Source organism: Pseudidiomarina planktonica, assembly GCF_900177775.1.
Taxonomy (GTDB): domain Bacteria; phylum Pseudomonadota; class Gammaproteobacteria; order Enterobacterales; family Alteromonadaceae; genus Pseudidiomarina; species Pseudidiomarina planktonica.
Genome location: NZ_FXWH01000001.1, coordinates 1,151,385 through 1,209,055, shown reverse-complemented (window position 1 = coordinate 1,209,055; position 57,671 = coordinate 1,151,385). Strand labels below are relative to the sequence as shown.

The 57,671-nt window shown below is 49.4% G+C and carries 52 protein-coding genes (2 of these 52 cut by a window edge); 19 read left to right on the top strand and 33 right to left on the bottom strand.

Annotation, left to right across the window (positions count from 1 at the left end; translation table 11 throughout):
• From CCE91_RS05700 to CCE91_RS05690, 3 genes are all read right to left on the bottom strand, one after another.
• Positions 1-1,903: the 5' portion of a BCCT family transporter gene (locus tag CCE91_RS05700; protein ID WP_086434254.1), read on the bottom strand. 140 nt of this gene lie to the left of the window's left edge; the window shows 1,903 of its 2,043 coding nt (coding positions 1-1,903); the start codon lies at positions 1,901-1,903; the stop codon falls past the left edge of the window.
• A 215-nt stretch (positions 1,904-2,118) separates the two neighbouring features.
• Positions 2,119-3,957, bottom strand: coding sequence for an ABC transporter ATP-binding protein (locus CCE91_RS05695; RefSeq protein WP_086434253.1), 1,839 nt, complete (start codon positions 3,955-3,957; stop codon positions 2,119-2,121).
• Positions 3,958-4,027: 70 nt separating this feature from the next.
• Complete coding sequence (locus CCE91_RS05690; RefSeq protein ID WP_234996267.1) at positions 4,028-5,023, bottom strand: MBL fold metallo-hydrolase; 996 nt, start codon at positions 5,021-5,023, stop codon at positions 4,028-4,030.
• 156 nt (positions 5,024-5,179) lie between these two features.
• Between CCE91_RS05690 and CCE91_RS05685 the strand changes: the two genes are divergently transcribed.
• Genes CCE91_RS05685 through CCE91_RS05670 form a run of 4 tightly spaced genes read left to right on the top strand, consistent with a single transcriptional unit; the run spans position 5,180 to position 8,969 of the window.
• Positions 5,180-6,862 carry a carbon starvation CstA family protein gene (locus CCE91_RS05685; protein WP_086434252.1) on the top strand — a complete coding sequence of 561 codons (1,683 nt, stop codon included), beginning with the start codon at positions 5,180-5,182 and terminating at the stop codon, positions 6,860-6,862.
• A 21-nt stretch (positions 6,863-6,883) separates the two neighbouring features.
• Positions 6,884-7,156: a cory-CC-star protein gene (locus tag CCE91_RS05680; RefSeq protein ID WP_086434251.1), complete on the top strand. Its 273-nt coding sequence runs from the start codon at positions 6,884-6,886 to the stop codon at positions 7,154-7,156.
• A gap of 28 nt (positions 7,157-7,184) precedes the next feature.
• Positions 7,185-8,198, top strand: a complete 1,014-nt coding sequence (locus CCE91_RS05675) for an ArsA family ATPase (protein WP_086434250.1) — start codon at positions 7,185-7,187, stop codon at positions 8,196-8,198.
• Between the two features lie 27 nt (positions 8,199-8,225).
• The gene (locus tag CCE91_RS05670) at positions 8,226-8,969 is read left to right on the top strand and encodes an SDR family NAD(P)-dependent oxidoreductase (protein ID WP_086434249.1); all 744 of its coding nucleotides are present in this window, start codon (positions 8,226-8,228) and stop codon (positions 8,967-8,969) included.
• Between the two features lie 6 nt (positions 8,970-8,975).
• Here the strand turns inward: CCE91_RS05670 and CCE91_RS05665 are convergent, their stop codons facing one another.
• The 3 genes from CCE91_RS05665 to CCE91_RS05655 are packed head-to-tail and all read right to left on the bottom strand — an operon-like array spanning position 8,976 to position 11,206.
• Positions 8,976-9,605: a YqaA family protein gene (locus tag CCE91_RS05665; protein ID WP_086434248.1), complete on the bottom strand. Its 630-nt coding sequence runs from the start codon at positions 9,603-9,605 to the stop codon at positions 8,976-8,978.
• Between the two features lie 9 nt (positions 9,606-9,614).
• Entirely contained in the window at positions 9,615-10,733 is a 1,119-nt protein-coding gene (locus CCE91_RS05660; RefSeq protein WP_086434247.1) for a PQQ-dependent sugar dehydrogenase, read from the bottom strand.
• Positions 10,730-11,206, bottom strand: coding sequence for a hypothetical protein (locus CCE91_RS05655; RefSeq protein WP_086434246.1), 477 nt, complete (start codon positions 11,204-11,206; stop codon positions 10,730-10,732). The genes CCE91_RS05660 and CCE91_RS05655 overlap by 4 nt, the downstream gene beginning before the upstream one ends.
• Before the next feature lie 87 nt (positions 11,207-11,293).
• On the opposite strand from CCE91_RS05655, the gene CCE91_RS05650 reads away from it, so the two are divergent.
• Complete coding sequence (locus tag CCE91_RS05650; RefSeq protein ID WP_198677978.1) at positions 11,294-13,165, top strand: acetyl-CoA hydrolase/transferase C-terminal domain-containing protein; 1,872 nt, start codon at positions 11,294-11,296, stop codon at positions 13,163-13,165.
• On the opposite strand, the gene CCE91_RS05645 is transcribed toward CCE91_RS05650, so the two are convergent.
• Positions 13,162-13,422 (bottom strand): hypothetical protein, encoded by a 261-nt coding sequence (locus tag CCE91_RS05645; protein ID WP_086434245.1) that lies wholly within the window; start codon positions 13,420-13,422, stop codon positions 13,162-13,164. The genes CCE91_RS05650 and CCE91_RS05645 overlap by 4 nt on opposite strands.
• Positions 13,423-13,548: 126 nt before the next feature.
• Between CCE91_RS05645 and CCE91_RS05640 the strand changes: the two genes are divergently transcribed.
• Positions 13,549-14,562 (top strand): zinc-binding alcohol dehydrogenase family protein, encoded by a 1,014-nt coding sequence (locus CCE91_RS05640; protein WP_086434244.1) that lies wholly within the window; start codon positions 13,549-13,551, stop codon positions 14,560-14,562.
• A gap of 1 nt (position 14,563) precedes the next feature.
• On the opposite strand, the gene CCE91_RS05635 is transcribed toward CCE91_RS05640, so the two are convergent.
• Entirely contained in the window at positions 14,564-15,001 is a 438-nt protein-coding gene (locus CCE91_RS05635) for a hypothetical protein (RefSeq protein WP_086434243.1), read from the bottom strand.
• A 174-nt stretch (positions 15,002-15,175) separates the two neighbouring features.
• Between CCE91_RS05635 and CCE91_RS05630 the strand changes: the two genes are divergently transcribed.
• The 3 genes from CCE91_RS05630 to CCE91_RS05620 are packed head-to-tail and all read left to right on the top strand — an operon-like array spanning position 15,176 to position 19,985.
• Entirely contained in the window at positions 15,176-16,318 is a 1,143-nt protein-coding gene (locus tag CCE91_RS05630) for an efflux RND transporter periplasmic adaptor subunit (protein ID WP_086434242.1), read from the top strand.
• Positions 16,319-16,321: 3 nt separating this feature from the next.
• Positions 16,322-19,426 carry an efflux RND transporter permease subunit gene (locus CCE91_RS05625; protein ID WP_086434241.1) on the top strand — a complete coding sequence of 1,035 codons (3,105 nt, stop codon included), beginning with the start codon at positions 16,322-16,324 and terminating at the stop codon, positions 19,424-19,426.
• A 52-nt stretch (positions 19,427-19,478) separates the two neighbouring features.
• On the top strand, positions 19,479-19,985 hold the full coding sequence (locus CCE91_RS05620) for a DUF2937 family protein (protein ID WP_086434240.1): 507 nt from the start codon (positions 19,479-19,481) through the stop codon (positions 19,983-19,985).
• Positions 19,986-19,989: 4 nt separating this feature from the next.
• On the opposite strand, the gene CCE91_RS05615 is transcribed toward CCE91_RS05620, so the two are convergent.
• The 6 genes from CCE91_RS05615 to CCE91_RS05590 form a co-directional block, all read right to left on the bottom strand.
• Complete coding sequence (locus tag CCE91_RS05615; protein WP_086434239.1) at positions 19,990-21,066, bottom strand: bifunctional glycosyltransferase family 2/GtrA family protein; 1,077 nt, start codon at positions 21,064-21,066, stop codon at positions 19,990-19,992.
• Entirely contained in the window at positions 21,056-21,439 is a 384-nt protein-coding gene (locus CCE91_RS05610) for a hypothetical protein (RefSeq protein WP_086434238.1), read from the bottom strand. Before CCE91_RS05610 ends, CCE91_RS05615 begins: the two co-directional genes overlap by 11 nt.
• Before the next feature lie 48 nt (positions 21,440-21,487).
• Positions 21,488-22,042: a YgjV family protein gene (locus tag CCE91_RS05605; RefSeq protein WP_086434237.1), complete on the bottom strand. Its 555-nt coding sequence runs from the start codon at positions 22,040-22,042 to the stop codon at positions 21,488-21,490.
• A gap of 93 nt (positions 22,043-22,135) precedes the next feature.
• Positions 22,136-23,818, bottom strand: a complete 1,683-nt coding sequence (locus tag CCE91_RS05600; protein WP_086434236.1) for a M28 family metallopeptidase — start codon at positions 23,816-23,818, stop codon at positions 22,136-22,138.
• Between the two features lie 53 nt (positions 23,819-23,871).
• Positions 23,872-24,363, bottom strand: coding sequence for a DUF192 domain-containing protein (locus CCE91_RS05595; RefSeq protein WP_086434235.1), 492 nt, complete (start codon positions 24,361-24,363; stop codon positions 23,872-23,874).
• Between the two features lie 205 nt (positions 24,364-24,568).
• Positions 24,569-25,999 (bottom strand): protein adenylyltransferase SelO, encoded by a 1,431-nt coding sequence (locus tag CCE91_RS05590; protein WP_086434234.1) that lies wholly within the window; start codon positions 25,997-25,999, stop codon positions 24,569-24,571.
• Between the two features lie 112 nt (positions 26,000-26,111).
• Here CCE91_RS05590 and CCE91_RS05585 point away from each other — a divergent pair, with 112 nt between their 5' ends.
• Positions 26,112-27,005 carry a gluconeogenesis factor YvcK family protein gene (locus CCE91_RS05585; protein WP_086434233.1) on the top strand — a complete coding sequence of 298 codons (894 nt, stop codon included), beginning with the start codon at positions 26,112-26,114 and terminating at the stop codon, positions 27,003-27,005.
• Between the two features lie 24 nt (positions 27,006-27,029).
• Positions 27,030-29,708 carry a M14 metallopeptidase family protein gene (locus tag CCE91_RS05580; protein WP_086434232.1) on the top strand — a complete coding sequence of 893 codons (2,679 nt, stop codon included), beginning with the start codon at positions 27,030-27,032 and terminating at the stop codon, positions 29,706-29,708.
• Between the two features lie 82 nt (positions 29,709-29,790).
• On the opposite strand, the gene dcd is transcribed toward CCE91_RS05580, so the two are convergent.
• Together dcd and apbC are read right to left on the bottom strand one after the other, a co-directional pair.
• Positions 29,791-30,378 (bottom strand): dCTP deaminase, encoded by a 588-nt coding sequence (dcd, locus tag CCE91_RS05575; protein WP_086434231.1) that lies wholly within the window; start codon positions 30,376-30,378, stop codon positions 29,791-29,793.
• A 123-nt stretch (positions 30,379-30,501) separates the two neighbouring features.
• Entirely contained in the window at positions 30,502-31,521 is a 1,020-nt protein-coding gene (gene apbC / locus CCE91_RS05570; protein ID WP_086434230.1) for an iron-sulfur cluster carrier protein ApbC, read from the bottom strand.
• Between the two features lie 165 nt (positions 31,522-31,686).
• On the opposite strand from apbC, the gene metG reads away from it, so the two are divergent.
• Both metG and CCE91_RS05560 read left to right on the top strand, forming a co-directional pair.
• Complete coding sequence (metG, locus tag CCE91_RS05565; protein ID WP_086434229.1) at positions 31,687-33,723, top strand: methionine--tRNA ligase; 2,037 nt, start codon at positions 31,687-31,689, stop codon at positions 33,721-33,723.
• A 9-nt stretch (positions 33,724-33,732) separates the two neighbouring features.
• Positions 33,733-34,920 carry a class I SAM-dependent rRNA methyltransferase gene (locus tag CCE91_RS05560; protein ID WP_086434228.1) on the top strand — a complete coding sequence of 396 codons (1,188 nt, stop codon included), beginning with the start codon at positions 33,733-33,735 and terminating at the stop codon, positions 34,918-34,920.
• A gap of 23 nt (positions 34,921-34,943) precedes the next feature.
• Here CCE91_RS05560 and CCE91_RS05555 read toward each other — a convergent pair whose 3' ends face one another.
• Positions 34,944-35,240 (bottom strand): PilZ domain-containing protein, encoded by a 297-nt coding sequence (locus tag CCE91_RS05555; RefSeq protein WP_086434227.1) that lies wholly within the window; start codon positions 35,238-35,240, stop codon positions 34,944-34,946.
• A 123-nt stretch (positions 35,241-35,363) separates the two neighbouring features.
• On the opposite strand from CCE91_RS05555, the gene hspQ reads away from it, so the two are divergent.
• Positions 35,364-35,675, top strand: a complete 312-nt coding sequence (gene hspQ / locus CCE91_RS05550; protein WP_086434226.1) for a heat shock protein HspQ — start codon at positions 35,364-35,366, stop codon at positions 35,673-35,675.
• An 87-nt stretch (positions 35,676-35,762) separates the two neighbouring features.
• Positions 35,763-36,131 (top strand): histidine triad nucleotide-binding protein, encoded by a 369-nt coding sequence (locus tag CCE91_RS05545; RefSeq protein WP_086434225.1) that lies wholly within the window; start codon positions 35,763-35,765, stop codon positions 36,129-36,131.
• A 38-nt stretch (positions 36,132-36,169) separates the two neighbouring features.
• Here CCE91_RS05545 and CCE91_RS05540 read toward each other — a convergent pair whose 3' ends face one another.
• Together CCE91_RS05540 and ggt are read right to left on the bottom strand one after the other, a co-directional pair.
• Entirely contained in the window at positions 36,170-36,628 is a 459-nt protein-coding gene (locus CCE91_RS05540; protein WP_086434224.1) for a hypothetical protein, read from the bottom strand.
• Positions 36,621-38,396, bottom strand: a complete 1,776-nt coding sequence (ggt, locus tag CCE91_RS05535; protein ID WP_086434223.1) for a gamma-glutamyltransferase — start codon at positions 38,394-38,396, stop codon at positions 36,621-36,623. Before ggt ends, CCE91_RS05540 begins: the two co-directional genes overlap by 8 nt.
• A 106-nt stretch (positions 38,397-38,502) precedes the next feature.
• On the opposite strand from ggt, the gene rrtA reads away from it, so the two are divergent.
• Positions 38,503-39,108 (top strand): rhombosortase, encoded by a 606-nt coding sequence (gene rrtA, locus CCE91_RS05530; RefSeq protein WP_086434222.1) that lies wholly within the window; start codon positions 38,503-38,505, stop codon positions 39,106-39,108.
• A gap of 42 nt (positions 39,109-39,150) precedes the next feature.
• Here the strand turns inward: rrtA and CCE91_RS05525 are convergent, their stop codons facing one another.
• From CCE91_RS05525 to pspA, 14 genes are all read right to left on the bottom strand, one after another.
• Complete coding sequence (locus CCE91_RS05525; protein WP_086434221.1) at positions 39,151-41,637, bottom strand: S9 family peptidase; 2,487 nt, start codon at positions 41,635-41,637, stop codon at positions 39,151-39,153.
• Positions 41,638-41,832: 195 nt separating this feature from the next.
• On the bottom strand, positions 41,833-42,471 hold the full coding sequence (gene maiA, locus CCE91_RS05520) for a maleylacetoacetate isomerase (protein WP_086434220.1): 639 nt from the start codon (positions 42,469-42,471) through the stop codon (positions 41,833-41,835).
• 10 nt (positions 42,472-42,481) lie between these two features.
• On the bottom strand, positions 42,482-43,510 hold the full coding sequence (locus tag CCE91_RS05515; RefSeq protein ID WP_086434219.1) for a fumarylacetoacetate hydrolase family protein: 1,029 nt from the start codon (positions 43,508-43,510) through the stop codon (positions 42,482-42,484).
• Positions 43,511-43,589: 79 nt separating this feature from the next.
• Positions 43,590-44,726: a homogentisate 1,2-dioxygenase gene (locus CCE91_RS05510; protein WP_086434218.1), complete on the bottom strand. Its 1,137-nt coding sequence runs from the start codon at positions 44,724-44,726 to the stop codon at positions 43,590-43,592.
• Positions 44,719-45,798, bottom strand: a complete 1,080-nt coding sequence (gene hppD, locus CCE91_RS05505) for a 4-hydroxyphenylpyruvate dioxygenase (protein ID WP_086434217.1) — start codon at positions 45,796-45,798, stop codon at positions 44,719-44,721. Before hppD ends, CCE91_RS05510 begins: the two co-directional genes overlap by 8 nt.
• A 220-nt stretch (positions 45,799-46,018) precedes the next feature.
• Positions 46,019-47,590, bottom strand: coding sequence for a transcriptional regulator TyrR (gene tyrR / locus CCE91_RS05500; protein WP_086434216.1), 1,572 nt, complete (start codon positions 47,588-47,590; stop codon positions 46,019-46,021).
• 125 nt (positions 47,591-47,715) lie between these two features.
• Complete coding sequence (locus CCE91_RS05495; RefSeq protein WP_086434215.1) at positions 47,716-48,066, bottom strand: 4a-hydroxytetrahydrobiopterin dehydratase; 351 nt, start codon at positions 48,064-48,066, stop codon at positions 47,716-47,718.
• A 70-nt stretch (positions 48,067-48,136) separates the two neighbouring features.
• A complete protein-coding gene (phhA, locus tag CCE91_RS05490; RefSeq protein ID WP_086434214.1) occupies positions 48,137-48,931 on the bottom strand; it encodes a phenylalanine 4-monooxygenase in 795 nt (264 codons plus the stop codon).
• Positions 48,932-48,953: 22 nt separating this feature from the next.
• Positions 48,954-50,186 carry a methionine gamma-lyase gene (megL, locus tag CCE91_RS05485; RefSeq protein ID WP_086434849.1) on the bottom strand — a complete coding sequence of 411 codons (1,233 nt, stop codon included), beginning with the start codon at positions 50,184-50,186 and terminating at the stop codon, positions 48,954-48,956.
• Between the two features lie 118 nt (positions 50,187-50,304).
• On the bottom strand, positions 50,305-51,336 hold the full coding sequence (locus CCE91_RS05480; protein ID WP_086434213.1) for a TIGR01620 family protein: 1,032 nt from the start codon (positions 51,334-51,336) through the stop codon (positions 50,305-50,307).
• 6 nt (positions 51,337-51,342) lie between these two features.
• On the bottom strand, positions 51,343-52,782 hold the full coding sequence (locus tag CCE91_RS05475; RefSeq protein ID WP_086434212.1) for a YcjX family protein: 1,440 nt from the start codon (positions 52,780-52,782) through the stop codon (positions 51,343-51,345).
• Between the two features lie 3 nt (positions 52,783-52,785).
• Positions 52,786-53,184, bottom strand: coding sequence for an envelope stress response membrane protein PspC (gene pspC, locus CCE91_RS05470; protein WP_086434211.1), 399 nt, complete (start codon positions 53,182-53,184; stop codon positions 52,786-52,788).
• Complete coding sequence (gene pspB, locus CCE91_RS05465; RefSeq protein WP_086434210.1) at positions 53,181-53,423, bottom strand: envelope stress response membrane protein PspB; 243 nt, start codon at positions 53,421-53,423, stop codon at positions 53,181-53,183. The genes pspC and pspB overlap by 4 nt, the downstream gene beginning before the upstream one ends.
• A 31-nt stretch (positions 53,424-53,454) precedes the next feature.
• Positions 53,455-54,126 carry a phage shock protein PspA gene (pspA, locus tag CCE91_RS05460; RefSeq protein ID WP_086434209.1) on the bottom strand — a complete coding sequence of 224 codons (672 nt, stop codon included), beginning with the start codon at positions 54,124-54,126 and terminating at the stop codon, positions 53,455-53,457.
• Positions 54,127-54,382: 256 nt separating this feature from the next.
• On the opposite strand from pspA, the gene pspF reads away from it, so the two are divergent.
• The 3 genes in view from pspF to CCE91_RS05445 are tightly spaced (each overlapping or abutting the next) and all read left to right on the top strand, a layout consistent with a single transcriptional unit that may run on beyond the window.
• A complete protein-coding gene (pspF, locus tag CCE91_RS05455) occupies positions 54,383-55,513 on the top strand; it encodes a phage shock protein operon transcriptional activator (RefSeq protein WP_086434208.1) in 1,131 nt (376 codons plus the stop codon).
• Positions 55,488-57,254, top strand: coding sequence for an ABC transporter substrate-binding protein (locus tag CCE91_RS05450; protein WP_234996266.1), 1,767 nt, complete (start codon positions 55,488-55,490; stop codon positions 57,252-57,254). The genes pspF and CCE91_RS05450 overlap by 26 nt, the downstream gene beginning before the upstream one ends.
• Positions 57,251-57,671, top strand: partial view of an ABC transporter permease gene (locus CCE91_RS05445; protein ID WP_086434206.1) — the 5' end (the start) only. 611 nt of this gene lie beyond the right edge of the window; 421 of the gene's 1,032 nt are visible here — the first part of the coding sequence; its start codon is at positions 57,251-57,253; its stop codon lies beyond the right edge, outside the window. Before CCE91_RS05450 ends, CCE91_RS05445 begins: the two co-directional genes overlap by 4 nt.

The window sequence follows — 57,671 nt, the reverse complement described above, 5'->3', positions numbered from 1 at the left end:
AGCCAAATACATCGTAGGCTTGTCCACCCTGACGTAAAAATACTTCAGCACGATAATAAAGTTCTTTATTTTGGTCGCTTTGTAGCGCGAATGCCGGCCGTTGATAGCTACGACGTCTTACTTCGTACACAAAGTGCACATCGTCGTTGTGTTCAACCGTTAGTACGCTACGACAGTATTCCTCGTCAAACTCAACTTTAGCGTCCCATTTTTGTTCAGCAAGTTCGTCGCGCACCTGCTCCAGACACTTCTGCACTGGTCCCTGAATAAACTCAGTTACAGATTCGTGAGTGGGAAAATCTACCATCCCGGCCAGACGTTTCTTCCAGTACTGCGGCCCTTCGTTAACGCCACGGCGATGGGTTTTCATGTGGCTACCCAAGCTGGAATGACGGTGCCCTTCAATAACTAAGGCGCGCCACATACCAACCGCTGCGATTAGAATAATCACCGCGAATGGCAAGGCACTGGCAATCGCCGCCGTTTGTAATGCTCCTAAGCCCCCGGCCAGCAATAACACCGCCGCTACCACACCTTCGGCACTAGCCCAAAAAATGCGCTGCCATACTGGTGTGTCCATGCGACCGCCCGAGGCGAGTGAATCTATCACCAGGGAGCCTGAATCTGACGAGGTAACAAAGAAGGTGATAATCAGCAGCACAGTGACGAAAGACAGCACGTTGGTCCAGGGCAAGCGCTCGTATAGCTTGAATAGCGCAATAGCCTGATCTTCCTGCACCATCCCTATCAGCGTGGTGTAGCCCTCGTTCATAACCATATTCAGAGCCGTGTCACCAAACACCGCAAACCAGAAAAAAGTGAATATGGTAGGTACCAGCATAACGCCAAACACAAACTGGCGAATCGTACGGCCGCGGCTAATTTTGGCAATAAATAGCCCGACAAAGGGTGCCCAGGCAATGGTCCAGCCGAAGATGAACAGGGTCCAGTTACCTATCCAGTCACTTTTGGTATAAGCCTGCAAGTTGAAGGTACGTTCAACAATATTGTTCAAGTAGCTACCGGTGTTCTGTAAAAAGGTTTCCAGAATATGAACCGTGGGGCCAACCGCAAACACAAACAGCACTAAGAATAGTACTAGCGCCATATTGAACATCGATAAGCGCTTAATACCTTTGTCCAAACCAGCCACCACTGAACCTATAGCGCAAAGGGTAATAACCGCAATAGCAATTATTTGCACCATGGTGCCAACCGGGATAGCCGGCCACAGATAGTTTAACCCGGCATTAATCTGAATTACCGACAACCCTAAGGTGGTGGCAATACCAAACATGGTCCCCAAAATTGCAAAGGTATCTATGGCATGACCTGGCGCACCGTATATTTTATCGCCAATCAACGGGTATAAGGTGGAGCGCATAGACAATGGCAAGCCGTGGCGAAAGGCGAAATAAGCCAACACCAAACCCACTAGCCCGTAAATGGCCCAAATGTGGAAACCCCAATGGAAGTAGGCAATTTGCATCGCCTGACGGGCAGCCCCGATAGTCTCAGGTGCCCCACTTGGCGGGTCGGCGTAGTGCAAAATAGGTTCGGCAACGCCGAAGAACAGCAGCGCAATGCCGTAGCCAGCAGAGAACAACATGGCAAACCAGGACACGAAGCTGTACTCCGCTTCAGCGTGGTCTGGACCAAGTTTGATGCGGCCCCAACTGGAAACAGCGACAGCAACGATGAAGACTAAGAAAGTCGCCACCGCCAACATGTAAAACCAACCAAAATCACGGGTTATCCACGCCAGAGTACTGTCGAAAACCTTTCCGGCAAGTTCGGGACTACTTAAGGTTCCTATAACAAGTAGTGCAATAACTGCCACTGCCGGTATAAAAACCGGTAACAGTAAAGCCCCTTGTTTGGATTTGTCTGGCGCCGCTGCCATTTGTTGCCCTCCAAATAAAATGAATTTATTTCAATTATTTAGAAAGGCTAGCAGGTGATACTACTTTTACAAGGCAGCTTCGCGCTGAACGTTTTCCAGCCATTCAGTAATAGGCGCAGGACGATTATACAAGTAACCCTGTAAAAACTTGCAGCCGTGCTCGATTAGCTAATCGCCCTGACACTGAACTGAAAACCTCCATGCAGTTGATTTCACTAGTCCTGATCAGGATCTAAGAAACCTCCTGACTGATGCTGCCACAGCTGTGCATACAAACCGTCGGCGGCAATCAATTCCGCGTGGGTGCCCTGCTCGACAATACGGCCTTCGTCCATAACTATCAGCCTGTCCATCGCCGCAATAGTGGATAGCCGGTGAGCAATGGCAATTACGGTTTTCCCTTCCATTAAGCGATATAGGTTTTCCTGAATAGCTGCTTCAACTTCAGAATCCAGTGCCGAGGTGGCCTCATCTAAAATCAGTATGGGCGCGTCTTTTAACATGACTCGCGCTATGGCTATGCGCTGTCGCTGGCCACCTGATAGTTTCACACCGCGTTCACCAACATGCGCATCAAAACCGGTTCGGCCTTTGGCATCGGACAAGTCCGGAATAAAACCATCGGCACTGGCACGCCGTGCAGCATTTTGCATTTCTTCTTCAGTGGCGTCGGGGCGTCCATACACTATGTTGCCGCGTACCGAGCGATGTAACAGCGAGGTGTCTTGCGTCACCATACCAATATTCTGCCGTAAGCTGTCCTGAGTAACAGTTCGAACATCCTGACCGTCAATACGAACCTCGCCCTGGTCAATATCGTAGAAGCGCAGTAACACGTTCACCAGAGTAGATTTCCCGGCACCCGAGCGCCCTACCAAGCCCACTTTTTCACCCGGCTTAATCACTAAATTGAAATCATTAAGCACCGACTGCTGAGTGCCTTTGTAGGTAAAGTACACATGATCAAAGGTAATTTCCCCTTTAGGTACCTGCATTGGCGTAGCTTCCGGTTTATCCAGCACCTGTTGCGGAACTGACACTGTGGCCATACCGTCTTGCACGGTTCCGATGTTTTCGAATAAGGATGAAACCTCCCACATGATCCATTGCGACATACCCCACAACCGCAGCACCAAGGCCAGCGCCACAGCAATGGCACCAACACTAATCAACTCACCCAGCCATAACCAAATAGCAACCACGCCAACAGCTGCAAGCAACAGCGAGTTCAATATATACAGGCACGCATAAAGCTTGGTCACCAGGCGCATTTGTTGATGCACAGTACCGAGGAAATTATCCATACCCTCACGGGCAAAGCTGCTTTCCCGCTTAGCGTGCGAGAATAGCTTCACGGTTTGAATGTTGGTGTAGCTATCGACAATACGACCGGTCATTTGCGAACGAGCATCTGCCTGCGCTGCAGAAACCTTACGCAACACCGGTAAAAAATACCGCAGCAGAAACACATAAATAATAATCCAGACCACTAGCGGCACCGCCAGGCGCCAGTCGGCCATGCCGACAATGAACAAGGTGCCGATAAAATACACAGTCACGTAATTCAGTACGTCAATAAGCTTAATCACGCACTCGCGCACAGCCAGTGAGGTCTGCATTACTTTGGTAGCAATACGTCCGGCAAATTCGTCCTGATAAAAAGTTACTGACTGATTCAGCAAATAGCGGTGCAACAGCCAGCGAATACGCATGGGGTAGTTGCCCAGCAAGGTTTGATGAATTACCAATGAATGCAAAAACACCATGGCCGGTAGGCCAATCACAATAAGTGCCAGCATGCCCAGCAACTTGCCCAGCTCGTTGTCTAAAAAGGTTGCTCTGTCCTGCTCCGCCAGCCAGTCAACAATGTTGCCAATAAAGCTGAATAACCACACTTCGGTAAGCGCAATCAGCATCATCAGCACCCCGGCTACGGCAATAAAAGGCCAGGCTCCGCGGCTGTAATGCAGACAAAATTGCACCAGAGTTTTCGGTGGTGTACCAGATTCAGGCTCGGGGAATGGATTTAAGCGTTGTTCAAACCAGCGGAACATTGAGTTCTCCTTTTCAATGCCCGCTAGTTTAAAGCATCTCCTTCTTTCTTGTCAGGCTATTCGTTCAGAATTATTCACTCGAGCGTAGTGCTGAGTAATTCACCGGAACCCACTGATAGCCCTCATTGGCAAGGCGAATGCGACCAATTCCAGGGAAGCTTAAATGCGAGCCTGCCACTAAATAACCAAGTCGCGCAGCGTCCTCGTAGGCATGTCGGCGCTGGGCTCTTGCTGCTTCCTGGTCGGTGTCAAAATCGATGGTAATGTCGGGATGCGGAAATTGCACCGCAGCGACATGCATAAGGTCACCCCAAAACATCAGTTTTTCGCCCTTACTCTCAACCACATAAACGCTATGTCCCGGCGTGTGGCCATAGGCCGCAGTGGCTGCAATACCATCGCCGAACTCAGTGGAACCACTGAAGCCTTCTACTTGGTCATTGTCCAAGTAAGGCTTCAAAGACTTGCGGGCACCTTCAAAAAAGCCTTTGTTAGCATCACTTGCAGCGGCTAAATTGTCATCGCTTAACCAGTAGTCTAAATCTTTTTGATCGGCTCGAATAACAGCGTTTGGAAATGCGCGACGCCCCTCGTCGAGCAAACCACCTAAGTGATCCGGATGCATATGCGTCAGATAAACTTCATCAATAGCATCGCCGTCGTAGCCCGCGGCCTCCAGACTCGTCAGCAACTTACCCAGGCTAGGGCCAAATAAGTCCGCAGCGCCAGTATCAATCAGAACTAATTTATTGCCAGTGTGAATTAAGTAGCCGTTCACCGACGTCACAACCGGGCTATCTTGATAAGATACTGCCAGCTGTTTGCGTACGTCTTCAACGCTCATGCCGTTCAGTAATTCATGCGCTGGCAATTCAAAAGTACCATCATTCAGTGCAGTAACCTCGTAGTCACCCAACATCATACGGTAGTAACCAGGTGAGGTTTTCATCATTAGCGGCGTTTCACCGGCGTGTTGCTCCGGATTCTGTTGTGCCCAGGCTGGTAACACCGTGACTGCAGCACTTAAAGTTACCAACGAAATCATAAACTTATTAAGGTGTGTCATTGCTAATTCCTCCATTGACTAGCTATATCTGTAACTAACACTCACCCGTTAGACTTTAGTCGAATGTCGATAACCTGCAAACTTAGGCTATAGTTTGCGAGTTATAACAATAACCAACAATGCCATAATCCAAACTCACAATTCTGGGGCAAAACAATGAACGCTATAGTCTTGATGTTGCTCGGTATAGTGGCCATGTTTCTTGGCTACGCTTTTTACTCCAAGTTTATTGCCGAAAAAATCTTTAAGCTTGATCCTAATTTCCGCACTCCAGCGCATGAATTTGAAGACGGCGTTGACTTTGTGCCAACCAACAAATTCGTGCTTTGGGGTCACCATTTCACCTCAGTTGCCGGCGCAGCGCCTATTATAGGCCCTGCTATTGCGGTTATCTGGGGCTGGGTACCTGCGTTTTTGTGGGTGATTTTCGGTACTATTTTCTTTGCGGGCGTACACGACGCCGGCGCTATCTGGGCCAGTAACCGGCGCCAGGGTAAATCCATAGGTGCTCTCACCGGCGACGTGGTAGGCACCCGCGCCCGTACCTTGTTTATGATTGTCATATTCCTGGTACTGCTGATGGTGAACGCCGTATTTGCCACAGCTATTTCCGGTTTGCTAATTAACTTCCCAAGTGCGGTAGTTCCGGTTTGGGGGGCTATTTTTGTGGCTCTCATTATTGGCCAGTTAATTTTCAGAAAGTTTATGGGTCTTGGTGCTATTTCAATACTTGGCGTTATTGCCCTGTACGCACTGATCTTTGTTGGCCCGGAAGTACCTATTTCACTACCTGAAACCGTGATGGGTGTGTCTGATAACGCGCAGTGGATTTTGATTCTGTTTGGCTATGCGGCTATCGCGTCACTGCTGCCAGTATGGGTGCTGTTGCAACCACGTGATTACATTAATGGTTTACAGTTATTCATTGGCTTGATTCTGGTTTATGCCGCGGTGCTTATTTCCGGGCCTGAAATTGTTGCGCCAGCTATTAACATGGATACACCTGAAGGTACGCCTTCCATGTTGCCACTGCTGTTCGTAACTATTGCCTGTGGTGCTATTTCCGGCTTCCACGGTTTGGTTGCATCAGGCACTACTTCGAAGCAAATCGACAAAGAAACGGATATCCGTTTTGTTGGTTACTTTGGTGCCGTTGGTGAAGGTTCTTTGTCACTGGCCACTATTATTGCTGCTACCGCTGGTTTCGCCACTCTGGCTGACTGGCAGGCGGTTTATCACTCCTTCGGGCAAGGTGGTGTTGCTGCCTTCGTAACCGGTGGTGCCAACATCCTTAGCGCCGGCATAGGTTTAAATACCGACATTTCGCAAACCATTCTAACGGTTATGGCGGTGCTGTTCGCCGGTACGACTATGGACACCGGTTTGCGTTTGCAGCGTTATATTTTCCAGGAGTGGTCGCAAATTTACGACATTAAGTGGATGGGTAAGGCCTTACCAGCAACTCTGCTTGCCGTGGGTAGCTGTTTATTGCTGGCCTTTGGTGCCGGTGGTGCAGATGGTTCAGGTGGCTTACTAATCTGGCCTCTGTTCGGTACCACTAACCAGCTGTTAGCAGGTTTAACCTTATTGGTTATTACCGTAATGCTGGTGCAACGTGGGCGCCCTATGCTGTATACCTTAGCTCCGCTGATGTTCCTGCTGATAATGACTATTTTCGCGCTAATTGTGCAGCTGCAAAGCTTCTACCTGAAAGCCGACTGGTTCTTATTCACGCTGGATCTTGTTATTCTGATTGCCGCTATCTGGATTGCTCTGGAAGCTGGTAGCACGCTGCGTCGGTTGATTAAAACCGGCTCTACCGAGCAAACACAGGAATAACAACACCGGGTTGTATTAGGTATGCAGATTAAACGCATCAAACAATGGTTGAATACCGCCTCCTCGTTCGCCGAGGAGGTTTACAATGCCCCTTATCGTTCGGCGATTGCCAGAGCCAAGCGTGAACAGGACGACATGTTCATGCTACTGGTATTCTCCGACATGATGGGGGTTCCTAACCCGGCAACTTATTACACGCTCGAGCTGCAACCTTTGCTGCTTGAGCGTTTTCATGAATGGCACTTAAGAATGGGCATGGAACACTCCCCACTTGATCACTTCCGGTGCTGTTAACTCCCCCCTTTGAAAAGCTGAGAACCCCATGACATCCCAACAACTTACCGATAAACGTGTGGTTCTGGTTGGTGGTAAAGGCGGTGTGGGTAAAACCACATTGTCCTCATCTTTCGCCCTATTGGCCGCCGAGCGTGGGCGTAAATGCCTACTGGTAAGCACCGATCCCGCCCACAGCCTAGCCGATGCCTTTGACCGCCCTATTGGCGATAACATTACCCGATTGGCGGCAAACCTGGATGGTTTGGAAATTGATCCGGATAAAGAGGTACAAGAGCACGTTGAGCGGGTTATGGCGCAAATGAAACGCTTCACCCAACCCGATATGTACCCGGAAATTGAACGCCAGCTGCGGCTCACCCAACAATCACCCGGTGCCCAGGAAGCGGCGCTGCTCGAGCGTATTTCCCGACTCATTGATGAAGGTTTGAATAACTACGACCTGATTGTGTTTGATACCGCGCCAACTGGCCATACGCTGCGTTTGCTCAGTTTGCCGGAAGCTATGGCAGCCTGGACTCAGGGAATGCTGAAACAAACCGATAAATCTGAGCAATTAAAGGGCGTGCTCGATCATTTGTCGCCAAAAAGTGGCAAGGATATTCAAAACCCCATGGCTGACCCTGGCGAGCACGAAACCGACGGCATGACTGACCGCACTAAGGCTATTACCGAGTCCTTGCGCAAACGTCAGCAACTCTTTCAACGTACCCGCCGCATTTTGAAAGATGCCAGCCAAACCGCGTTACTGTTTGTATTAACTCCTGAAAAATTACCCATTATGGAAACTGCTCGCTCGGTGAAATCATTGCAGGGCGAATCACTGCCATTAGCTGGCCTGTTGATTAACCGGGTGCTGCCCGATAGTGCCGACGGCGACTTTATGGCGCAGCGCCGCAAACAGGAAAAGACCTACCTGGCCGACATAGAAACCTTGTTTGCGCAGCAACAACGTTGGTATATTCCGTTGCAGGCAAATGATATTCAAGGCTTAACAGCATTAACGGCAATGTCGCAGCAACTGGCTGATAAAGGGCTTTAGCCATTCCCACAACAACAGAGGTAAGGCATGAATTTGCAGGGTAAAAACATTCTGGTAACTGGCGGTGTACAAGGTATTGGCCGCGCTATCGTTGACCATCTTCACGCTGCTGGCGCTACCTTATTGGTTACTGATATTCAGGCCGAAGGCGGTGCTGATTTGGTGCAAGCCCTTGGCGAACGCGTACAGTATTTTAATGCCGATGTACGAGCTAATAATAGCCTGGAAGAAGCGTTAGCATGGCTTAGCAGCAATAATTTACAACTGCACTGCGCCGTAAATAACGCTGGCGTGGAGCACGCTCCGAAACCATTACTGGAATGTACCGAAAAAGACTGGGACAACACCATTGATATTAATTTGAAGGGTGTGTTCTTTTGCATGCAGCAGCAGGTAAAAGCCATGCTGGCAAGCGGTGGTCATATTATTAATATGGCGTCGGTAGCTGGCATTCGCTCAGCGCCGAGCTTGTCACCTTATGCAGCCAGTAAACATGGTGTGGTTGGTTTAACTCGGTCAGTAGCCGTTGAATATGCCCGCGCCCAAATTCGGGTGAATGCGGTGTGTCCGGGAATAATTAAAACCGACATGATGGCGCGTGCCTTTGAACACATGCCTGAACATACTCAAAAAGCGCTGGTGAATAGTCACCCCCTGCGCCGGTTGGGAACTCCGGCTGAAGTGGCGCAAATGGTAGGTTGGTTGTGCAGCGATGAAAGCAGCTTTATTACCGGCCAGTGTTTTACGATTGATGGCGGTATGACGGCGTAACAGCTGTCATAACTGCGCAACACCTATTGTTGCAGCTATCACGACTAGAATAGCCACACCGATTTTTCGGCTGTGGCGTTCCCATAATTCCAACGCTGGTTTGCCCAACCACAAAATCAGCACCGCCAAGCCGTAATAACGGAATCCACGTGCTAACAAGGCCGCCAGTATGAACAGTCCAAATGAGTACTGGCTGGCACCGGCGGTAAGCATAGCTACCTGAAACGGGATCGGGGTAACACCAACCGCTACAATAGCCCAAAAGCCGTCTTGTTCGAACTGCTGACTAAATTCCTGATACGCCTGCTGATAACCCAAGTTATTCAGAGCCCACTGCCCGGCCGTATCGAACATAAACCAACCCAAACTATAACCAACTGTGGCGCCCAGCAAACAGCCCAGTAAGGTTGCCGTGGCAATTTTCCAAATACGATCCCGCTCAATGAGCATAAAAGGGATCAGCACTAGCTCCAGCGGAATTGGTATCACCAAAGACTCCATAAACGACAACACGAAGATCATTACTAGCGCGTGCGGCGAGTCCAGCAATTTATGCAACCAGGCTTGAGCTCTGGTTGAGTTTGGCTTTACCTGCTCAGGTTCCGGCTTATGTTCTGGCTTAGGATTTGAGGTCATTATTAAAAATCATTGTGCAGCTATAACCGCGGTAATGTCGTACAAGCTCGCATCGGTGCCGTCAGACAAAGCCAGAACGTGCCCCGACTGAGTAACCAGAATGTTTCGCCAGCGTAGGTTTAGCTCGCTCAGTAATTTCTTTTCACCTTGTTCAGACCAGCTCAGTTTTCCAGGCGGTGCGCTATGACTTGCGCCCGGAAGTTGAATCATTCGTAGTTCGCGCGCAGCCAGCGCCGTGACTAATAACTTATCCTGATAAATAGCCATTGCCGACGGCGCTATGCTTGGTGTCCATTGTAATAGCGGCGCAGTTACCTGAGGTAAACGTTGATAAGGTGACACTACCGCACCGGTGTAATCCAGCCCAAAGGTGGCTATGGGCCAGCCGTAATTATTACCGGCAACCAAGTGATTGATTTCATCACCACCGCGTGGGCCATGTTCATGACTAAGAATTTGATTGGTCGTTGAATTCCATACCAAACCCTGACTGTTGCGGTGCCCATAGGTATAAATTTCTGCTTTCGCGCCAGCCTGTCCAACCAAAGGATTGTCTGCAGGCGCGCTCCCGTTGTCAGTTAATCTTAGAGTTTTACCCAAATGACTGTCTAACCGCTGTGCCTGTTCACGATAGTCGAAACCGTCGCCTACCGTAAGCAGCAAGGTAGTATCAGGTAACCACAACAGTCGCCCGGCAAAATGAGCGCCGCCGGTTTTGGCAGGCTGACTGCGGAATAACGGCTGCACATTTTGTATTTCATTGTTCGTTAACACACCCGCAGCAAGGCAAGTGTGATTGGCTTCAGCGCTACCACAACTGTAACTAAAGTAGAGCTTCTGGTTGTTGGCAAAGTCCGGGTGTGGGCGAACATCCAGTAAGCCACCCTGCCCTAATTCCAGTAAATCCTCAGGCGCAACTGACACTTGAGTACTTTGGGTAACCTGCAAGCTACCGGATTCCGTTTGCAAGGAAATAATTCGCAGTTGCCCTTGGCGTTCAGTGACTAGTACGCGACCATCCGGCAGTTGGGTTAAGCCCCAGGGTTTAACTAAGCCCTCAACTAATGCCTTTGGCTGTGCCAATGCGACGCCAGCAACCAACCAACTTAACATCAACAGGTACTTCATAACGGCTCTCCTGCGAACTTAAGCGGGTCGCGATGTTGACGCCCGCGTGCGTACAGCCAGCTACCAAAAGCAGCAGCTAGCATAATGGCTAAAGTACCGGGCCAGTCGCGGGTTGCAGCAATAAGTGTCGGCATCGGCGCAATAGCATCTACTACCCATAAAGCCACCCACAGCCCCACGAAACCACCCACAAAAAATACCCATTGATTTGATTTGGGGTAATGTCTGGCAATGAAGGTTCCGAGCGGAAATACAAACAAATACTCTACCGCTATAATAATGGCCAGAGTTGGCGTGAAGGAAATAAGATCCTTACCTATGGTTACCAGCCAGTCCTGCCAGCTAATACCAACACCTAATTCAACCAGTGCGGCTAAATTGAATTGCGTTTGCAAAATACTGCCCAGCACTGCTGCTGTTAGCACAGCTAAACAGAACCAACAGAATCGGTGCCAAAGTTTGGTTGTCTGCATAGTTGCTGGTACTCCAGGGTCAACAGTTGAGTTCACCTACAGATTACCGCATGATGTTGGCATAAAATCAATAACAGGAAGCGTTAGATGGAATCTAAACAGGCGATGCCGGAACAGTTTGATAATCTGGATCAGGTTGTCGATCGAATTATTGAACGGGTTGGCAATGACATAGTGCTGGGCCTACCACTTGGGCTGGGTAAATCCTGTACTATTGCCAATGCTTTGTTTCAGCGTGCCAGCAGCAATCCTGAACTTAAGCTTACCATTCTAACCGCGTTGACTTTAGAGTCCCCGGCCACCACCAACTTATTGGCCAAACGCTTTCTGGAACCCATAGCCGATAACATTTTCGGCCGCTACCCCGGCTTGGACTACACCAAAGCTGCCCGCGCTGGTAAGCTTCCTGACAACATTCAGGTCAGAGAATTTTTTCTTAGCCCGGGCAAATGGTTGAACGTGCCAAGCGCACAACAAAACTATATCTCAGTGAATTACAGTCACGCCATTGATGCGCTAATAGCAGCAGGCATGAACGTGATTACGCAAATTGTGGCAGAAGATGCCAACAACAAACACGACAAGCCGCTTAGCCTAAGCTGCAATCCAGACATTACCGTAGATTTATTAAACCGCCGGAAGCAACTGCCAGCGCCGCTGTTAATGGTGGGTGAAGTGCACAGCAAGTTGCCTTATATGGTTGGTGATGCCGCGCGTGAAAATCATGACTTTGATATTCTATTCCGACCTGAAGATAACGGCTTCGAGCTATTCAAAATACCGCTGGAGCCGGTATTTCTGCGCGATCACGCCATTGGTATGCAGGTGGCGGCTTTGGTTGAAGACGGTGGCACGCTGCAAATAGGCATTGGTGCTATTGGCGATGCCATTTGCTTTAACCTGAATCGGCGCCATCAGCATCCGCACGACTTTCAGCGAGCGCTACGCGCGCTGCAACCTCAGCCCATGCCGCTGGAAAGCTCGTTAGAGCGCTTCGACAAAGGCTTGTACGCCTGCACAGAAATGCTTGTGGATGGGTTATTGTCGTTACTGGAAACTGGCGTGCTAAAGCGCGAGGTAGACGGTTTTGCTATTCATGCTGGCTTTTTCGTTGGCAGCCCGACCTTTCATCAGCAACTGAACAACCTGCCGGTTCATTTGCGCCATAAAATAGGCATGATGCCGGTGTCTTATACCAACACACTAAGCGGGCAAGAGCAGAAAAAACGGCGCGCCCGCACCAAAGCTCGCTTCGTTAACAGCACCATGATGATGACGCTGCAGGGTGCCGCCGTATCAGACGGCCTGGATGACGGCCGCGTAGTAAGCGGCGTTGGCGGCCAACACGATTTTATTCAGCAGGCACATCAGTTACCCGATGCACGGGCCATCCTGACCCTGCCCGCTACCCGTACCAAAGGCAGCGAGGTTCGCTCGAATATTGTCTGGAGTTACGGCCATACCACTATTCCACGGCATTTGCGTGACGTGGTGGTAACTGAATACGGAATTGCCGATTTGCGCCATCAAACCGACGAAGAAGTGATTAAACGAATGCTGGCCATCACCGATTCCCGGTTTCAGGACGAACTGCTGGCTCAGGCTAAGGCTGCAGGTAAAATTGACAAAGAATACCAGCTACCTAAATCACAGCGGCACAACACGCCACATAGGTTAGAACAGGCATTGCGTGGCTTCAGTAAGCAGTTGCCGAAATTCCCATTGGGCTCAACATTTACCCCTACTGAGCAGACCATAGCAGCTGCACTGGCTTACTTAAGTCCACGGGCAAGTAGTAAAAAGGTATTGTTGAAACTAGTTTGGCAGGGTTTTAGCCATAAAGCAGATGATACAACTATTGCGGTGTTGGAGCGGTTGCAGTTGCAGCAACCAAAAACCATGGCCGAGCGGTTTTATCGCCGTCTGGTTATTGGGCTGCTGGCAACTGAGAATTTTTAACTGTTTTGCTTGGTATTGCCGGCTTTATCATCGCTTTCAATACCGAGTTTACTCTTAGCTGCAAGTACTTCATCTAAGAAATCTCTGGAGCCACCGCCCATGTTCTCTTCAGCAGCAACTTGCAGTTCGCGGGCATCATACTCCCAGCGATCCAGAATTTTCACTTTTTCAAAATCCGACAGCTCTGCGTCCTCCAAAACGTCGGCCGGTTTATCATAAACGGCAGTAGGATCGACCAGTGCTTGTTTGTAGCTCATAAAACCTCCATTAATTAACTATATTCTAAGTATAGACGCGGATTTCGAGTTTTGCCGCAAATCTACTTTCTTTACATGTCCTTAGCATGTTACAGATCACAAACAAAAGGCCAACAGGAGTTTTTCATGAAAGCAATTGGTTATCAGCAGTCACTTCCCGCCGACAATCCGCAAAGCCTGCAGGATATTGAACTGGACAAACCCAAGCCCGGCCCGCGCGATGTGCTGGTAAAAATAAAAGCCATCGCAGTAAACCCTGTTGATACGAAAATTCGCATGCGTATAGCACCGGATCACGGCAGCCACAAAGTAATTGGCTGGGACGCCAGCGGTGAAGTTGTAGCTGTGGGTAACGAAGTGACCAATTATAAGATAGGTGATGAAGTTTGGTATGCCGGCGACTTAAACCGGCCGGGCTGCAATGCTCAGTATCAGGTGGTAGACGAGCGTATTGTTGGCCGTAAGCCAAGCTCATTGAGCCATGCTGAAGCCGCCGCGCTGCCGCTAACTACCATTACCGCCTGGGAACTGTTATTTGAGCGGCTGCAAGTACCTACCAATAAGCCTGCCATATTATTAGTTACCGGTGCTGCTGGTGGGGTTGGTTCTATCTTAGTGCAGTTAGCGAAGCAGCTTACGCAAGCCACTGTGGTAGCTACCGCATCACGGCCAGAAACCAAAGCCTGGGTGCAAGAGCTGGGCGCCGACGTGGTACTTGATCATAGCAATCCCTTGAGCGAAGAATTAGCCAAGCACAAGCTGACCGATGTAACCCACGTAGCCAGCCTCACCCATACTGCCGAACACTTTGCCGAGCTGGTAAAAATGCTGCGCCCACAAGGCCGTTTAGCGCTTATTGACGACCCCACTGAACCACTTGATATAAGTAGTATGAAGCAGAAAAGCTTGTCGTTACATTGGGAGTTTATGTACACCCGATCGCTGTTCCAAACCGACGACATGGACAGTCAACGCAAGCTGCTTAATGAGGTAGCTACGCTAGTGGATGCTGGGAAAATTAAAACCACACTGGGGCAGCATTTAGGTGTCATTAACGCCGAAAACCTCCGTCGGGCTCACCAACAGCTGGAACAACACACAGCTATTGGTAAATTGGTACTGGAAGGCTTCGACAGTTAAATCAGCGACAGTCCCGGCTTGGTAACGCTTTGATATAACTAAGGCGTTCGTTATTGGTGTCTCGGAAATCATATTGAATTTCCACATCCTGCTGACGGAAAAACACCATGTCGGGACTATTACATAAGTTTTTCAGCATTTGCTGCTGTAAGTCCTCGCTCAATTCAATCAGATCGCTTTGCCGACGTTTCGGCTGCAACAAGGTGTAATGAAAACGTAAGCTATTATCGTCTACACTAGTACGCTCGAATTTTACCTGTTCATTGAGCAGTCTGGGTGTGTTGCGATTATAGATACCGGAGCGTTCTACCAGCTCTTGTTGCACTTTGTTACGATTTAACGCGCTTTGTATGTCGGCACCAAAAAAACCTAAAATTACGACTACAATCAGAATTGAAATGCTAATACCAATAAGAACCGGACGTTGCGGCAGTGTCATAGAATGCTTACCTGATTGAATTAGAAGTTTATAGTTAAGCCTAACGCTAATAAAACTTGTCAGCAATATAGTGATCCCACTTACAAACATTCATGTATGTATGTATAATGACGCGCATTCCAAATGACCCGGTACACAGGTCGTTATATTTTATTTAGATAGTGAGGTAACTACATGCAACAACGTCCTTCTTCATCGTTGTTTGTTTCAGTTCTGGCCGGTTCCTTATTGCTGGCAGCCTGCAGTGACGAGGCTCCGGCAGACTCTGGTAATCAGCAAGAACCAATGACTGTTGGCGTGGTAACCATTGAACCCCAGTCCGTAACCTTAACCACCTCACTACCCGGCCGCGCGGCCGCCTATAAAGTTGCCGAAGTTCGCCCTCAGGTAAGTGGCATTATTGAACAGCAACTGTTTGAAGGTGGCGCTATGGTTGAAGCTGGCCAGCAACTTTATCAAATTGAAGACAGCACTTACGCTGCAGAACTTAATAGCGCCGAGGCTGCACTGGCGCGTGCGCAGGCGAATTTGAGTGCCACCGAAAAACGCTTTCAACGCTTTGAAAATCTGATTGAGGAAAGCGCTGTTAGCCAACAAGATTTTGATGAGGTTGAAGCTACTTACCTGCAAGCTCAGGCTGAACTTAAAGTAGCTCAGGCTGACGTTGCCCGCGCTGAATTAAATATTCAGTACACTCAGGTTCGCGCCCCTATTTCTGGCCGCATCGGCCGTTCTTTGCTTACCGAGGGTGCGCTGGTTAGCAACGGTCAGGCGCAAGCGTTAACGACTATTCATCAGCTTGATCCTATTTACATCGATATTGTACAAAGCAGCGATGAATACCTGCAATTGCAACAAGATATTCGCTCTGGCCGAATTGAAACCGCCCCTGATAACCGTGCTGAAGTTGCCGTATTAGTAGGCAACAACGAGAGCTTTCGGGTAACCGGCGAGCTGCTGTTTAACGAAGTCAGTGTCGACCCGCAAACCAGTGCCATTACTCTGCGCGCCCGGGTTGATAACCCCGACCACCGGATTATGCCAGGCATGTACGTAAATACCGAAGTAACCTCAGGAACCTTGAAACAAGCCCTGTTGGCACCGCAATCCGGAGTTACTCGTGACCCACGCGGCCGCGCCATGGTGATGCTGGTAAACAGTGACGGTAAAGTTGAGCAGCGCTTTGTTGAGGTTGCCTCTACCTTAGGTAGCGACTGGATTGTTACGGATGGCCTGGAAGCAGGTGATCAGGTGATTGTAGAAGGACTTCAGAAAATCAGTCCAGACATGCCAGTTAAAACAGAAGAAGTGAAATAATTCATGGCTAACTTTTTTATTAACCGCCCTATTTTTGCATGGGTTATTGCCATACTGATCATGCTTGGCGGTGGCTTAGCAATTACGCAGTTGCCAATTGAGCAATACCCGGAAATTGCGCCGCCTTCAGTGCAAATTAATGCCTCTTACCCGGGTGCTACGGCAGCTACGCTGGAAGAAAGCGTAACCCAGGTAATTGAACAAAACCTGACTGGCATCGACAACCTGAAGTATTTCTCTTCAGCCAGTGATTCAGCCGGTAATGCCAGCATTACCCTAACCTTCGAAGCCGGTACTGATGCCGACATTGCGCAGGTACAGGTACAGAATAAACTACAGCTAGCATTACCCTTGCTGCCACAAGCCGTGCAAGAACAGGGCTTAGTGGTAGCTAAATCGAATAACTCATTCTTAATGGTATTGGCGCTGGTGTCGGACAACCCGGACATCGACCAAACAGATTTGGGCGATTACATTGCCAGCAACATGCAAGATCCTATTAGCCGTACAACCGGCGTTGGTAACGTGCAGCTGTTCGGTGCACCTTACGCCATGCGTATTTGGTTGGACCCTGCTGCGTTAAATCGCTACCAAATGACTACTCAGGACGTAGTTCTGGCCCTGCGGGAACAAAACAACCAGGTTGCCGCCGGTCGTTTAGGTGGCACCCCTGCTGTTGAAGGGCAACGTTTAACGTCGTCTATTATTGCGCAAACCCGGCTGGAAACAGTGTCCGAGTTTGAGGACATTTTGCTACGCGTGAATAACGACGGTTCGGAAGTGACTGTTGCTGATGTTGCCAAAGTTGAACTTGGTGCGGAGAGCTATAACACCATAGCGCGCTACAACCGCCAGCCGGCGACCGGTTTGGCAGTGAATCTGGCAACGGGTGCTAATGCCTTGGCAACAGCGGCCGCCGTGAAAGAACGAGTAGCTGAACTGGAGCAGTTTTTCCCGGAAGGCGTTAGTTTGGTGATTCCGTATGACACCACCCCATTCGTAGAAATATCCATTACCGAAGTGGTAAAAATTCTATTTGAAGCGGTAGTGCTGGTGTTTTTACTGATGTTTCTGTTTTTACAGAACTTACGCGCCACACTTATTCCAGCCTTTGCCATTCCGGTGGTGTTATTAGGTACCTTCGGCATCATGTCGGCCTTTGGATTTACCATTAACACCTTAACTATGTTCGGGGTGGTACTGGCCATTGGCCTGTTGGTGGATGACGCCATAGTGGTAGTTGAAAACGTTGAGCGACTAATGAGTGAAGAAGGCTTGTCGCCCCGTAAAGCCACCATCAAGAGTATGGGCCAAATTACCGGTGCGCTAGTTGCCATTGGTTTGGTTATGGCCGCAGTATTCGTTCCTATGGCCTTCTTCGGCGGCTCCACCGGTGCGGTATACCGACAGTTCTCGATAACTATTATTTCAGCCATGGCCTTGTCAGTACTGGTGGCGATTATTTTCTCGCCAGCACTGTGCGCCACTATTTTGAAGCCGATTAATGAGAACCATAAACCTAAGGGTTTATTGGGTATGTTTAACCGTGGCCTGGATCGCGCCACCAATAAATATACCAACTCGGTGCAAAGCATCATTAAGCGCAGCGGCCGTTTTATTGTTATTTATCTTGGTTTGGTAGTGGTACTTGGCTTCTTGTTCGCACGTATGCCCAGCTCCTTTATTCCGAACGAAGACCGCGGCGTATTTCTGACGCAAATGCAGTTACCTGCCGGTGCTACTCAGGAACAGTCGTTTGAAACCATGCAAAAAATTGAGAACTACTATTTAGACGAAGCCGATGGCATTCGCTCTGTATTTTCGGTAGTTGGCTTCAGCTTTAGTGGTCAGGGTCAGAATGCCGGTTTAGCCTTCGTGCGTATGACTGACTGGGACGAACGTACTACTCCGGGGTTACAGGTAGACGCCATTATTGGCCAGGCTATGGGTAAGTTGAGTCAAATCCGTGAAGCCATGATATTTGCCTTTAACCTGCCTTCGATTCCGGCGCTGGGAACCGCCAGTGGCTTTAACCTGTTTTTGCAGGACCGCGGTGGCTTGGGTCATCAGGAACTGCTGAACGCCCGTAATCAATTACTGGGTATGGCCTCGCAGGAAGAATCACTAACCGGTGTGCGACCCAATGGGTTAGAAGATACACCGCAGTTCCGGGTAGACGTTGATTTCAATAAAGCCAAAGCCATGGGTATTAGCATTGACGCTATTAATGCGACTTTAAGTTCAGCCTTCGGTAGCTCTTATGTGAATGACTTCATTGACCGCGGTCGGGTGAAGCGCGTATACGTGCAAGGTCAGGCGGAGAATCGTATGAAGCCTGAAGATATTTCCGACTGGTATGTGCGTAACGATAGCGGCGAAATGGTTTCCTTAGGAGCCTTCTCCAGCACCTACTGGGACTTCGGCCCGCAGCGCGTACAACGCTATAACGGTGTGCCCGCTATGAATATACAGGGTGAAGCAGCCGAAGGTTTCTCCTCAGGTGCCGCCATGGACAAAATGGCCGAACTCATCGCCCAACTGCCGCCAGGCATTGGTTTCGAGTGGACAGGTATTTCTTTAGAAGAGCAAGTATCCGGTAATCAGGCGCCACTGCTTTATGCGTTGTCGCTGTTAGTAGTGTTCCTGTGCTTGTCGGCTCTGTACGAGAGCTGGTCGATACCTTTCGCCGTTATGTTGGTGGTTCCGCTTGGTATTCTGGGTGCTGTTATTGCCGCCACCATGCGTGGTCTTGAAAACGACGTGTACTTCCAGGTTGGCCTGCTAACGACTGTGGGTGTTTCGGCAAGGAACGCTATCTTGATAGTTGAATTTGCCAAAGACCTGCAGGCACAAGGCAAGGAATTACTGGAATCAACACTTGAAGCGGTTCGCTTACGGTTGCGTCCGATTCTGATGACCTCATTGGCCTTTACCTTCGGCGTGTTGCCACTGGCCCTGTCCACCGGCGCTGGCGCGGTAAGCCGTCAGGCCATAGGTACAGGTGTTATTGGTGGTATGCTCGGCGGCACTATTCTGGCCATATTCTTCGTACCGCTGCTGTACTATGTGGTACGTAAAACCTTCCCGCCGAAAGCGGTAGAGGAATAACTCCAAAAGCGTGCTATGGTTAGGTTTCTCTTAGCTAACCTAACCATAGCCTATGCTGTATCGTTATCTATTCGTTGCTATTGCCTGTATTACGTTGCTAATTGGCATTCAGTTTCCCAACTTTCTAAGCCAATACCACCAACGTTTACATGCCCAACTTGCTGAAGTGACCGAAAATTTGTCTGGCTTTCAGCAAATTGCCGATCGTCATTTCAATGGTGATTTAGAAGCTTTGATTAATCACCACCAAACCTCAAACGATGCTATTTTTCGCGAAGAAGCTATTCCGCTGCGCTCTATGTATAACCGCTGGCTGCGCTTTTCGGCTGAACAACAAGCATTGCAGGTGAGCTACCCTGAGCAGTTATTACATTTGGTGGTAGCAGCGGATGACGAGATTCGTACGGCTACCTGGCAGCAATATAGCTATGCGGTGCCACTAACTACCCGGGCACTGGTTACCGGCGGCGTATTTACGCTGATTGTGTTGCTGTTACTGGATATACTGAAGGGCTTGCTGCGCCGTTTATTTCGACGCAGCAAAAGGCCAGCTTATTAGTGAGCTAGCTGTCTTTAAATACAAAGCGGCGCTGGCCACCGTAACTTAGCAGGAAGATGCCCAGTTCAGCGATTGGCTTGCCGATGTATGGCGTAACATTCAGATACCTGAGTGACTCAGTAATAACGTAGTTCGCCAGAATCAAAACACCTGCCAGTGACACGTATTTTGCTAGTTCCGGCATCACTCTGTCTTTACTGCTAAACACAAATTGCTTGTTCAGGCTGAAGTTAAAAATGCCTGACACCACGCGTGCACAAACTATGGCCCACAGCAGATCTTCGGTTAGCCAAAAATAAGCAGCAAAAACACCGTAGTCTAAACCAGCTGAAAGTATCCCTACTCCGGCAAATTTAAAGAAACGTTGATAGATTTTAACGGAATCAATAATCGGCCGGTAATGCGAGCGGGCGTTATCGTCTTCGTACACCGTCGTAATAGACTGGGTAGCAATGGCAATGCCGCTGCGCTTTGCGTTTAACAACATGTCCAGTTCAAATTCATAACCGCAACTGCTGAAATCTTTTAGCTTGGTCAAATAGCTACGCGGAATACCACGTAAGCCGGTTTGAGTATCCCGAATGTATTCCCCGGTGAACAGGCGAAATAGCCAAAGCGTACAAACATTACCTATTTTTGAGCGCAGCGGTACTTTGCTTTCCTGAAACTCACGGCAACCAAGCCACAACCGATTTGTGCTAGTCATAAGATTGCTGGCAATAGACAGAATATCTTCAGCCAAATGCTGGCCATCAGCGTCGGCGGTTACCACGCCCACATTAGTGTCAGCACAATGCTCCAGCACCCAGTTAAAGCCTGTTTTTAAAGCCGCGCCTTTTCCCTGATTGCTCTGATGATGCAGAACAATTACGTCATTCAGTTGCGCTAACTGATTAAATACTTCTTGAGCAGTCTCATCAGAACCGTCATCGATGACCACAATGTGGCTAAAACGTTTGTTCTGCGGGTTATCGTTGCGAAGTGCCGCAATCAGTTCTGGCAGCTTGTGGTCAGGGTCCAGCGCCGGAATAACAATCACGGGGGCAATGCTGTCGCATCGTTGTGGCAAATTAGCGGTCATCATCTTTTACTTTGTACTCACCTTCAATGGTTGTTCCCTGACTGTCACTGGTGCCAGTTCCGCGACTCTGGGCTGAGTTCTGCTGTTGTTTGGTTTGCTTGGTTTGCTCACTTTGTTGGCGAGCTTGTTCCCGTGCGGCCCGCGTGAATTGCCACGCCTGCTTTACCGCCTTACGCCGGCGCCATAACAATGGCAACATTAATAGCCAACCAATAAGCACAACCAAAAGCCCGACTACCAAGCCGATAGCCAGTACCAAACCGAATATAATCCAACTCAATATGCGTGTGAGTATGTTTGTGTTTCCACCAGGGCGCATTCGATGCTGCCACTGCTGAACATGAATCCGAAATGGATTCTGGCCGTTTTTCATAGCCTCTCCTACTCCTAAATGAACCACTATTATATCGCAATCAGCCAACTATTGCTGCGGTGGCCGCGGCTTCTGTGTGGTTTCCTTTGTATCCATTTGCTTCCGCAAAGCCCGCCCGTCTTGCCACAACTTCGCGGAAATGCTCGACAAATTCACGATATTGAATAACAAACCGGAAACGCTGCCAACCAATACCGCATAAATCAAACCTAAAATTTCCGCCAGAATAAACCACTTGCGAATAAGCGTCGCGTTGTTCAGACGAATAGAGCCCACAGTAAAAATTAACGATGAAGCGTAAGCCACAAATAACGGCCACTCATGCTGTAACCAGAACCACTCCCACAGCATAAACGCCAGATTCGCCAGTACAAATACCCAAAGTACCACCGGCCCTTGCCAGCGCAGTGCGACAAAGTTACGCACCACTCCTATAGCCAGCACTATGCCAGCTGCCATGGCACCCAGCATAAAGAAGTGAACAGACAAACAGGCTAGTGCCAGCGCCGATACAATGCGATAGCTATCGGCATTGTTTTGGCGATAGCCAATAAAGTTAATCACCAGCGCAAGAACGCCGAAACCTTCTGCTAACCAATTCAAATGTTCTGTCTCCTACCTTTTATCATTACCGGTTGGTCATAAAAAAAGCGGCAGCGCATTGGCGGCTGCCGCTTCTAATGCTGCTGCTAAGCCCTACTGACGTTGGTCGGCAGTCTCATCGCGAATGGCTTTGAATTCGTTGCCATCGTTCCAGCTTGGCCAGGCATCACTATTGGCCAGTTCGCTACCAATACTAAAATAAACGCTTAAGTCTTGCTGTACACCGCGTAAATCCCAGTCTTCGTTATACTCATCGGCAGGCTTGTGATAAGCCGTACGAATATACTCTGCACGCTGCTCTTCAACGTGTGCACGGCCGTGTTCAAAGTGATCGTTGCCGCCTTTAGCATACAACATAGGTACGCCTTTTTTCGCCAGATTGAAGTGATCTGAGCGGTAAAATGAGCCAACTTCCGGCGTAGGTTCAGGGGCAATATAACGATTCTGCGGCTGAACATAACGTTCCAGGTAATCTTCCAGTTCAGAATTCCCAAAACCTACTACCACCATGTCACGTACCGGACCATACACGTTCATCACGTCCATGTTTATACCGGCAACCGCTTTACTAAGTGGAAATAGCGGATTGTTCGCGTACCAGTCAGAACCTAATAAACCACGTTCTTCCGCCGCTACCGCTGCAAATACAATAGAACGCTTAGGCGCTGGTGCCTGGGCAAATTTCTCGGCAATAGCTAACAAACCAGCGGTACCACTGGCGTTGTCCTGTGCACCATTATAAATCGGGTCTTCGGTATTAATTGGGTCAACGCCGAGGTGGTCCCAATGCGCCATGTAAATCACATGTTCTTCAGGTGTTTCAGTACCTTCGATGTAACCCACTACATTGGACGAGTCCAGATATTCAAATTTACTCTGCACCCGAACATTCAGCGCTGTATTCAGGCTAACCGCGGCAAAGTCAGTGCGCTGGGCTTGCTCACGCATTTCTGCCAGAGACTTGCCCTGGGCAGCGAACAGTTGATCGGCGCTTTCCGAAGTAATCCAACCTTCCACCTGAACCCGGTCCATATTCTTGTTGTCGCGGGCTAAGTCAAAGCGCACCGGTGAACCACCTGCTACTACGCCCCAACCATAACCTGCAGGTCCGGTTTCATGAATCACTAAAGCTGCCGCGGCGCCCTGCCGCGCAGCTTCTTCGTATTTATAAGTCCAGCGACCATAGTAAGTCATGGCTGAGCCATTAAATAATTCAGCATCCTGGGTGTCGTAGCCGGGATCATTCACCAGCATAACTACCGTTTTACCCTCAACATCCAAATCTTCGTAGTCGTTCCAGTCGTACTCCGGTGCCACAATACCGTAGCCCACGAATACCACTTCGCTGTTGTCCAGTTGAATATCTTCAACCACTCGTGGACTCCAGGCCATCATTTCAGTTCTGTATTCAAATGCATCAACAGCAGTGTCGCCACTGAAAGTCATGCTGCTGACTTTATAAGGAATCATTTTAACCAGCGGAACTTTCTGCTCGTAGCTGCCGGTTTCCGAGTTGTAAGGCTTTAAGCCCCACTCGGCAAACTTGCTCGACAGCATATCTACCGTCAGTTCTTCGCCGTCACTAGCGGGCGCGCGGCCTTCAAACTCGTCTGACGACAAGCGCTTCAAGTAGTCACGGTAGTTCTCGTTAAATTCGGCAACTTCTAGCGCCGATTCTTCCATGCGGGTTTCGCTGTCCGCATCTGGCGCATCTGAGCAACCACTGGCAATTGCAAGCGACAAGGCTGTCGCTGTCCATATCGAGAAATGTTTCATCACAGCATCCTATTTTCAGTTGATGACTTTTAGTTATTCGTAAAGACTACCAATTATTCAGTCCCAGCGCAGCTACCATTTTTTGCTTCACGCAGCGTATCACCCACCGCAATGCCAACATCCTGAAAATAGCCAAAGTCCATTTCCAACGCACTTTGATACTCTTTACCAGGGCGGTAGCTTGGGCAGTTAGCGGGGTCTATGCTGGTACAAGGCTGCATTTGCATAATGCGTACAATGCGGTGGTTAGAATCAATAAAGGCAATATCCAGTGGAATTAAGGTTTGATACATCCAGAACCCATTGTGCCCGGGGCGCACACTATCGTAACGAAACAACATGCCATGGTGAGGTTGTAAAGATTCGCGCTGCATTAACCCGCGCGCTCTGGTCGTTAAGGTGTCCGCTACTTCAGCGGTAATTACCTGCGCATGGTCACCCACACACAGCTGCGTAGTTTCCAGATTTGACTGTGCCGATACCTCGGTAAAAAAAGTTAACGCAAATCCGGCAATAAAAAGAGTAGGTAGTCGCATAGCCGCCATGTAGTTGAATCCTGAATGACCAGTGTAGAACCGTCACTATAGCGCTTTCTGAGGGCAACTCAATTGCTTAGCATGAGAAAAATGGCGACATCCGTGTCACCATGCAGCAACGGATAATGTGATAGTTAAAATTAAAAAAAATTCCGTTACCTCATTAAATTTACAAAGTCTTTACCAAAAGTAACCTGTTGGAATAAAACTATTCTTAGCTGGAGCAGGAAATTTCAAGTTCGCTGGCCCAGGCCGGCGGCACTTTGGCAAAACGGTCACGCTCAGCCTGATAGGTAAACGGCTGTTGCAGAGTTTTGTACAGGTCCTCCAGCACGCTTAAATCACCCTGCTCAGCCGCTACAATGGCCTCCTGAGCTAAATAGTTGCGCAAAATATAACGCGGATTCGCGGCCAGCATTTGCGTTTGCTTCTGCTTGGCACTTAATACATCAGCCTGCCAGCGGCTGTGGTAGCGTTGCCACCAGTTGGCTAACTCACCACTATTATCGCTATCGATCAACTCGGCTACGCCCTGCTCCGGGGCTTCCGCCAGGGCTCGCATACTTAAGGTAAAGTCCCGTTGCTGGCGTGCCAGTATGTCTAAGTATTCAGACATCAATTGACGATCTTCGGTACCTACTTCGGTTAACCCAAAGCGTTTTGCCATTAATGCCCAGTAATCCCGGTGTAAATAGCCTTCAAAGCGTTTCAGTGCTGCCACCAGCGCGTCTGATTCAATTAACGGACTCAGCGCCAGCGCCAGACAGTTCAGGTTCCACAGGGCAATAGAAGGCTGCTGATCAAAGGCGTACCGCCCGGTATGGTCCGAATGATTACAAATTAACTTAGGATTGTAGGTGTCCATAAACTGGAACGGACCAAAATCAAAAGTTTCGCCAACAATACTCATGTTGTCGGTGTTCATGACCCCGTGATTAAAGCCGTACGCCTGCCAGCCGGCCACCATAGCAGCGGTACTCTGCACCACTCGTTCAAAGAATTCGGTTTCAGGTTGCTCAGCTAAGTCAGGCCACTGGGTTTCAATCACGTAGTTCATTAAGCCGGTAAGTTCATTCGACAAACCACGATGGTAGCAATGTTCGAAATGACCAAAGCGAATATGCGTACGCGCCACCCGCGCCAGCATGGCACCGGGCTCAGGTTGTTCACGTTGCACCACAGTGGCGCCAGCTACTACGCTTAACGCCCGCGTGGTTGGAATACCTAAGTGATACAAGGCTTCGCTGCCAAGAAATTCACGAATACAGGAACGCAGTACCGCCCTACCGTCTGCTCCGCGACTGTAAGGAGTGGGTCCGGCTCCTTTCAAGTGAATATCCACGCGTTGTTGGTCAGTTACCCACTCACCCAGCAGTAAGCCACGGCCATCACCCAAGTAAGGGTTATAGTGACCAAACTGGTGCCCCGCATACTTTTGTGCCAGCGGCTGACTGCCTGGCATTTGGCGATTACCACCAAAAGTACTAGGTAGCTGCTCTGCCGTTACCGGCAGTTGCAGTTCGTGTAGCAACGCCTGATTGGCAATAACCAGTTGTGGCTGCTCTAGTGGCGCTTGCTGTTGTTCGTGCAACAAGGCCGGGAACTCGCGTAAAAACCTGTTGTCGAAACGAAATTGATTGGGCATAAGCTCTCCAAAACCATGAATAACAATAATAACAGGGAGTAGCTTGTCTCGTAAGCTTGCAGTAACCGAAGCATTTCGGTAGTTTCTGCATAAATACGTGACGAGCCAAATTATGGAACTCGAGCATTTACGTCGAATTACTGCAATTGGTGGTGGCCATGGTTTGGGCCGACTACTTTCTACATTGTCGTTTCTGGAACGACGCTTAGTCGGCATTGTCGCAACTACAGACAATGGCGGTGCTACCGGCTTGCTGCGCCAAACCCATCACTGCATTGCCTGGGGCGATATTCGCAACTGCCTGTCGCAACTGGTGGAACAACCACTAGCTGCAGAAGTACTGAACTACCGGTTTAGCGGCGACACCAGCCTTACCGGCCACAACTTCGGCAACCTCTTACTGTACACCCTGGACCAACTAAGCGCCCGTCCGCTAGACGGCATTCAACTGCTAAGTCGTTTGCTGAGCGTTGATACGCGCTTATTGCCAATGTCCGAAAACCCCACTGACCTTATTGCGACTACCCATGAAGGTATTGATTGCTATGGCGAAATACGGGTCGACAAGCTTACTCGTATGCCCCTGTCGTTACGTTTGAATGGTTCGGTATCAGCGACACCAGAAGCCGTTCGGCACATTCGCCGCAGTGATCTTATCATTCTTGGCCCGGGTAGTTTCCTTACTTCCGTACTACCACCGCTGCTGGTCGAGGATATTAGTCAGGCTATCGCAGATAGTCAGGCCAACGTGCTATTCATTGATAATCTGGTTGCGGAAAAGAGCCCTGCGGGACAATTATCGCTGGCACAACGCTTAGCCTGGCTGGAACAACAGCTTGGCCATCAGCTGATTGATGCGGTAATTTCCAACAACAATACGCACGGGGTGAAAGTGCCAGTGATTAACAGCGTACAGGCGGATAGTGATGTACCACACCGCCATGACGCCGAGTCGTTGTTACAGGCGATTCGCTCAGCAGTGGCGCAATTTCACTCCGCAGCCTGAAAAAAATAATACAAGGAAGCTTAAATGAAACCCGCCAAAGTTTTTCGTGCAGCGAGTCTGGCACTCTGTTGCAGTGGCCTATTCGGCCTGGCCCAAGCCAGCACCGCTGACCTTGGTCTTGACGTTACTTACGACACCGCCACACCAACCGTAGAAAAAGTGCTGGGCTATGACTTAGCCAGCAGAATCTCCAGCCCTGAAGCCATTGTGACTTATTTAACAGCGCTGGCTGAGGCACATCCGGATCGCGTAAAACTACTTGATTACGGAACTAGCTGGGAAGGTCGTCCGTTGGTTTATCTGGCTATTTCCAGTGCCGATAACATGGCCAACTTTGATGAATTTCAAACTCAGATACAGCAATTGGCTGACCCACGCGTTACTAACACCAGTGGCGCCGAATCCATTATGCAATCACTGCCAGCCAGCATCTGGTTGTCGTACGGTGTGCATGGTAATGAAATCTCGTCACCGGAAGCAGCATTATTAACTGCCTACCACTTGCTGGCAGCTACCGATGAGAAAACTCAGGGTTATTTAGACAATACCGTGGTGTTTATTGATCCGCTGCAAAACCCGGACGGCCGTGGCCGCTTCGTGAATCGTTACTATCAGAATGCCGGCATGGTGCATTCTGCGGATCGTATTTCAGTAGAACATAATGAACCTTGGCCAAACGGCCGTACCAACCACTACTTATTCGATATGAACCGTGACTGGTTAGCCTTAACGCAACCAGAAATCAAAGGTCAGGTTGCTGAGCTGCTAAAGTACTACCCACTGGCGTTCGTGGATTTACACGAAATGAGTGGCGACAGTAGCTACTACTTTACCCCAGAAGCTGAACCTTATAACCCGTACATTACCGAGTCACAGCGTGAAGGTTTAAACTGGATTGGTAAAAACAACGGCGCCTGGTTTGATCGGGAAGGTTTTGATTACTTCACTCGTGAAATTTTTGATGCCTTCTATCCGGGTTACGGTGCCAGTTGGCCGGCCTATCATGGTGCTTTATCCATGACTTATGAAATGGCATCGTCGCGTGGACACGAATTCCGCACCAAAGATGGTGACATTCTTACCTATGGTGATGGCGTTTACCGCCACTTTATTGCTTCTGTAGCAACCGTTGAAACCGTGTCGAATAGACGTGAAGCCCTGCTGAATAACTTTTGGGAATACCGTAAAAGCGCTATTGATGAAGGGCGTCAGCACGACGAACGTTACTTGATTTTTAATCCTGAAAAAGACGCTGCAGCAACACAAAAACTAGCGGCGCTGATGACGGACCATGGTATTGACGTGCAACGGGCCGAAGAAAGCTTTAAAACCTGTGGCACCGACTACCCGCAAGGCACCTTTATTGTGGACAAAGCCCAGCCGGCTTATCGCATGATTGGCACCTTGTTGGATCAGCAAATTGACATGGCACCGCATTTTATCGCGGAACAGGAACGTCGCCGTGGCAACAACCTACCTGACCAAATTTACGATGTAACCGCCTGGTCACTGCCGTTAATGTTTAACGTGGCACCAGACACGTGTGGACGCACGCCTCGCGTAGCAACCGTAGCGGCTGACAACCAACGTATTAAACCAGGTCAGGTGATTAATGCCGACGCTGAAGTCGCTTTCTTAGTACCTTGGGGCGACATGAATGCGGGTCGTTTCTTAACCGCTGCGTTACGTCATGATTTAGTGGTGAAAAGCAGCGATTTGCCGTTCACGCTGGAAAATGGCAGCAAGTACCCGGCTGGTTCGTTAATTCTAACTCGCAGTGATAACGGCGCGGATTTGGTCAATAAAATAACAGCTATTGCCAATGAAAGCGGCGCTACGGTAACTGGCGTTGATTCAAGCTGGGTTGTTGACGGCCCAAACTTCGGCTCGGAAAACGTGGTGCGTATGCATGCACCAAACATTGCCATTGCCTGGGACGAACCGGCCAGTGTGCTAAGTGCCGGTAATACGCGCTTTGTTATTGAGCGTCAGTTTAACTACCCGGTTACGGCTATTCGCCCGAACCAACTGGCGCGCGCTGACTTAAGCCATTATCAGGTACTGATTTTACCTGGCAGCTATCGCGACTATCAGCAGTCCTTTGGTGAGTCTGGTACCAGCAACCTGAAAGAGTGGATTGCCGATGGCGGTGTTCTGATTACACTAGGCCGCGCTACGCGTTATGCCGTTGAGCAAAACTTCATCAACAGTAAACGTGAACTGGCTGCGTCAGACAAAGAAGACGTGAATGGCCATGATGACTCAGTTACCAAAGGTCAGTTGTTTGAAACTGCGGCCGAATTACAACACGCGGTTGACCCTGCTGATGTTGATCCTTACTGGGTATCAGGTGTTTTGGCAAATACCAACGTTGATCAGGAACACTGGTTAAGCGCAGGGGTGAAACCAGAAGTGGTGTCTTTGGTAGTGGGTAACGATATCTACACCCCACTAACCATTGATAACGGCCGCAACATTGCTACCTTTGCCGGACCTGACGACGTTCTGGCCAGTGGCTTTATCTGGGACGAAACCCGCACTCAAATCGCCTTTAAACCACTGGTTATGTGGCAACCAAAAGGCAAAGGCATGGTGATTTCTTATACTCAGGAACCAACCTACCGTGCTTACTTAGATGGCCTGAATGTGTTGTTTATGAACAGCATTTTCCGTGCTGCCGCACATGCGACTCCGCTGCGCTAAGCTGGTATAGCTATACCCACAAAAAAGCCCGCTGTTAGCGGGCTTTTTCATATCCGTTACTTTATTCCGTTACCGGATCGAATCAGGAACCGTCGGCTGAAATACGCGATGCTACAGCGCCGCGTTGGTCTTTGTATTTGGCGTCCTGACGTTTGCTATACGGGCGCAAACAAGATTCATCCAGCAACTCAAAGCTAAGCGCACCAATTTTCATTAACGGTCGAAGTGCCAGTGGTAACTTACCGCTGTTAAAGAACTCCAGTACCACCTGCCCTGACCAACCCGGGTCAATACGGTGTGCGGTAACGTGTACCATTAAACCTAAACGGGCCAGCGATGAGCGGCCATCCAGCCAACCCACCATGTTATCCGGCAAAGTCACGGCTTCGTGCGTTACAGCCAAAGCAAACTCACCCGGATGAATGAAAAACGCATTGTCTTCCGACAATACTATTGGGTCGCTCATCACTTGCTGAATAGCGCGGTCAATTTCATGGCGTGGCCCGCTGATATCAATAAAAGGCGCAGCGTGGTCCTGTAACACCCGGAACTCGTTACCCAGATGGATATCAACCGTAACCCCGCTAATATCTTCCTGCTGAGGCGTAGGCTCAATACCAATCAGGCCTCGTTCTAAATAGTCTTCTATTTGTCTGTCCGTTAACCGCATTGTGCTACCTTTTTATTGCTAACTTTACGTGCTTCGGCACTTAAATTAATTGGGTCTATTTTTACCACTAACAGGCTGCTTTGTCGTTACTTAGTTTGCCCGTTCACCGTTTCACTGCCGGCCTCATTTTTTGGCCTGATGGTAAAGTGATGCAGCCAGCAGCTCGGCACTACGGCGCATAGCTTCGCACAAAGCGTCGTCCGGGCTACTGGTTAACAGCGGCTTACCGGCATCCAGTGCCGCCTGCATGCGCGTGGCCAGAGGCCATTGACCCAATAATGGAACTTGTTGCTCGGCAGCCGTATGCGCACCACCGTCGCGACCAAATATAGGTTCCTGATGGCCGCACTGACTGCATTCGAAATAACTCATGTTTTCCAGCACACCGCTAATGGGAATATTCACCTTACGGAACATAGCGATACCTTTTTCAGCATCAGCCAATGCCACATTCTGCGGGGTGGTAACAACCACAGCTCCGGTAATCGGCAGTTTTTGCGCAAAAGTCAGTTGAATATCACCGGTGCCCGGCGGCATATCCACCAGCAGGTAATCCAGCGGTTGCCACTTAGTGTCGCGGAACAGTTGCTGCAGTGCCGCACTGGCCATAGGCCCACGCCAAATGGCAGCATCGCCCTTGCCGGTCAAATAGCCAAGCGAGTTCACCTGTAAGCCGTAACAATCATGCGGGATCATTTTATTGTCTTCAGTAAACTGCAATGGCTCATTGGCCTTGCCCAGCATGGTTGGAATGGATGGTCCATAAATATCAGCGTCTAGCACCCCTACGCGGGCGCCGAGCTGTTGTAACGCCAGCGCCAGTTGCACTGTTGCCGATGACTTACCAACCCCGCCTTTACCGGAGGAAATAACCACCACGTTGCCGTGCATACGCGGCATTTCAGGCTGGGAATTACGCAACGTTTCCGGTTTGATAACCAGTTGCCATTGGTAATCCTGACATACGGCGGTGCTATTTAGCAGCGTCAGTACGCCCGGCCCTGCTGCAAACGGCAGCTGTAAAGTGGCGGTAGTGCCTTCCACGGTTACCCATGTCGCTGGGATACCCGCCGGAAACAAGGGATCGCGAATTTGTTGCAACGCATCTAGTAACGCTGCAGGTGCTGCGTTGGAAGTTGCCATTTAAAACCTCGTTGGTGAACAAAACAGTTCGTATGAAACCCGCATGATAGGAGTACTGGCGCTAGATTGCCAGCCGTAGATCCGTTACACTTCCCGACGTTGACTGACGCGTGTAATTACCGCGCCAGCAGGTTCAGTATTCATCAATTAGGTACGTTATTGCGCATGACTCAAGCTACCCGAAAAATTCTCGTTACCAACGCCTTACCCTATGCCAATGGCCCCATTCATTTAGGCCATATGCTTGGCTATATTCAGGCTGATATCTGGGTTCGATTCCAGAAATTTCGTGGCAACGAATGCCATTACATGTGTGCTGACGATGCGCATGGCACGCCGATTATGCTTAAAGCCCAGCAGTTGGGTATTGCGCCGGAAGACATGATTGCCGAAATGAACGCGGCGCATCAGCGCGACTTTGGCGACTTTCACGTAGCTTTTGATCACTACTATTCCACTCACAGCCCGGAAAACCGTGAACTGGCGGAAACTATTTATCGTCGCCTGCGTGATAACGATCATATTAAAACCCGCGTTATTGAGCAGTTGTATGACCCACAGCAAGAAATGTTCTTACCGGATCGTTTCGTGAAAGGTGAATGCCCCAGCTGCGGCGCCGCCGACCAGTACGGCGACAACTGTGACGTTTGTGGTGCCACTTACGCACCAACTGAACTTAAAAATCCGAAGTCTGTGGTATCGGGTGCTGAGCCTGAACTGCGCCAGTCTGAACACTATTTCTTCGACCTGCCGGCCTTTAACGACATGCTAAAAGCCTGGACCCGCTCAGGTTCATTGCAGGAAGAAATGGCCAACAAACTGAACGAATGGTTTGAGCAAGGCTTGCAGCAGTGGGACATTAGCCGCGATGCGCCTTACTTTGGCTTTGAAATTCCAGATGCGCCGGGCAAGTACTTCTATGTATGGCTGGACGCACCTATTGGCTACATGAGTAGCTTTAAACACTATTGTGACCAAACCGGCAATGCCAACTGGGACGAGTACTGGCAAGCCGACAGCGAAACCGAGCTGTACCACTTTATTGGTAAAGACATTATTTATTTCCACAGCCTGTTTTGGCCGGCCATGCTAAAAGGCGCCAACTTCCGCCAGCCGAATAACGTGTGGGCGCACGGTTTTATTACCGTGAACGGTACCAAGATGTCGAAATCCAAAGGCACCTTTATTATGGCTCGTACCTACTTAGAGCACTTAGACCCTGAGTATTTGCGCTACTACTTTGCCGCTAAGCTGACCAGCCGTATTGATGATTTAGACCTGAACCTGACCGATTTCGCCCAGCGCGTGAACTCTGATCTGGTTGGTAAAGTAGTGAATATCGCCAGCCGTTGTGCCAGCTTTATTACCAAGAAGTTCGACGGCAAGTTGTCAGCTAATTTACCTGAACAAGAGCTATTAGCCGATTTCCAAAATGCCGCAGCAGGTCTGGCTGAAGCTTATGAAAAACGTGAGTTCAGCAAAGCCATGCGCGACATTATGGCGCTGGCCGACCGGGCCAATCAATATATTGCTGACAAAGAACCCTGGCAGCTGATTAAAGATCCGGAAAAAGCCGACGAAGTTCATGAAATATGTTCCGTAGGCATTAACTTGTTCCGCTTACTGATGATTTACCTAACACCGGTAGTTCCTGAGTTAGCCAAGCGCGTGCAAAGTTTCCTGAACAACGAATTCACTTGGGACAGCCATAAGCAATTACTGACTGATCATCAGGTAAATAAATTCTCAGCGCTGCTGAAACGCGTGGAAATGGATACCGTAAACGCCATGATTGAAGATTCAAAAGAAGCTCAGCAACAACCTGCTACAGCAGTTACTACCAGCAATGAAGAGCTGGCTAACGACCCGATTAGCGAGACCATTCAGTTTGAAGATTTCGCCAAACTTGATTTGCGGGTGGCCTTAATTGCTAACGCCGAACATGTTGAAGGCGCTGATAAGCTACTGAAACTCACCCTGGATTTAGGCGGTGAAACCCGGCAGGTGTTCGCGGGTATTAAGTCAGCTTACGACCCGGCTACTCTGATTGGTCAGCATACTGTGATGGTGGCTAACCTGGCCCCTCGTAAAATGCGCTTCGGTTTGTCCGAAGGCATGGTGTTAGCGGCCGGCCCTGGTGGCAGTGAACTGTATATTATGAATCCGCACGCCGGCGCTAAGCCTGGCATGCGGGTTAAGTAGGCCGCTACTATGACCGCACTGGTGCATTTGAAGCCCGGTAAAGAGAAGTCATTACGGCGTTTACACCCGTGGATTTTCAGTGGTGCTATAGAGCGCGTAAAAGGCGACCCCAAAAGCGGCGAAACTGTTGCTGTGCATGCCGACAATGGCGACTGGCTGGGCTGGGCCGCATGGTCACCGCAGTCGCAAATTCGTGCGCGTATTTGGAGTTTTCGTCAGGCTGACACCATAGACGCTGCATTTTTTAAGCGGCGGTTGGAACAGGCCTATGCATTTCGCCAACAGTTGAACATTGCCAGCAACGCCTATCGCTTGTGTGCCGCCGAAGCAGACGGCCTGCCCGGCGTTACTATTGATGTGTACGACAACTGGTTGGTGTTGCAACTGCTGAGCACGGGTGCGGAGTTCTGGCGCGATATTATTGTAGCCGCCCTGGCCGAGTTATTCCCTGATCATCATTGTTACGAACGCTCTGATGTAGACGTACGTAAAAAAGAAGGCTTAACGCCAGTAACCGGCATGATTGGCGATGGCGAAGTACCAGAGCAGGTAGTGATTACCGAAAACGATATTCGCCTTGGCGTTGATATTAAGCAGGGTCACAAAACCGGGTACTATTTAGACCAGCGCGACAGCCGCAAAGCGGTGCAAAAGTACTGTGCCGGCAAAAGCGTTCTGAATGCCTTTAGCTACACCGGCGGTTTTGGAGTGTTTGCAGCCGCGGCCGGTGCCAGCGAAGTGGTGAACGTAGACGTGTCTGCACCAGCTCTGGCACAAGCTACGGCCAACATGGACATGAACCCGGCCACCGACTGTAAAGTGGAAAACCTTCAGCTTGATGTATTTCAGGCGTTGCGTGACTTTCATCATCAGGGGCGGCGCTTCGACGTGATAGTGCTGGACCCACCCAAGTTTGTGGACAGCAAAGCCAGCTTAATGAGCGCGTGTCGGGGTTATAAAGATATTAATCGTATGGCCAGCCTGATTTTAAAACCGGGCGGTATTTTGCTGACGTTTTCATGCTCAGGTTTGTTATCTACCGAGCTGTTTCAGAAAGTGGTTGCAGACGCAGCGTTAGATGCAGGACGCCCGCTACGCATTATTGAGCATTTATATCAGTCCGCCGACCATCCGGTGCTGTTAAGTTACCCTGAAGCCTTGTATTTAAAAGGTCTGGTACTGCAGGCTGACGCGTAATTAGCCCTAATTAACGCCTCACTTTAAACCATTTCAATGATTTCGCAGCCGAGGTGATACTGCCCCGGCTCGATTTCACTGCAACGAATAATTTTGCAGGTGGCCTGCAGTGCCGGTACTACTCCACCGGTGTCCATATGCACCCGAATTTGGCTTCCCTCAGGTATAGCAATATCAACATCAATGCTCATGCCCGTTGCCGATAAATCCCGACATATGCCTTTTACCTGTTGCTCCCCTTCGTCGTCCTCAAACCGTATTTCGACATTTGAATTTACTGCCATACGAATAAAGTTGCGTTGGTCATCTCGGGTAATCATAACGGCCTCCTGCTTGCCTGTTCACTCTTTTTAACCTAACCGCCCCCCACTGTCAAAAATGACTAAAGCACAGCGCGTTATGGCCGATACTATATGCGACAGTAATGCACAAAGGGGAGTTGCATGGTCACCGCTAAATTTGCTATTGGACAGCTTGTCACACATTCGCTTTATGGGTATCGCGGTGTCATCATTGATGCAGATCCTGAATTTTGCCTTTCCGACGATTGGTACGACCGTATGGCAAAGTCGCGCCCGGCCAAGCATCAGCCCTGGTATCACGTGCTGGTAAACAATTCGTCTATTCAAACCTACGTTGCTGAATATAACCTGATGCCTGACATCAGTGATGCAAAAATTCAGCATCCGCTGGTAAACACGTTTTTCCACAGTTTCCAGCAAGGCTCTTACCGACTTGACGAACCCATGAACTAAACAGCCTTGTTCACCTGCCAGTGAATGACTATGATGGAGCTATTATCCTCTCTTCATTCGCTACTACCGCAGGAAAAGGAAGCAAGCATGAGTTCAGAAACACTGTTTACCAAAATTGTTAACCGCGAAATTCCCGCCGATATTATTTATGAAGACGATCTATTGCTGGCGTTTAAAGATATAAACCCGCAGGCCCCTTTCCATGCTCTGGTTATTCCCAAACAAGTTATTGCCACCGCCAACGATATCACCGCCGAGAATAGCGATGTGGTAGGTAAAATGTATGTGGCTGCGGCTAAAATTGCTAAACAGGAAGGTTTTGCTGACGACGGCTACCGCTTGGTCATGAACTGCAATGAACATGGCGGCCAAACGGTGTATCACATTCACCTGCATGTACTAGGCGGCAAGCCAATGGGCTGGCCTCCATATACCGATAAAGCAAAAAAGGCCTGAATCAGGCCTTTTTTGTGGTTGTGAATGTGTTCTAGAGGTTATTTGTAGGGATCATCCAGAATCTCGTCTACGTACCAACGGTCATTTACCTGGATAATCTTCACGCTACGCAGTTCGTCCAACATATCACCGTCGTACTCACCAGTCATCAGCACGTTAATGCGCATACTGTCTTGGCGGTCCATAAAGGGCCGCATACTGGTGGTATCAATAGTAATGTCAACGTTGTCGTAGTAACGATTCAGCAAATGGCGTTGTACGCCGTTCACCGTTCCGTAAGAACCCAGCAAACTTGCCAGACTGTCACTGGAAATTTTCTGTGCCGCTTCCAAATCACGTTCGTTATAAATGGCCTCAAAGAAGTCTTTGGTCACAATTTCCGGCTCACGCCCTTTCATAAACGGCTGGTCGCTCTCCATACAGCCACTTATAATAACCAGGCTCATGATCATAAATAACCACTGCCACTGCCTAGCTTGTGTTGCTGATTTAGTCATTTGATTCGTCCTTTTGGTCGCCTTTGGCACGACCTTCTCGTCTTGGATCGGCACCGCCAATCAGGTTGCCATCAGGTAACAGCGTAATACCATGTAAGCCACTGTTCAAATCTCGTACCTGAACGTCATGTCCGCGGGCTTTTAAATCAGCAGCCAGCTCCGAGCTACCTGCTACTTTTTCAACGGCTGTACCGCCATTTACGTTAGTAATTTTAGGCAGGTCAATGGCTTGCTGCATACCAAGTTCCCAGTCAATTAAACCAATAACCGTTTGGGTTACATAGTTAATAATGCGCGTGCCCCCCGGTGAACCTAAAGCATGCCGCAAGTTGCCCTCGGCATCAAAAATCATAGTAGGAGCCATAGAGCTACGCGGACGTTTGCCCGGCTCAACGCGATTGGCCACCTGGTTACCATTAATTTCCGGTACCCGTGAAAAGTCAGTTAACTGATTATTCAGTAAATAACCGTTTACCATCACGCTCGAACCAAATCCCATTTCAATACTTGAAGTCATAGAAACTGCGTTGCCCTTAGCATCCACAATAGCTACGTGGGTGGTATTCGGCAGCTCTGGTGAACTGGTGGTCAGGCGCCCTTCCAACAGTTCTCCTGCCCGGGCAAAGCCCATGTCCTCGGCACTTATCATGGCAGCTCGTTCAGCCAGATAATCCGGGTGCAGCATGGCGGCCATAGGTACTTCAACAAAGTCAGTATCGGCAATGTATCTATTGCGATCGGCAAAGGCCAGGCGCGAAGCTTGAGTGAAATAGTGTAAAGCCTCTTCGCTGTTTACGCCCAACTCAGCAAGGTCAAAAGATTCCAAAATACCCAACGTTTGCAGCAGAGTAAGACCACCAGAGCTTGGTGGGCCCATGCCGCATACCTCGTAATTGCGGTACGGCGCACACACCGGGTCGCGTAACTTGGCCGAGTAACTGGCTAAATCTTCTTCTGCTAACAAGCCCGGCGCTATCGCACTGTTTTGCACAGCTGTAACCATGTCGGTTGCTAACTCGCCTTCATAAAAAGGTTTAATACCATCGGCAGAAATGCTGCGTAGCGTTGCCGCCAACTCAGGGTTTTTCTTCCAGGTACCGGCTTGCAGCGGTTTGCCATTTGGATAGAAGTACTCTTTCGCCGGACTTAATTTGGTTAAACCCGGATTAATTTCCAATTCCAGTAAACGCGCCAGACGCGGTGACACTTCAAAACCTTCATCAGCGGCTGTAATGGTTGCTTGAAATAACTCAGACCAACGTTGATTCCCCCAACGCTCGTGTGCCATATTCAAACCAGCCAACACGCCAGGAACGCCAACCGAGCGCCCACCAACAACGGCATCAATCCAGCTTTCCGGCTCACCGTTAGCTTTTAAGAACAAATCACCACCAGCGGCCAGCGGTGCTTTCTCACGGGCATCTATGGTGTAAAGCTGTTTATTTTCGTTATCCCAGTACAGAATAAAAGCACCACCGCCAATCCCGGACGATTGCGGCTCGGTTAGCGTCAGCATAGCCTGCACGGCTATGGCGGCATCAACAGCAGTGCCGCCTTTGGCTAGTACCTCAACGCCGGCGTCGGTCGCCATTTCCGTAGCTGCCGCAACCATATAGTTATTGCCAGTCGCTTGTTCCTTGGCAACCCGCCCTGTTGCCGCTTCAGGATCCTGCTGAGCAGCCTGCTGGCCGCCAACACAGCCTGCTAATGCAGTAGCACTTAGCGCTACCAAAACGAGGTGAATTCGAATTTTACGCAGCCAGATCATTAGATTTTCCCTTCTGTTTACCAGTCTGTAGCCGACCTTTTTTTAATATGCTGGTATCATAACAGCATCAACTCAATCCACTAAACTCGATTTGGATATTACGCTTATGCTGCGCAAACTAACTGATTTTCGCATCACGCTGGTGGCTTTTGCATTGCTGCTTATTTGTCTGCAAACCTTGCCGCACTGGCACTTAGTGCTGGAGTACCGGGCTGATGTGCTGTGGCAAGAGCCGTGGCGCTTCTTAACTGCCCATCTGATTCACCTGAACTGGGCCCATGCTTTGCTGAATATTGCTGCACTACTCATTATTGGCTTGGTATTTAAGCACCAATTTCAGGCTAGAACCTTTTTTAATGCCGTCATTACTATTGCCGTGGTCAGTTCGCTGGTGGTTTGGTTAATTGGCGCACCAGAGCGCTTTGTTGGCTTTTCGGCGGTACTACACGGCCTGTTGTTAATGGCTTTATTAAATGACTTGCAACGCCCTTCCGGTAAGCCAGATGTGCTTATGGGTGTTGTGATTGCGGTAGTAGTTCTGAAAGTGGTACTGGAGAGCTTTGGTATAAGCCTGAGCGACCCGTTACTGCCGTTTGACCCTTACCTTTGGGCCATGCATACCGGCGGGCTTATTGGCGGCCTGCTGGCGTGGCGGCTGCATCAACGCAGCTTGAAGCAACTGGCGCTGCGAGAGCAGCAAGCTGAAGAATAAAAAAAGGGAGCTAAGCAGCTCCCTTTTTTAATAACCGGCAACCTATTTCAGGTTGTCTTCAAACAGCTTGAAGATACGACGGTATTCGTCCAGCCAACTGGAAGGCTTTCTGAAGCCGTGCGGCTCAACTGGGTATATCGCAATTTCGAAATCTTCTTTCTCATGCTCAATTAGGCGTTGTACTACCCGCACGCTGTCCTGGAAGAATACGTTGTCATCCACCATAGGTGAATTAATCAACAAAGCGTCTTCTAAGCCTTCGGTGAAGTAGATTGGCGAACTACGACGATAAGCAATAGGGTCATTGTCCGGCAGATTCAGAATATTCGAGGTATAGCCGGTATTGTAATGTGCCCAGTCACTTACTGGTCGTAAGGCCGCACCCGCTTTAAACAGGCCAGGTTCATTGAACAGCGCCATAAAGGTCAGGAAACCACCATAAGAGCCGCCGTAAGTACCAACGCGGTCGGTATCCACATGCGCGTTGCTACCCATCCAGGTTACTACGTCTTGCAGATCTTCTACTTCCGGGGTACCCATTTGACGATAAATAGCGGTACGCCAGTCACGGCCATAGCCTTTCGAGCCACGGTAATCTAAGTCAACCACCACGTAGCCTTGCTGGTTCAGCATGCTGTGGAACATAAACTCACGTTGATAACCTGACCAACCCATGTGGGCGTTTTGCAGGTACCCGGCACCGTGAATAAATACTACAGCAGGATACTTCTCAGCACGATTTGGATCGAAATCATCCGGCAAGTAAACCCGTGAATAAATAGGCTCGTCTACGTGGCTGCTTGGAATTGGAACCACGCTTGGTGCTGTCCACGGCAATGCAGTAAAAGTCTCAGACACGGTTTCAGTTAAGCGTGACGCCATGTCTGCGCTGCCGATTTCCTTCACATAAAGTTCAGGTGGCTGCAGTGCGCTTGAGTGGGTAATTAACAGCTTGTCTTCGTTCGGGCTCAGTTCAAAGTCGTTAATACCACCGAGCTTAGTTAGCTGCTCAAGTTCACCATTTGAGGTTCCAACCCGGAAAATTTCATAAATGCCCGGGTGTTTCTGGTTGGCTTTAAAGTAAATATGCTGGCCAGACTCACTTACTACTGGCGTATCTACTACAAATTTACCTTTGGTTAGCTGCTTCTCGCTGCCACCTAACGGCTTCACGTACAGGTGTGAATAACCGTCCTGCTCCGACTGATACCACAAGGTGTTAGTGTCCGGTAAGAACCCAAAGCCGTTGTAGGTGTAGTTAATCCAGGCGTCGTCATGTAAACGGTGCTGTGATTTGAACTCTTTCGCAGCAAAGTCCACCGTAGCAATCCAACGATCTTTGTTGTCCCAGGCTTCCAGCATGACAGCGACCTGATCGCCGGCGTCGTTCCAGCGCATGGCACCGCCTTCCCAGCTCCAGTCCTGCATAAGAGTGATTGGACGCGGGCTTGGTTCAGACTTATAGGTTTTGCCTTGTGCTTTATGGTTTTCACGCTTCACGTCGGCCAGTACGTCTTCATTCCAGCCAGGTAAGGTGTTGTAGGTTAACTGCGTTTGTTCACCAGAGGTTAAGTCCAGCACCATCACCTGATGTTCAACCGGCTCGGCATCTGCAACCCGACGGCGCACATCAACGGCTTTTACGCGACCGTCTTCACCAATGTAATCAGGCATAATATCGCCGTCATCACGCCAGCTACGCGGATCGGTAATAGCTACTACCACTTTGTCGCCCGCAGGTGACAAGCTTGCCGCAACCAGTTCTTTGTTCTCGCCCAGGTAAAATGGCTTCGGCGCTAAACTTGGGTTGTTAGCTTGCAGCGCTTGCTGGCGGTCAAAAGCTTCCTGACGTGCCTGGCGTTCTTCCTGCAAGTAAGTCATCAACTGCTGTTGTTCAGCAGCAATAAAGTCTTCCGGCGCTGTTACGCCCTCAGGTGCTTTGCTGAATTTTAGTGAGGCAACTTGGGTGGTTAAACCTGAAGCTAGGTCTACCGCAAAGAAATTGTTCCCTTCCCGGTAAGCTAAACGGCCATCATTCAATGCCTGCAACTGGCTTTGGCGCGCTTCATCACGGGTAATTTGGGTAATATCACCAGAGCTTAAGTCACGAACAAAAATGTTACCTTCAAAGGTGTAGGCCAGTTGTTCGCCATTGTTAAGCCGCACGCCGTCCTGATAAGCATACTCATGCATTTTTTCCAGTGGCACCTGATGTGCTTCATCACTGTCCAGCGGCTGATGAAACCAGTCACGCAGTTCGCTGTCGGCACGCTCTTGCGCATAGAACACGCTGCTGCCGTCCAGGCCCCAATAGGCACTTTCCGGGCTACGCGCAACCCACTGCTGATCGGACATGATCTGTTCCAGTGTAATTTCACCGCGGGCGGTGGCAGCAGCCATGGCCGCAGGGCGTTCCGTTTGCACAGTGCTTATTGCAGCTGAAGATGATTGATTATTTGCGGGAGAGGTATTTGCACAAGATGCCGTTAATAACGCGGCGGCAACCGCCAGGGCGAGCTTGTTATACATAGTTTTATTCCTGGTTGCTGAGTTTAACTAGTAACAGCAATGGCTTGTTCCGCCCTGCTGCCTGCTTTCTAGATTATTCAAAAAGACTACGCCTCATTAAAGCAAAAACGAATCAATGGTGCGAGATTACTGCGATGAGAGAACCAGTTTGGATGTCAAACACCCGGCGGTGCTTAACATCCTCATGGCAATAACTTATTCAGCGTCGGGCTGAGCGCTGGGGTGCGCTTGCCGAAATTCAGGTAACGCCTGCAAGCGTTGGTACACGGCGCTTAGAATTGGGTACGGCGTTAAGTCTGGCGCAAAACGCTCCGCACTATAAACTTGCGGCACCAGACACACGTCGGCCAGAGTCACCTGGTCACCAAAACAATAATCACCGGCGGTTTGCTCTAAGCGCTTTTCCAGTGCGGTAAAGCTAGCTTTGAACCAGTGTTCAAGCCAGCGGCTGTTGGCGTCGTCACCAACTTTTAACTGCTGTTTCAGGAACTGCTGTACGCGTAAATTTACCAGTGGCTGCAAATCGGCGGCTAAATCCAATGCAAAGGCACGAATTTTGGCCCGCTGGCCGGCATCACCCGGTAACAGAGTTCGGGTTGGATAGCACTCTTCCAGATACTCAATAATGGCGAGCGACTGATTAAGTGTTACTTCGCCATCAACCAGTGTAGGCACCAATTCCGCCGGGTTCAGTTGCTGATAAGCGGCATGGTGTTGCTGGCCGCCGTCTTTGAGCAAGTGCACCGCATGGTAATTGAATTCCAGCTGTTTCACAGCCAGCGCAATGCGAACGCGGTAACTGGCGCTGGAGCGCCAGTATCCATAAAGATCCATAACTGGCTCCTTAGTCAGCTTGCGGGCCCTGATACTGCACTACGGCCTGATCGATGGTGCCGAAAATTGATTTGCCATCGGCATCTTTCATTTCCATGCGAATAGTGTCGCCAAACTGCATAAAGCCAGTTTTAGGTTTGCCATCGCGAATGGTTTCAATCATGCGAACTTCGGCAATGCAGCTGTAACCAACGCCGCCTTCACTAATAGCGCTGCCGTGGTCAGTGCCCTGCTTGTTCGACACCGTTCCTGAACCAATAATGGCACCAGCACTTAAATGACGTGTTTTAGCGGCATGAGCAACCAGTTGACCGAAGTCAAAGGTCATATCCTGACCCGCATTTGGCTTACCAAATTCTTCGCCGTTATAAACCGACAACAGTGGCAAATGCACTTTATTGTCGCGCCAGCTGTCACCCAACTCATCAGGAGTGACGGCAACCGGTGAAAATGCTGAAGACGGTTTGGACTGGAAGAAGCCGAAGCCTTTACCCAGTTCGTTTGGAATTAAACCACGTAAAGACACGTCGTTTACCAACATCAATAAACGAATGTACTGACCCGCGTCTTTCGCATCTACGCCCATAGGTACGTCGTCAGTTACAATGGCTACTTCGCCTTCAAAGTCGATACCCCACTCGGTAGATGCCATTTCGATAGCATCACGCGGCCCTAAGAAGTCGTCTGAGCCACCTTGGTACATCAATGGGTCGGTCCAGAAGCTTGGTGGCATTTCAGCGTTACGTGCGCGACGAACCAGTTCTACGTGGTTTACATAAGCGCTGCCGTCAGCCCACTGGTAAGCACGTGGTAATGGCGACTCGCACAAGCTCTGATCGAAATCAGCCGCATCGCTTAGTTCACCGTTATTCAGTTGCTGATACACTTTTTCCAGCTGTGGAGCTACGCCTTCCCAGTCATCCAGCACTTCCTGCAACGTTGCAGCCAAGCCCGGCACTGCTACCGCTTTGGTTAGGTCTCTACTTACCAACATCAGTTGGCCGTCACGGGTTCCGTCTCGATAACTTGCAAATTTCATGAATTATATCGCCTCTAAATTGTACTTTTTGTTGCGAATGTTTTGCCGAAGGCATAACAAATAAGGCTGCAGTGCAGCCCTATTCTTTCGGTGCCTTCCAGCTATATACATAATCTGGGTTTTCGACACTTTCACAAACGTCGCCCATGGTAAGCGCGTCGCGGGTGTCCAGCATAACCGCTACTTCATCGGTGAACTTTTTCTTGTGTTCCCGACCAGCCTGAAAGGCTTTTGGATGCGGTCCATGAGTAAACCCTGCAGGGTGAAAGGTCACCATACCGCGGTCAATGTTATCACGACTAAAGAAGTCACCTTCATGATAGAACAGCACTTCGTCGTAGTCGTCATTGTTGTGATAGAAAGGTACTTTCAGCGCACCCGGGTCCGACTCAATTGGACGCGGTACGAAAGTACAAACCACAAAGCGATCAGCCACAAAAGTGGTGTGCGCTGATGGCGGTAAGTGATAGCGATGCGACATTAACGGGCGAATATCGCGCCAGTTAATACGCACTGGAGCTAAATCACCATGCCAGCCAATGGCATCAAGCGGGTTATATGGATAGGTTATCACCGACACCTGATCGTGACGTTTTACCTGCACCTGCCACTCGTTTTCACTGTACTGGGCTTTAAATGCGTCATCTATATCCGGCACATCCAATACTGCTGGATCGAAAATCGCGTGATTACCTACCAATCCTTTTTCAGGTAACTGATAGGAACCATTAGTGGCTTCAATCAGCAACAATTCCATGGGTTCTATTGGCTCTAAGCGCCATGAGGTAGAACGTGGAATAGAGAAGTAGTCGCCTTTTTCCAGCGTAATGTGACCATAATCGCAATACAGCTCGCCCCGGCCTTCATGCACAAACAACAGCTCGTCGCCGTCGGCATTACGGACCAAAAACGGCATGTTTTCACGACAGTGCCAAATCCGGAATTTACAGTGCGCATTGTGCAACAACATAGGTACTTGCCAGGGTGACGCTGCCGCCACCGAGGTTAGTTTGTTGAAGTCAAAATTGCGCGGCCGCAGGTCACCTTCCCACTCACTCCAGCCGGTTGGGGCATGTTGGTGATGGAAATGCGTCGCCGGCCCGAAAAAGCCACTGCGGCCGACTTCACGTTCATAGATTGCCTGCTCCGGAAAGTCCGCATGCGCCTGCTTTGACGAGGTGCCTACTTGTTTCGGAAAGCTAATCCATTTACGCATCGTTTAACACTCCACGGCGAATTTGATCTTCTTCAATAGATTCAAACAGCGCTTTAAAGTTACCTTCGCCGAAGCCTTCGTTACCTTTCCGCTGAATGATTTCGAAGAACACCGGGCCGATTACCGTTTTGGTGAAAATCTGTAACAGAATACCGTCTTTCATAGGTGCGCCGTCAATTAGAATTTTCAGGTCTTTCAGTTTTTCAGTGTCTTCTTCGTGACCTTCAACACGGGCATCTACTTGCTCGTAGTAAGTATCCGGCGTAGACATAAACTCCATGCCGATATCTCGCAGGTTTTTCACTGTTTCGTAAATATCATCACTGCTCATGGCAATATGCTGAATGCCTTCACCTTTGTACTCACGCAGGTATTCTTCAATTTGCGATTTATCGTCATGAGATTCGTTAATTGGAATCCGGATTTTACCGCATGGCGCAGTCATAGCACGGCTTAACAAGCCAGTTAACTTGCCTTCAATGTCAAAGTAGCGAACTTCACGGAAGTTACCAATGCGCTCGTAGAAACCAGCCCAGGTATCCATGTTGCCACGGAATACGTTGTGGGTAAGGTGGTCAACTTCGTGCAGACCGCCTTCATGAGATTTCATTTTCTCTTCCCAGCCGTCGTAGAATTTAAAGTCTACGTCGTAAATGCTTTGGTTTTTGCCGTAGCGATCGACAAAATACAGCGCGCTTTCGCCAATGCCGTATACCGCTGGAATATTCAACTCCATTGGGCCTAAATCACGCACAAATGGCTTAGCGCCATTTTTCACTGCATGCTCAAACGCATGCTTGGCATCCGCAACACGCCAGGCCATGCCACAAACGCTGGGGCCATGGTCTTTAGCAAATGCTTCAGCCTGGCTGCCAGGGGTAGCGTTAATAATGAAGTTAATATCGTTTTGCTTATACAGCCACACGTCTTTGTTGCGATGCTTGGCTACTTCGGTAAAACCTAGTTTTACGAATAAGTCTTTTAATGCCTCGATACCTTTTTGATCGGGCGCGGTGTATTCGACAAACTCGAATCCATCGGTATTTAGTGGGTTGTAATTAGTATCAGTCATACTGCACTCCTGTCATCATGACATTGGTTCTTGTTCGAATAGGCAAATGCCGTGTATGCCCTTATTTAGCGCTACAAAAAGGCATATTCATAGCATTCGGGGTGCATTAGTGAAGTGGTGAAAAAAGCGGCGTGTGTAAATGTATCGCTACATAGTGGTGTTATTGCAGGTCTAACCCACCACTATGTATATAAAACGATACAAAAGCCTGTTTTGGTGTCTACTTTTCTTTACGAACAGTGGTTTTTCGACGTTGTTTTCCAATTCCGTGTTCACGCAATTTGTTCGCAACCGCGGTGTGTGAAAGACCAAGCTTGCGCGCTAATTGGCGAGTGCTTGGGTAACTTGGGTAAAGCCGACGTAGTATGGTGCTCTCGAATTTCTTTACCGCGTCGTCTAAGGTGCCGTCTTCCAAATCCACAGCTAAGTTGTCGTGCACAGTAGCCCATTCGGGCAATTGAATATGTTCCGGTTCTAAGCGGTCACCCTCAAGCATAGAAATGGAGCGGAACAAGGTGTTCTCAAGCTGACGCACGTTGCCCGGCCATTGATAACGCTGCAGATAGTCACGGCAACTACGGCTAATAGTAACCAGACTACGGCCTAAGCGTTGACAGGCCTGCGCGGCAAAGTGCTCAGCCAGCAAAGGAATATCAGTTTTGCGGTCACGTAAGGCCGGCACCGCCAGGGTGAGTACGTTTAACCGGTAAAATAAATCCTCCCGGAAAGTACCAGCCTCTACCCGTTCTAGCAGGTCGTCCTGGGCAGAACACACAATACGTACGTCTACGGTTACTTCCTGCTCTTCACCAATGCGACGGAAGCGGCCGTCCTGAATGAAGCGCAGTAACTTGGCCTGCAGGCCATTGGACATTTCCCCAACCGAGTCCAGCAACACAGTGCCACCGTTGGCTTGCTCGAAAATGCCCATTTTGCGTTCACTGTTCGGGCTAACGCTGCCCTTGCCGTGACCAAAGAGTTCGCTTTCCGCTACGTTATCAGGCAAAGCCGCACAGTTAACCGCTAAGAAGGCTTGCTCAGAACGCGTGCTGGCCTGATGACAAGCGCGCGCTAATAACTCTTTACCCACACCGGTTTCGCCCTGAATCAATAACGGCACGTTTAATTCGGCCATGCGCGCAGCATCGCGAATCACCCGTTTCATAGTGGCATGCTCACCCACTAAGTGCTGAAAGGCTTCAGCATTGCCGCCACGCGCCCAGTAACCCGTTACCGGCTGTGACTTACAGGTCATTACCGCACCAGCAAAGCTTTCTTTATTCAGTTCGTCAGTAACCCATACCGGCAACAGATCAGCAAAGTACTTGGCGCCGCCAACACTCACTTGCTCAACGGTAGCTTCGCGTGGCTGCTTTTCCAGCCAGCGGGTAATAGCAAAACCACTCAGCCAGTCACTAATGTTGGAACCCTGAATAGGTGTGGTGTCTTCCACAAATACGTTTTGAGCGGCCTGGTTGGCAATATCAATAATGCCTTTGCTGTCCATAGACAGCACCGGATCAGGCAGCTTACTCAGCAACAGGCTAAACTCGAAATGCTCGCGTTCAGACGGCATAAAGGGCACTGTTTTTACGTCTTTTACATTGGGAATGCGGCGTATTTCAGGCATTAAATGCTGAAAGTCGGCAAAAGCTAATTCGGGGAAATTCAGAAAAATTTTACCGCGGGGGTCAACCTCAATGCCACGCAGATCAATTTCATGATCACGCAGAATTTGTAATATGTCCTGACACAGACCCAACCGGTCATCACAGCTAATTTCTAAGCGCATTGGCCACCGTTACTGGCAAGTAATATCATAATGTAAAGCAAATTATACATTAAAAAAACCTTCATGGGTCACTCCCATGAAGGTTTTTAACATGACTTATTTACCGTTGGTCGCAGCGAACTTTATTAGTCGTTGAAAACCGAGTCGGTGCGCGCAGCCATAATAAAGTCGTTTTTATGCAAACCGTTAATGGCGTGTGTCCACCAAGTTACCGTTACCTTGCCCCATTCGGTGGTCAAGGTTGGATGGTGCTGCTCTTCTTCAGCAATTTCGCCAACTTTGTTAGTGAAAGCAATGGCTTGCTTGAAGTTTTTAAACTTGAATGCCCGTTCCAGCTGCATCACACCGTCGCGTACTACCGCCGACCATTCTGGAATTTCGCGAACCAGCTCTTTTAGCTCGGCATCACTAACCTGTGGTGCATCAGCAGTACAAGCTTCACATTTTAACTCTTCTAAGTTTTTTGAATCTGACATCATTACTCCTGGTGTTTTCATAATTTCTTAGGCCTGAACATCAGGCCTTGTTTAAGCTTACTAAATCGAATCAGGCCGCATCTTTAGGTGGAAACTTAGGTTCAAATAAGCCCAGTTCCATAGCTTCATGCACCATTGCCATAATATCCATGTCGGCAATTTCAAATAATTTTTCGGTACTCTCAATGGTGTAGTACAGCGGCTGCATTATATCAATACGATATGGTGTGCGCAGCGCATCCAAAGGTTTCAGCGGGTGCCGTTCCGGTATGTCGCTGCCCACCGAATAATCAGTCTCGCCCGGCGACGATAAAATACCACCGCCATAAATACGCAGGCCCTCGGGTGTCTTCAACAACCCGAACTCAACCGTAAACCAGTACAAGCGGGCTAAGTATACTCGTTCTTTTGGCGTTGCCGCTAAGCCCAACTGACCATAGCGATGCGTAAAGTGAGCAAAGGCCGGGTTAGTTAACAGCGGGCAGTGACCGAATATTTCGTGAAAAATATCAGGCTCCTGCAGGTAATCAAACTCTTCCCGGGTGCGAATAAATGTAGCTACCGGGAATTCACGGTTAGCTAGCAATTCAAAAAACTTATCGAACGGAATCAGTGCTGGTACCTGGGTAACCTGCCAACCGGTTTCGCGCTGCAGCACGGCGTTTATTTCGTGCAGCTGCGGAATACGATCCTGCGCCATATCCAGCAATTCAAATCCTTTCATGTATTCATCACAAGCCTTACCCGGAATGTGCCGCAGTTGACGCGCTACCAAATCACGCCATACCGCGTTCTCTTCGTCACTCCAATCAATAATGCCGTTGGCATCAGGTTGCTTTGAGACGTACTGACTTTGCTTTCCCATCACGTTGCTCCTGTTGCTGTTCTTATCCCGCGGCAGACAATTGTTTAGCCGCGTGCTCGGCACTCGCTGCCAAGCCATATTCTAAATCTGCAATAATATCGTCGGCTGCTTCCAACCCTACTGAAATGCGTACCAAGGTATCTGTGATACCTGCGCTGGCACGTGCTTCCGGCGTATATGGTGAATGCGTCATTGAGGCCGGATGCTGAATTAAGGTCTCAGCGTCACCTAAACTTACCGCAATAGTGATTAATTTCAGGCTATCCAGCATAGCTCGCGCGCTATCTATATCGCCATGCAATTCAAAGGCAATAACGGCGCCAGCGCCGTGCATTTGCGTACCCATTAAAGCTTGGGCCGGATGGTCGCTGCAGCCTGGAAAATACACGTGCTTCACGTGCGAATGCTTAACCAAAGCTTCCGCCACTGCTTGCGCATTGCGACAATGCCGCTCCATCCGCACATCCAGCGTTTTCAAGCCGCGCAAAATTAACCAGGCATCGTGCGGACTCATAGTCGCGCCCATGTCTTTCATTGTCGTCATTTTAATCAGGGCAATGTCTTCGGCGGTGCCACAAATAACCCCGGCAACCACATCACCATGACCATTTAAATACTTAGTTGCGCTGTGAATAACAATATCAGCGCCCTGTTTAACCGGCTGTTGCAGTAACGGCGTCATAAAGGTGTTATCAACTACCACCCGCGCACCAAACTCGTGCGCAATCTGACTAATAGCCGCAATATCTACCACCCGTAAATGCGGGTTCGCCGGGGTTTCTAAAAATACCAACTTGGTGTTTTCACGCATGGCCGCGCGGGTAGCTTCATGGTCAGCCATGTCGACGAAGTCAACTTCGATGCCGAAGCGAACAAACATTTCTGAAAACAGTGCAAAGCTGCAGCCATAAATAGCCTCAGACACCAGTACATGATCACCGTGCTTCACAAACGCCAACATAGCCGCCGAAACAGCGCCCATACCTGTTGCCGTAGCGGCGCCAGCTTCCATTTCTTCTAATGCAGCAACACGTCGTTCAAGTTCAGTGGTGGTAGGGTTCCCTAGCCGGGAATATATATAACCTTCCTGCTCGCCGGCAAAACGGGCCGAGCCCTGCTCGGTATGCGTAAACGCGAAAGTTGCAGTTTGATAAAGCGGCGAAACCAGCGCACCGTGAACATCATGGGCCTTGCCTGCATGAATAGTTTTCGTTGCTGGCTGCCATTGCGATTTGTCGTTATTATTTGAGCGCATCAGCCATAATTCCTTGTTTTGCATACACTCTTGTATGCTTTACTAGGCAGTCAGAGTGCAATGCTTCAAGGGTGAACGCAATACGGCTTACAAAGTCAGAATAGCAAAATCTGTAACGCTATTTTTCCACTTTGCTGGGGTTTGCAACCGTATCTTTGCTGCTGGTGCGGGCTCTTAAAGGCACGCGCTGGGCTAGTTGCTTCAGCAAATCGGTTTGAATATTGGACAGCCCGGGACGTTTCACATGAGTAAATTGCAGTGGGCGACACAATCGTTGCGCCTGTAAACCCAAGCGAGCAGTTAACAGCCCCGCTCCCAAACCTTGTCCAGCCCGCAGCGATAATTTACCGGCTAATTCGGCGCCTAACATACTCGCCCCTAAATCACTGATAGCCTCGCTGGCACCAGCATAGGCAATATTAGCGAGCAATTGGCGCCATAACTTAATACGACTCCAGTAGCCCAGTTTGATGCCATAAGCAGCGGCTACTTTGGTCACCATGCGTTGGTTACGCCACAGCATCAAAAGCATATCCAGCAGCGCACTTGGGCTTAGCGCAACCAATACCGCGGCATCTACTGAATACTTGGAAATAACCCGATTTACCTGCTGGTCGGCGCAACTCAGTACATCTTCTTCAAAGCGCTGCAACTGCTCTTTTGGAGACCAATGCGGTTGTTGCTGCTGGTGCCAGAGAAGCTCTAAATCCGGGCGATGAAGTTGCTGTAACAGTGGTTCCGGAGCAAAGTTTTCAGGGTGGTGCTGTAATTGCTGCTGCAATTTCCACTGACGTTTTAACCGGCGTAACTGCCAGAATTCGCGGGCCGCGAAGGTTAGCAGTAATAAAGCCACCACACCTAAACCAACACTCCACAAGGTGCCCAGCAGCCAGTGCGTGGCAAAACTAGCCTGAATTAATAAATAGCTTTCAATGAGTACAGCACTAGTTAACGCCAGCAACGCAATTCGCCACCACCAGCTCCGCCAACCGCGGCTTGGTGCACGCTCGTTGGCGCTAGTATCCAGCGGTTGACCCAGCGGCAATACCACCGCGTCGTCAGCATCATCCGCTCGCGGCTTAAAGCTGTCCAGCGCCAGGTATTCAATTGCATCAGCATTAGATTCAGATTCGTTGTGCTTAGTAGCCATTCATATTCACCATTTGTCGCCGGTTAGAAATTCTAACACGGCATCCAGCCGCAATTGCGGTAGTGCTTCGCCACGAATACCTGTTGCCCCTAATCCAGCCGCAACCGCCGGCACAAAATCAATATAGGCAATAGGTTTAAACTCGCCAGAGCTAATACTCTTCGGCAGCTGTGGTGGCTTCACTGCAACCTGGCGCACACCGTTATCGGTTTGTTCCCAACCGGTTACGGCGGCCACTTCGGCATCGCGCGCACTTGCCTGAGTACAGGAAATAGCCGCTACCGCATGTAACTCAACGTCAATACCGTCAAAGCGCAAGCTATCAAGAATGGGGCTGACAATACTTTTTAGTAATTGCTGTAACTGCTCGTGTTGTTCGGGCACCAACACATCGGCTTTGGTTGCCACAATACAAACCTTCTCAACCCGCGGCTGAAACAGGCGGTTTAACAACGAGTTACTACCGTACTGAAAGCTCGGTAACAATTGCTGTAAGGTCAGTTGTAAATCCGCTACGGCTGTGGGGCCACGCCGCAAAGCACCAAGTACGTCAACGAGCAGCACCTGACGATTAAAATGCCGGAAGTGTTGTTTGAAAAATGGCGTCACCACTTCTTTTTTATAAGCTTCAAAACGCTGCTCTAATAAGTCATACAGACGTTGCATATGTGGTGGTAAAGACGCTTCCGACGGTTCTTCCGGCCAGGGGAAAAAATCAAGAATAGGCGCATTTTCAAATTCACCGGGTAACAGCAGTCGCCCTGGCTGTAATAAATAAAGCCCTTGCTGGCGGGCTGATTGCAAAAAGGCTCGATACGCAGCCGCCGTTTCACGCACTTGAGCGTCATCATCGGTTTGCTGATTGTCCTGCGCTGCCTGACTGCTGTGAAACCATTGCTGCAACCAAGTGCTAGCTAATTGCTGCCGAGGTTCCTTGGCCAGCAATTCACGCTGTTGTGCACTCCACTGAGCATAGTCCTGCTGCAACATGGGTAAATCCAACAGCCACTCACCCGGATAATCGAGCAAATCTATCGTGAGATCGCGATAATCCCTACCACCGCCATACCAACTGGCCTTTTTGTCAGCCCGAACAATAGTACGAATTTCACTTAAACTGCGGGTAGAAGCCGGCCACTTTGGCGGGTTGCTGGCCATGGTAGCCAGCGCTTTTTCATATTGAAAGCGCGGAATTTGTTGATCGGGCTGGGCACTTAAGTGCGCTCCGCGCAAACGTCCTTCCCGGGCCACCCGCCAGAATGGTAACCGACGTGGGTCACCGTGCAGTAACTGCTCTAAAATACCGGTAATAAAAGTGGTTTTACCCGCGCCACTTAAACCGGTAACGGCTAATCGCACATGACGATCAAGGCCGCGGTCTAAAAGATCGCGGCCTTGATTTAGCTGCTTTTGCAGCAATTGCTTAAGTTTCTGTTGTTTAGACATTTGTTACAGTCGGTTCAACTCTCGGTTTAGTTGGAACTCGTTCGAAGTTACGTACTTTTCCATACGGCGTAACTTAGTTTCCAGTTCAGTAAGCTCCTGACTGATATCCTGGAACGCGCGCTTTGGCGGCTCACCAGCCTGATACACTTTGGTTTTCAGCTCAACTGGGCTGTGCAAACCGCCATTGTTGCCAGTTTCACCAGGCTTCTTATCTAAAATTAACCAGCCTGCTGCATAAACCACCGCGAAGAATCCGGTAGAGAACACGAGTCCGGTAATAAAAGCCACCCGGACAATCCAGATTTCAACACCCAGGTACTCGGCTACGCCTGCACAAACACCTGCTAATTTACCTTTGCCCGGACTCCGATAAAGCGTACGTTTTTTGGTTTCGTTACTCATGCTTTGTCCCGCCATTTTGGAGTTTCAGCATCCAGAATCGACTCCAGCGTCTGAATTCGTTCGCGCATCCGTTCTGCGTGTTGCGCTAACTGTTGCAATGCTTGTGTTTCTTCAGCACTCAGGCCTTGTCCGATTTGGCGCTTACTACGGTAATGCATAATCACCCAAAACGGCGCCACAAAGATCATAAACAGAATAATCGGTGTAACCAGAATGCCCATGACAGCTGTAACATCCATCATTTAGTTCCTTGTTGTTCGTTAACCTAGCTTAAGATGACTTCTTGTTTTTATTGACACGGGCCTTCAATGCTTCCAGCTCACTATCAACTTTCTCAGATACTTCTAAATCAGCAAACTCATCACGCAACGTCCGTTTGCCTAAGTCATAAGAATCCACCTGAGATTCAAGATCGTCAATACGAGATTCGTAACGTTCAAAGCGGAACATCGCATCGTCTACTTTCGCGCTATCAATTTGCTTTTTCACTTCAAGCCGTGTGCTTGCCGTGCGCTGACGCATCAGAATAGACTTTTGACGCGCTTTGGCATCTGCCAGCTTTTCTTGTAACTGACCAATTTCATCAGACAAGCGCTGCAAGTGTTCATCTATACGCTCTACTTCAGCGGCCAGTGAATTCGCATGTTCAGCAGTTTTCTGCTTTTCAGCCAATGCAGCCCGTGCCAGATCTTCACGATCTTTCGCCAGTGCCAGTTCAGCTTTCGCTTCCCATTCGTCGGCTTCGGCAGTAAAGCGCTCAACCTGGCGTTTGGTGTCTTTTTTCTCAGCAATCAGTCGAGCCGAAGTGGAACGCACTTCCACTAAGGTATCTTCCATTTCCTGAATAATCAGACGAACCATTTTAGCCGGATCTTCGGCTTTATCTAATAATGCATTCAGATTTGAATTTACGATATCGCTGAATCGTGAAAAAATACCCATAATTACTTCCTCATATTAAAACCACTTGGTGGTAAAATTTCTGGGCCAAGGTGATAAGTAGTTAAACTACATATACCACTTCGTACCAACTTCCTGGGTATATCTATTCAGGAATCAGGCCAACCCTTAAAATTATTGCAAACCACTGTATTTTAAGTTTTTTTTAATGTATAAAAACAAAACTTTCTTATTGCTCGATTATAAAATAGACTAACAATTGGTCAAAAATACTAATAATTAAATAAAAGAGTAAATCATGAGCCGTTTTCGCCAAGCAGATAATTTAATCGGTCAGGCTAACAGTTTTCTTGCCGTGCTTGAACAAGTCTCGCAAGTGGCACCGCTGGATAAACCTGTGCTTATTATCGGTGAACGCGGTACCGGTAAAGAACTCATTGCTGCCCGGCTGCACTTCCTGTCCAAACGCTGGGAACAAAACTACCTGAAGTTAAACTGCGCCGCGTTGAACGAAAACCTGCTGGAAAGTGAGTTGTTCGGTCACGAAGCCGGTGCCTTTACCGGTGCAGGCAAACGCCATGAAGGCCGCTTTGAACGCGCCGACAACGGCACCCTATTCCTGGACGAACTCGCCAATACCTCCGCCTTAGTGCAGGAGAAGTTACTTCGCGTAATTGAATACGGTGAATTTGAACGGGTTGGCGGTTCACGCACAGTAAAAGTAGACACCCGTTTAGTGGCCGCTACTAATGAAGACTTACCAGCGCTAGCTGAAAATGGTGGCTTCCGTGCCGACTTACTCGATCGGCTGGCCTTTGATGTGATTACGCTGCCACCACTGCGAGAGCGTCGTGACGACATTATGCTGTTGGCCGAAGAGTTTGCCATTAACATGGCCCGCGAACTGGAATTTGAACTCTTCAGTGGTTTTACTGAAAAAGCCCGCCGCACCTTGCTCGAGTATCACTGGCCCGGCAATGTGCGGGAATTAAAAAACGTGGTTGAACGCAGCGTATACCGCGTGGCTTCAGGCCATATTCCGGTAAACGATATTGTGCTGGACCCGTTTGAAAGCCCCTATCGTCCGCAGGTATCACCACACCGGCAAGCCACCTCAAGCGCAGCGAATGATGCTGCCACGCCGCAACAAGCGGCACCACAAACTGCGACCGCTGCACCACCGCAGCCGCAAGATAGCGCCGAATTTGCCCTGCCCGATTTAAAGAAACCAGTGCAATTTAAAGAACTATCGCAGGACTTCGAAGTGCGAGTGCTGCAAGATGCATTGAAACATGCACAATATAATCAGAAAAAAACCGCAGAGCTGCTAGGCTTAACTTACCATCAACTGCGCGGCTATCTGAAAAAATACTCACTACTTGATAGCCAGGGCGGAACTAGTAATGAGAGCAATGCGCAGCAATCCTAAGCAAGCTACCGGAACTTTTACGCAATGCCTGCAAAAGTGGCTGGCGCCGCTGTCGGTGACTGTTTTAGCGGCGTGCTCGCCGGCTGCTGAATCCGATAAACCCCGGGTTATACCTGAGCCTTTGCAACACGGCCTGATTTATTGCTCTGAGGGCAATCCAGAAAGTTTTAATCCGCAGTTAGGTACCTCTGGTACCACGGTAGATGCAACTGCTTCGCAAATTTATGACCGCTTGCTCGACTTTGATGATCAGAGTAAAACCTTTGTTGCCGCCCTGGCCACCGATTGGGAAGCACTGGATAACGGCACCAGATATCGTTTTAACTTGCGTGAAAAAGTCGCTTTTCATCAGAACTTCATGTTTCAGCCGTCACGTACCTTCAATGCCGATGACGTGGTGTTTAGCTTTCAGCGCTGGCTGGACAAAAACCACCCCTATCACTACGTCAATGGCGGTCAATATCCTTTTTTCACCTCCAGCGGCTTAATTCGCCTGATAGAACGAGTGGAGAAAGTAGGTCCATACACCGTTGATTTCTATTTAAAGCGTCCAGACAGCTCATTCCTGGCTAACTTAGCCACTGACTTCACGGTCATATTATCGGCTGAGTACGGCGAGCAACTGCGCGCCAATAACACCATGGGAATGATTGACTTTCGCCCTATAGGAACTGGTCCTTACGAATTTGTGGAGTTCCGCAAAGATATTCTGATCCGCTATTTCCGCCATCAAGAATACTGGCGCGAAACACCTGAATTAGAGCATTTGGTTTATTCCATCACCCCCAACGCCAACAAGCGCATGTTGAAGTTAATTACGGGTGAGTGCGACGTTATTCCATACCCGTTGGTGAATGAACTACAGGCGCTTGATGTAAACAGCAAAATTGAGGTGGCCAGTGAGGTTAATCCTAATGTGGCGTTTTGGGCCTTCAATACCGCGAAGCCGCCGTTCGATGACCCGCTGGTAAGGCAAGCTTTAAGCCACGCTGTTAATCGTCCAGCCATTATTGACACTATTTATTCCGGTAACGCACAACTGGCCCATTCACTGTTGCCAGAAACATCCTGGGCCTACAGCGAAGAGGTAAATCGTTACCCCTATGATCCTAAGCGAGCACGTAAACTATTAGCCGACGCGGGCTTTCCAAATGGCTTTATGATGGATATTTGGGCCATGCCGGTGCAACGCGTATATAACCCTAACGCCCAACGTATGGCTGAGTTGATTCAAGCTGATTTAGCCGAAATTGGCGTACGTGCCAATATTGTCAGTTACGAGTGGAATACCTTCCGCCGCCGGCTAGCGCGTGGTGAGCATCAATCGGTATTAATTGGTTGGGTAGCTGACCACGCCGATCCTGATAACTTTTATCGCCCTATTTTAAGTTGTGCAGCTATAGGTAGTGGTAACCGGGCCAATTATTGCAATCCGGCCTTAGATCAGCTGTTGATTAAAGCGATAAGCGAAACCGAGCAAGCCAAGCGGCGCCCGCTATACGACCAAATTCAGAACATTGTCAGTCAGCAAGTTCCGGTGCTGCCGATTGCCAATTCCTTACGCTTTCAGGCGCATCAGGCAGATATAACGGGCGTAGAACTACCGCCATATGGTGGCATTAGTTTCCGCAACGCCAAACGCTTGTCACCCGCCGAGCTGCAACAAGCTGATAGTGAAGCAAATAGTGACGCAAATAGTGACGCAAATAGTGAAACAAACAGCGGGGAGCAACCACAATGATTCGCTATACCCTGCGTCGCCTCATGCTACTAATTATTACACTATGGCTGCTCAGCATACTGGCCTTTAGCCTAAATTATTTGTTCCCCGGCGATCCGCTCACCAATATGACCGGAGTGCGCACCAGCGACCCACTGCTATACGAACAACTGCAGCAAGCACGGGGTTTTGATCATTCTATAGTGCTGCAATATACCAATTACTTTTCTCATATTATAAGTGGCGACTGGGGCCAGTCGCTGGTTACCCAACGGCCGGTGTTTGAAGACATGCAGGTGTTTTTTGTAGCCACTTTAGAGTTGAGTTTACTGGCTATGTCCGTGGCCTTTCTGGCCGGTGTGCCACTGGGCGTATTAGCAGCCGTACGCCAACGTAAGCTCAGCGACAGAATTATTATGGGCGTTAGCCTTAGCAGCT

Excerpts from the sequence above, each read along its gene's own strand:
- CCE91_RS05695 (WP_086434253.1), bottom strand. The coding sequence starts at position 3,957 with ATGTTCCGCTGGTTTGAACAACGCTTAAATCCATTCCCCGAGCCTGAA.
- CCE91_RS05690 (WP_234996267.1), bottom strand. The coding sequence starts at position 5,023 with ATGACACACCTTAATAAGTTTATGATTTCGTTGGTAACTTTAAGTGCT.
- CCE91_RS05685 (WP_086434252.1), top strand. The coding sequence starts at position 5,180 with ATGAACGCTATAGTCTTGATGTTGCTCGGTATAGTGGCCATGTTTCTT.
- CCE91_RS05680 (WP_086434251.1), top strand. The coding sequence starts at position 6,884 with ATGCAGATTAAACGCATCAAACAATGGTTGAATACCGCCTCCTCGTTC.
- CCE91_RS05675 (WP_086434250.1), top strand. The coding sequence starts at position 7,185 with ATGACATCCCAACAACTTACCGATAAACGTGTGGTTCTGGTTGGTGGT.
- CCE91_RS05670 (WP_086434249.1), top strand. The coding sequence starts at position 8,226 with ATGAATTTGCAGGGTAAAAACATTCTGGTAACTGGCGGTGTACAAGGT.
- CCE91_RS05665 (WP_086434248.1), bottom strand. The coding sequence starts at position 9,605 with ATGACCTCAAATCCTAAGCCAGAACATAAGCCGGAACCTGAGCAGGTA.
- CCE91_RS05660 (WP_086434247.1), bottom strand. The coding sequence starts at position 10,733 with ATGAAGTACCTGTTGATGTTAAGTTGGTTGGTTGCTGGCGTCGCATTG.
- CCE91_RS05655 (WP_086434246.1), bottom strand. The coding sequence starts at position 11,206 with ATGCAGACAACCAAACTTTGGCACCGATTCTGTTGGTTCTGTTTAGCT.
- CCE91_RS05650 (WP_198677978.1), top strand. The coding sequence starts at position 11,294 with ATGGAATCTAAACAGGCGATGCCGGAACAGTTTGATAATCTGGATCAG.
- CCE91_RS05645 (WP_086434245.1), bottom strand. The coding sequence starts at position 13,422 with ATGAGCTACAAACAAGCACTGGTCGATCCTACTGCCGTTTATGATAAA.
- CCE91_RS05640 (WP_086434244.1), top strand. The coding sequence starts at position 13,549 with ATGAAAGCAATTGGTTATCAGCAGTCACTTCCCGCCGACAATCCGCAA.
- CCE91_RS05635 (WP_086434243.1), bottom strand. The coding sequence starts at position 15,001 with ATGACACTGCCGCAACGTCCGGTTCTTATTGGTATTAGCATTTCAATT.
- CCE91_RS05630 (WP_086434242.1), top strand. The coding sequence starts at position 15,176 with ATGCAACAACGTCCTTCTTCATCGTTGTTTGTTTCAGTTCTGGCCGGT.
- CCE91_RS05625 (WP_086434241.1), top strand. The coding sequence starts at position 16,322 with ATGGCTAACTTTTTTATTAACCGCCCTATTTTTGCATGGGTTATTGCC.
- CCE91_RS05620 (WP_086434240.1), top strand. The coding sequence starts at position 19,479 with ATGCTGTATCGTTATCTATTCGTTGCTATTGCCTGTATTACGTTGCTA.
- CCE91_RS05615 (WP_086434239.1), bottom strand. The coding sequence starts at position 21,066 with ATGACCGCTAATTTGCCACAACGATGCGACAGCATTGCCCCCGTGATT.
- CCE91_RS05610 (WP_086434238.1), bottom strand. The coding sequence starts at position 21,439 with ATGAAAAACGGCCAGAATCCATTTCGGATTCATGTTCAGCAGTGGCAG.
- CCE91_RS05600 (WP_086434236.1), bottom strand. The coding sequence starts at position 23,818 with ATGAAACATTTCTCGATATGGACAGCGACAGCCTTGTCGCTTGCAATT.
- CCE91_RS05595 (WP_086434235.1), bottom strand. The coding sequence starts at position 24,363 with ATGGCGGCTATGCGACTACCTACTCTTTTTATTGCCGGATTTGCGTTA.
- CCE91_RS05590 (WP_086434234.1), bottom strand. The coding sequence starts at position 25,999 with ATGCCCAATCAATTTCGTTTCGACAACAGGTTTTTACGCGAGTTCCCG.
- CCE91_RS05585 (WP_086434233.1), top strand. The coding sequence starts at position 26,112 with ATGGAACTCGAGCATTTACGTCGAATTACTGCAATTGGTGGTGGCCAT.
- CCE91_RS05580 (WP_086434232.1), top strand. The coding sequence starts at position 27,030 with ATGAAACCCGCCAAAGTTTTTCGTGCAGCGAGTCTGGCACTCTGTTGC.
- dcd (WP_086434231.1), bottom strand. The coding sequence starts at position 30,378 with ATGCGGTTAACGGACAGACAAATAGAAGACTATTTAGAACGAGGCCTG.
- apbC (WP_086434230.1), bottom strand. The coding sequence starts at position 31,521 with ATGGCAACTTCCAACGCAGCACCTGCAGCGTTACTAGATGCGTTGCAA.
- metG (WP_086434229.1), top strand. The coding sequence starts at position 31,687 with ATGACTCAAGCTACCCGAAAAATTCTCGTTACCAACGCCTTACCCTAT.
- CCE91_RS05560 (WP_086434228.1), top strand. The coding sequence starts at position 33,733 with ATGACCGCACTGGTGCATTTGAAGCCCGGTAAAGAGAAGTCATTACGG.
- CCE91_RS05555 (WP_086434227.1), bottom strand. The coding sequence starts at position 35,240 with ATGATTACCCGAGATGACCAACGCAACTTTATTCGTATGGCAGTAAAT.
- hspQ (WP_086434226.1), top strand. The coding sequence starts at position 35,364 with ATGGTCACCGCTAAATTTGCTATTGGACAGCTTGTCACACATTCGCTT.
- CCE91_RS05545 (WP_086434225.1), top strand. The coding sequence starts at position 35,763 with ATGAGTTCAGAAACACTGTTTACCAAAATTGTTAACCGCGAAATTCCC.
- CCE91_RS05540 (WP_086434224.1), bottom strand. The coding sequence starts at position 36,628 with ATGACTAAATCAGCAACACAAGCTAGGCAGTGGCAGTGGTTATTTATG.
- ggt (WP_086434223.1), bottom strand. The coding sequence starts at position 38,396 with ATGATCTGGCTGCGTAAAATTCGAATTCACCTCGTTTTGGTAGCGCTA.
- rrtA (WP_086434222.1), top strand. The coding sequence starts at position 38,503 with ATGCTGCGCAAACTAACTGATTTTCGCATCACGCTGGTGGCTTTTGCA.
- CCE91_RS05525 (WP_086434221.1), bottom strand. The coding sequence starts at position 41,637 with ATGTATAACAAGCTCGCCCTGGCGGTTGCCGCCGCGTTATTAACGGCA.
- maiA (WP_086434220.1), bottom strand. The coding sequence starts at position 42,471 with ATGGATCTTTATGGATACTGGCGCTCCAGCGCCAGTTACCGCGTTCGC.
- CCE91_RS05515 (WP_086434219.1), bottom strand. The coding sequence starts at position 43,510 with ATGAAATTTGCAAGTTATCGAGACGGAACCCGTGACGGCCAACTGATG.
- CCE91_RS05510 (WP_086434218.1), bottom strand. The coding sequence starts at position 44,726 with ATGCGTAAATGGATTAGCTTTCCGAAACAAGTAGGCACCTCGTCAAAG.
- hppD (WP_086434217.1), bottom strand. The coding sequence starts at position 45,798 with ATGACTGATACTAATTACAACCCACTAAATACCGATGGATTCGAGTTT.
- tyrR (WP_086434216.1), bottom strand. The coding sequence starts at position 47,590 with ATGCGCTTAGAAATTAGCTGTGATGACCGGTTGGGTCTGTGTCAGGAC.
- CCE91_RS05495 (WP_086434215.1), bottom strand. The coding sequence starts at position 48,066 with ATGTCAGATTCAAAAAACTTAGAAGAGTTAAAATGTGAAGCTTGTACT.
- phhA (WP_086434214.1), bottom strand. The coding sequence starts at position 48,931 with ATGGGAAAGCAAAGTCAGTACGTCTCAAAGCAACCTGATGCCAACGGC.
- megL (WP_086434849.1), bottom strand. The coding sequence starts at position 50,186 with ATGCGCTCAAATAATAACGACAAATCGCAATGGCAGCCAGCAACGAAA.
- CCE91_RS05480 (WP_086434213.1), bottom strand. The coding sequence starts at position 51,336 with ATGGCTACTAAGCACAACGAATCTGAATCTAATGCTGATGCAATTGAA.
- CCE91_RS05475 (WP_086434212.1), bottom strand. The coding sequence starts at position 52,782 with ATGTCTAAACAACAGAAACTTAAGCAATTGCTGCAAAAGCAGCTAAAT.
- pspC (WP_086434211.1), bottom strand. The coding sequence starts at position 53,184 with ATGAGTAACGAAACCAAAAAACGTACGCTTTATCGGAGTCCGGGCAAA.
- pspB (WP_086434210.1), bottom strand. The coding sequence starts at position 53,423 with ATGGATGTTACAGCTGTCATGGGCATTCTGGTTACACCGATTATTCTG.
- pspA (WP_086434209.1), bottom strand. The coding sequence starts at position 54,126 with ATGGGTATTTTTTCACGATTCAGCGATATCGTAAATTCAAATCTGAAT.
- pspF (WP_086434208.1), top strand. The coding sequence starts at position 54,383 with ATGAGCCGTTTTCGCCAAGCAGATAATTTAATCGGTCAGGCTAACAGT.
- CCE91_RS05450 (WP_234996266.1), top strand. The coding sequence starts at position 55,488 with ATGAGAGCAATGCGCAGCAATCCTAAGCAAGCTACCGGAACTTTTACG.